The organism is Salisediminibacterium halotolerans, from assembly GCF_003814815.1.
In the GTDB taxonomy this organism is placed as follows: Bacteria; Bacillota; Bacilli; order Bacillales; family Salisediminibacteriaceae; genus Salisediminibacterium; species Salisediminibacterium halotolerans.
In genome coordinates this window covers 576,715-634,385 of sequence record NZ_RKQQ01000001.1, presented here as the reverse complement: position 1 = coordinate 634,385, position 57,671 = coordinate 576,715, and the positions used below count along the sequence as shown (strand labels likewise).

Below are 57,671 nucleotides of genomic sequence, written 5' to 3'. Positions count from 1 at the left end.
CATTCATACCGTTTTGCAAAATATCGATGAGGTGTCCACGTATTCCGAAGGACAAGAACCTTATCGCCGTATCGTTGTCGTCCCGAAATAACCGGCTGGTTTGCATGCTGTAAACTGCAAACGAATAAAAAAGAAGCTGGGACAATCTGAAGCGGACCGTTCATTGTGAACGGTCCGCTTTGTTTAGGTCGGTGTTATTTTATTCTTCAACGTCCAGCCACTCGTCAACCATATCGCGGTTTTCTTCGATCCAGTCAGCGGCTGCATCTTCAATTTCTTCTTCATCTTCTGCAACTGCAAGCATAATTTCATTCATGTCTTCTTGATCCCAGTAGAAGTTATCAAGAATTTGATAAGCTACAGGGTGATCCTCTTCTAATCCCTCGCGTACAATCGTGCGAATTTCTTCCTCTGCGGCATACACTTCTTCCGGGTCTTCTAAAAAGCGGATGTCATACGCATTAAATTTCCAGTGCGGCTGCCAAGCCGTAACGACGACAGGTTCTTCACTGTTGATCGCAGAGTCAAGCGCAGCCGTCATCGCTGAATCTGAGCTTGGTGTGACATCGATATCGAGGTCGTAAACATCCACGACTTCTTCGGTTGACATCATAATGCCGGCACCGGCGTCGATGCCGATGATTTCATCGACAACATCGGAAGAGAGTTCATCAATGCTTTCGATGTCCATGTAATCCGGTACGGCAAGGCCGGTACGGTTCCCTTCAAGGTTCGGACCGAGATCGACAATGTCGTCGCCGTATTCATCGTACTCTGCTTGCATGTCAGAAGGAAGCCATCCGCCGACAAAGCCGTCAGCTTCCTGGTTGGCAACACTTGACCACATTGGCGATTGTTCAACGACGGTCAGTTCCACATCGTATCCTGCTTCTTCCAGCACTTGGCCGATTACATTTGTCGATGCCAGTTCAGATTCCCAAGCAACGTACGTTAACTCAATTTCTTCTCCGTCCGGATCGTATCCCGCAGTATCCTCGTTGTTGTTATTGTTGTTGTCGTTCAAGTTGTTATTGTTATCATTGCCGTTATTTTCTCCGTCTGCGTTTCCGCAGGCTGTCAGTACCAATGCACTGAGTGAAAGGGTGTAAAACAAAGTTTTCTTCATAACATAAGTCCTCCTGTATATAATGAGAGTTTCGCAATATTCCGAATTTTGAACTTGGTATACGCCCGTCGGATTGTGTATTCACAACCAGAAAGCGTATATAGCGCCGAAACAGTCAGCAGCTTTTCAGCGCTGTTCTCCTGTACCGTAGTCTTCTTCTTCATTCATAGGATAAAACGGGATAATATCGAAGATTTCACCGCTTTTTACCATTGCAGCCAACCGCTGCAGCCAGTAGTAATACGGTTTAGACTGTTCAAGAATATCGTATGTTTCCTGGGCTTCTTGAATAACTTCAGCGGAAAGGTTCTCCGAGGCGATAATATCAGCCAGCTGGTTTTGCGCAGTACGGATCGCTTCTAAATTCATATCGACTTCGCGTTCCCATTTATAGCTGAAAAAATTAGCAAAGAACCGGAAGAAATCCCGCTCGGCTACATACGTGTGTTTACGCTGCCCCTTGCGAAACGTTTTTTTAACGACATTAAAATCTTGAAGTTTTTTAACGCCTGTACTCATACTCGGCTTGCTCATGCCGAGCTGATCGCGCATTTCATCCAGTGTCATATCGCCTTCGAAATACATTGTTCCGTAAAGCGTTCCCGCACTGCGGGTTACCCCGTACAAATCCATTGTTTCGGCGAGAGAGTCCACGACAAGATCTTTTGCATTGTCGATCGACTGTTTGGCGTCTTCGTCCAGAAATTCGGCCACGCCTGCTACCTCCTTTCATTTATTCAAAGAGTTCATTGATTTGTTCACGTTACTTATATTACTAATAAATTTGAATTTGTAAACCCGAAAAAATTTTAAAAATCGTCACAAATGCTGTCGTATCAAGTTTGGAAAGTTTTTATAAAAAATTTTTAACAAAATTAATATTTACAAGTTTGTAAGGCGGTGATACATTAATAGTTGTTAAAATCGTAAAATATTTTCTTAACAAAACATTCAACAAATCGGTTATCGTGACGATAAAGGAGGAGTTCGGTGAAACAATTAAAGATGTACATCAACGGTCAATGGGTGGATGCCGGTACAAATGAAACCCGGGAAATTATCAATCCATATAATCAGGAAGTGATTGCGCAGGCTGCTGAAGGAAATGAGCAGGATGCCAAAAAAGCGATTCAAGCTGCAAGGGAAACATTTGATGAAGGATCTTGGGCAGCAACGCCAGCGAATGAGCGCGGAGAAATCGTTTATGAAATCGGGCGGTTAATTCGCCGCGACAAAGCTGAACTGGCTGAACTTGAGACACTGGATACCGGCAAAACGTTGACAGAAAGCGAAGCAGATATGGACGATATCGCAAATGTTTTCTTATACTTTGCCGGCCTTGCCGATAAAGAAGAAGGTGAGATCATCGCATCGCCGATTCCGGATTCACAAAGCAAAGTTGTCCGTGAACCGGTCGGTGTCTGCGGCCAAATTACGCCGTGGAATTATCCGCTTTTGCAAGCTGCCTGGAAACTTGCTCCGGCATTAGCGGCGGGAAACACGCTGATTTTGAAGCCGAGCGAGATTACACCGCTTACTTCGGTGAAAGTTTTCGAATTAATGGAAGAAGCTGGTGTCCCTAAAGGCGTCGCCAACTTGGTGCTCGGTCCCGGCCATAATGTCGGCGCAGAGCTGTCTGAAAGTCATCAAGTCGATTTAATTTCCTTTACAGGCGGGATCGAAACCGGCAGACGAGTGATGCACGGTGCGAGCTTAAATATTAAGAAATTGGCGCTCGAACTTGGCGGGAAAAATCCGAACATCGTATTTGCCGATGCCGATTTTGAAACGGCAGTCGATCAAGCGATGAATGCTGTCTTTTTCCACGGCGGTCAGATTTGCTCGGCGGGAGCCCGGCTTATTGTTGAAGAAAGCATTCATGATGAGTTTGTCGCGGAGCTTGTCAAACGCGCAGAAAGAATGAAGTTGGGCAGCGGTTTTGCTGAAGAGACGATGTGCGGTCCGCTGATTTCGAAAGATCACCGGGAAAAAGTCGAAGGTTACGTCGAAATCGGCAAACAAGAAGGCGCCAAATTGGTAACCGGCGGCGAACGGCCGGCAAACCCTGAACTTCAAGACGGCTTTTTCTATCTTCCGACAATCTTTACCGAGTGCCGCTCGGAGATGAGAATTGTTCAAGAAGAAGTATTCGGCCCGGTATTAACAGTAGAAACGTTCAAGACGGCCGATGAAGCCGCAGCGATTGCGAATGATTCCGTTTATGGATTATCCGGCGGTGTATTTACAACGGACATCGCGAAAGCGGAATACGTGTCGGCGAAACTGCGCATGGGCACGGTGTGGATCAATGATTTCCATCCTTATTTTGCTCAGGCGCCGTGGGGCGGTTATAAGCAATCCGGCATCGGGCGCGAGCTTGGACGGCAAGGATTGGAAGAATACACGGAAACAAAGCATATTTACCGCAACACGAATCCTGAACCGATCGGCTGGTTCAAATAGTTCTGATCTGCTGCATCCGGAAAAAACCGGATGCAGTTTTTTTGTGGATTATTCAGGAGTATTTTGACGTTATCCACATGTGCATAAGTAATTCGTGCAATTTATCCGGCTATACTTTATAATCACTCATGAATATGATATTCTCTCGAGTTGGAGTCACAGAACATGGTTTGTGGATAAATCAGATTTCTATAAAATAACGAGGTGAGGCTGACGTGGATTTTGATACGATTGCAGCAATCTCAACACCGATGGGAGAAGGGGCGATCGGAATTGTCCGTCTCTCAGGAGGAGATTCGCTGCCGATTGCGGATAAACTGTATAAAGGAAAGCATCCATTGGCACAGGCCTCAACCCATACGATTAATTACGGTCATTTGATTGATCCGGATGTTAATGAAACGGTTGAAGAAGTGATGGTTTCGGTATTGCGCGGACCAAAAACATATACGAAGGAAGACATGGTTGAAATTAATTGTCACGGCGGGATTACCTCCGTGAACCGGGTGCTTCAGCTCGTGTTAAATAATGGCGCGAGATTGGCTGAACCGGGCGAATTCACGAAGCGCGCGTTTTTAAACGGCCGGATTGATTTGTCTCAGGCGGAAGGCGTGATGGATTTAATCCAGGCGAAAACAGAACGGGCGATGAATGTCGCGATGAATCAAGTGGAAGGCAAGCTGGCTGAGCGTATTCAGCGGCTTCGTCAAGAACTGTTGGAAACGGTCGCGCATGTTGAAGTGAATATCGATTACCCGGAATTTGACGCGGAAGAGATGACACTGGAAGTGCTGAGAACAAAAGGGGGAGCGGTTCGGGAAGATATTGACCGACTCCTCAGAACAGCGCATCAGGGCAAAATTTTACGCGAAGGTCTGTCAACGGTAATTATCGGGCGTCCGAACGTCGGAAAATCGTCATTGTTAAACAGTCTCGTTCATGAAAATAAAGCAATTGTGACAGATATTCCGGGGACAACCCGAGATGTCGTTGAAGAATACGTCAACGTTCGCGGCGTGCCGCTGCGTCTTTTAGATACGGCGGGTATTCGCGAAACCGAAGACAAGGTTGAACGGATCGGCGTTGAACGATCGCGTAAACTCGTCGGCGAAGGCGAGCTTGTGCTGGTAGTCGTCAATCAAAATGAGCCGCTCACAGAAGAAGATCAAGAACTGTTCCGTTTGACAGAAGGACACGATGCGATCATCATCGTGAACAAGAATGATTTAGAAGACCGGATTGATCTCGCACGTGTGAAAGAAATTGCCGGCGATCGTCCGGTTGTGACAACATCGCTTTTGGAAGACCGCGGTGTCGATGAACTGGAAGAAGCGATCCGGGGACTTTTTTTTGAAGGTGATTTAGAGACAGGCGATATGTCGTATGTATCGAATTCCCGGCATATCGCGCTGTTAACCGATGCGAAAAAAGCTGTCGATGAAGCGATGACAGCTGCCGAAGAGGGTATGCCTGTTGATATGGTGCAAATTGATATTACGAAAGCTTGGGAGCTTCTCGGCGAAGTGATTGGCGACCAAGTGAATGAAAGTTTAATTGATCAATTGTTTGCACAGTTTTGTTTAGGTAAATAGAAAACGGACATGTTGCTGTATAATATAAAGGAGGAAATACTGTGAGTTATCACGGAGGAGAATTTGATGTCATCGTCGTCGGAGCGGGGCACGCTGGTGTAGAAGCGGGACTCGCTTCAGCGCGGATGGGTGCGGATACACTGATGCTGACTTTGAACTTGGACGCGGTTGCTTTTATGCCGTGCAACCCTTCAGTCGGCGGACCGGCTAAAGGCATTGTTGTACGGGAAATCGATGCGCTCGGCGGAGAAATGGCTCGCAATATTGATAAGACGCACATCCAAATGCGGATGCTCAATACCGGCAAAGGTCCTGCAGTCCGGGCGTTGCGGGCACAAGCTGATAAATTTACGTACCAGCAGGAAATGAAAGAAACGATTGAAGATACCGAAAACCTGATCTTACGCCAAGGGATGGTTGAAGATTTAATTGTTGAAAACGGTGCAGTCCGGGGGGTAATCACGCAAACCGGTGCCAAGTATTACGCTGAAACAGTCGTCATTACGACCGGAACGTATTTGCGCGGCAAAGTTATTCTCGGCGAACTGTCTTATGAGAGCGGTCCGAATAATATGCAGCCGTCGGTCAATTTGTCTTACCGGCTGCAGGAGATGGGCTTTGAAATGGAACGCTTCAAAACCGGGACACCTCCGCGCGTAAACGGAAATTCAATCGATTACTCAAAAACGGAAAAACAGCCCGGCGATGATGTTGCGCGCGCTTTTTCCTTTGAAACAACGGAGTATATTACCGATCAGCTGCCGTGCTGGCTGACGTATACAAACGAAGAAACGCACAGTCTCATTAACGATAATTTACAGCGTTCGCCGATGTATTCCGGGATGGTTGAAGGTACCGGCCCGCGTTATTGTCCGTCGATCGAGGATAAAATTGTCCGTTTTCACGACAAACCGCGCCATCAAATCTTTCTTGAACCGGAAGGCAGAAGCACGAAGGAAGTTTATGTGCAGGGGCTGTCCACGAGCCTTCCGGAAGATGTCCAGCACCGGATCTTAAAAAGTGTTCCCGGCCTGGAGAATGTGCGGATGATGCGTCCGGGCTATGCGATTGAATACGACGCGATCGTGCCGACACAGCTGTGGCCGTCACTAGAAACAAAGAAAATATCAGGGCTGTTTACAGCCGGACAAATTAACGGTACAAGCGGTTATGAAGAGGCGGCCGGCCAAGGGATCATGGCCGGAATCAATGCGGCGCTTGCGGCGCAAAACCGCGATCCGCTTATTCTTGACCGCTCGGAAGCTTATATCGGTGTGCTGATTGACGACCTTGTAACAAAAGGCACGAATGAGCCTTACCGGCTGTTGACATCAAGAGCCGAATACCGGCTGCTTCTCCGTCATGACAACGCTGATTTCCGCTTACTGGAAAAGGGCTATCAGGCCGGCTTAATTTCAAACGATCGTTACGAACGGTTTAAGAACAAAGAAAAAGAAATTGATGCTGAAGTGCAACGGCTGCGAAAAGCGGTGATAAAACCGGACGAAACAGTAAATCAAGTGATGGCCGATGCGGGTACCGCACAAATGAAAGAAGCGCTTGCGGCTGATGTGATACTCAAACGCCCGGAAATCAGTTATGAGCATATTGCGCAGCTGACGCCGCCGCCAAAAACTCTTGCTCCTGAAGTTGCCGAGCAAGTTGAAATTACAGTAAAATACGAAGGTTATATCGCCAAACAGATGGAACAAGTTGATAAGCTTAAAAATATGGAAAACAAAAAAATCCCCGAGAATTTAGATTATATGCAAATCAACGGTATCGCTTATGAAGCGCGGCAAAAACTGTCGGAAGTACGGCCGTTGTCGGTGGCACAGGCATCGCGTGTTTCCGGTGTGAACCCGTCGGATATCTCTGTTCTGCTTGTCTATTTAGAGCAGGGAAATTTACAGCGGACTTCCGAGCCGGAAACCGAAACACCGGCATCAAATTAAATGAGGTGACCAGACATGGACGAAGAAACATTTCGCCGCTCACTGTTAGAAAAGGGCATTGAGCTCAATGATCGGCAAATGGCTCAATTCCGCCGTTACTATGAACTTTTGGCGGACTGGAATGAGCGGATGAATTTAACCGCGATCACAGATGCAGAAGGGGTTTATTTAAAACACTTCTATGATTCTGTCACGGCGGCTTTCTTTCTCGATTTTTCCAAGCCGGTTCGCGTGTTGGATGTGGGGGCCGGCGCAGGTTTCCCATCCGTTCCGCTGAAGATATGTTTTCCGGATATTCACGTGTCGATTGTCGATTCCTTGAACAAACGGATCACATTTTTAAATACATTGGCTGAAGAATTGGAACTGACAGGCATTTCTTTTTACCACGACCGGGCTGAAACGTTTGCACAAAAGAAAGAACAGCGCGAGCAGTATGATCTTGTTCTGTCCCGGGCTGTCGCGCGCATGAGTGTGTTGACCGAGCTGTGCTTGCCTTTTGCCGTACCGGGAGGGCGGTTCGCTGCACTTAAAGGAGCCGGCGCCGCTGCTGAAAAAGAAGCAGCATCTAAAGCGATTGCTGCTCTCGGCGGCGAGGTTTCGCTTTTTGAGCAGTTTCATTTACCGGAAAACGGCGGTGAACGGGCCGTCATTGTCGTTGACAAGAAGAAAAAAACTCCGGAAAAATACCCGCGTAAAGCCGGTGTACCGAATAAACAGCCGATCGAATAGCTCTCAGCTGCCGAGCATCCGCCGAATTTCCGGTTCGGATGCTTTCTTTTTTTTGCCGGGATGCGATAGGATAGAGAAAAGATTGCTGATTTCTTCTAGATGAAATGAACATTCTCACGTATACTGGAAGATGTGTATGACGTATAAAATGTTTCACGTGAAACATACGAATAACCGGGCCGATAGTCTTGCGGTATAAGATTAGACGCTATGCTAAGCTGTTTTCTTTTTTCGTACATATGTTAAAGAGGCAGCAGAACGAAGGTGGTATCCATGAAACAATCGTTTTCTAAATTATTTGGTCTTCATGAAAAAGACGGCGAACTGGAAGAGGAAATGGATGTAAGCAGGCAGGAAGTGCAGCAGCTTCCGCTGGAAGAGATTGTACCGAATCCTTTCCAACCGCGGACCGTATTTGATGAGGAAAAGATTGAAGAACTGGCAGAAACTCTCCGCACGCACGGCATGATCCAGCCGATCGTCGTACGCGAGCGGGAAGGAAAGTACGAAATCATTGCCGGTGAAAGACGTTATCGCGCTGTTCAAATGCTCCAGTGGGAAACGGTTCCGTCTGTTGTGAAAGAATTTGATGATGCTAAAACCGCATCGATTGCTTTAATTGAAAATCTGCAGCGTGAAGAACTGACATCGATTGAAGAGGCAAAAGCATACAGGAAGCTGCTTGATATTCACGGTTTAACGCAGGAGAGCCTCGCACAGCGAATCGGTAAAAGCCAATCGGCCGTTGCGAACAAAATGCGCCTTCTTCAGTTGATTCCGAGCGTGCAAAACGCGTTATTAGAACGGCGGATAACAGAGAGGCACGCCCGTTCTATGCTCGGACTGAAAGATCCGGAACTGCAAGAGAAATTGCTGAACAAAATTTTACAGGACGAATTGAATGTTCAGCAGACGGAAGAAACGATAAAAAAATGGACGGCAGATAAACCGGAAAAGAAACAAAAACCCGTTCGAAAAGCCGTCTCAAAAGACACCCGTCTTGCGGTTAACACAATCCGTGAATCTGTTGATATGGTAGCGAAAACGGGGATGGATATCGATACAGAAGAAGAGGATTATGATGATTATTATCAAGTTACGATCCGGATACCGAAAAGCAAATGAATAAGCGGTTGCAATGACCTGTAAAAAAGGAAAGAAGCCGTATCGCTTCGGCGAAGGCGGCTTTTTTGCGGCATGTATTAAATTTTATTTACGCAAATCAAACTGAGTTCTGTTCATGATAAACTGTCAAGAGACAGATGCGCACGCTGATAAATGCTAGCAATGAGGCAGGTGACATAGTTGGGAAAAGTAATGGCGATAGCGAATCAAAAAGGCGGGGTCGGCAAAACGACGACGGCTGTCAATCTAGGGGCCGGTTTAGCTAAAGAAGGCAACACCGTGCTCATGATCGACATCGACCCGCAAGGCAACACGACGAGCGGTGTCGGAATTGACAAAGGCGAAGTAAACGAGTGCATCTATAATGTGCTTGTTGAAGATCAAAAACCGCAAAATGTTATCATCGCTTCAAAAATGGAAAATTTATTTGTTCTTCCGTCGACAATTCAGCTCGCCGGAGCTGAAATCGAACTCGTTCCGACGATTTCGCGCGAGGTGAGGCTGAAGAATGCGGTCGATCAAATTCGCGACCAGTACGATTACATCATTATTGATTGTCCGCCGTCACTCGGTTTATTGACATTGAACTCCTTGACGGCAAGCGACTCCGTATTGATTCCGGTGCAGTGTGAGTACTATGCGATGGAAGGGTTGAGCCAACTTTTGAACACGGTCCGGCTCGTACAAAAACACCTCAACCATAACCTTGAAATCGAAGGGGTGCTGTTAACGATGCTGGATGCACGGACAAACTTAGGCTTGCAAGTGATCGAGGAAGTGAAAAAGTACTTTCAAGAAAAAGTGTTTCATACGATTATCCCGAGGAATGTCCGGCTTGGGGAGGCGCCGAGCTACGGCGAGTCGATAATTTCCTACGACCCTAAATCCAAGGGAGCGGAAGTTTATGTAGAACTAGCGAAGGAAGTGATCAGCCATGGCTAGAGGATTAGGCAAAGGTATTGGAGCTTTTTTTCCGGAATCCGAACAAGAAGAAGACAACGTTCAGGAAGTCCGGATTGCTGATCTGCGGCCGAACCCTTATCAGCCCCGGAAAGACTTTAACGATGGAGCAATTGATGAATTAAAGTCTTCAATCGAACAGCACGGGATTTTACAGCCGCTGATTGTCCGCCAAAGCAGCATTAAAGGTTATGAAATCGTCGTCGGCGAACGCCGCTACCGGGCGGCAAAAGAGGCAGGCCTTAAAACGGTTCCGGCCGTTGTGAAAGATCTGACTGAAGATGAAATGATGGAAATGGCGCTGGTGGAAAACCTGCAGCGCGAAAACCTTACAGCTTTGGAAGAAGCAAAAGCGTATCAAAAACTTATGGAACATTTGCAAATGACTCAAGATGAGCTTGCCAAACGTCTCGGCAAAAGCCGGCCGCACATCGCCAACCATTTGCGTTTGCTGCAAGCGCCGCATCTTGTCCAGGAGTACCTTGCCGAAGGAAAAATCTCGAGCGGTCATGCCCGTGCACTTCTGGGACTGAAAAATGAAAATCAGCTGACGGCGGTGCTGCAAAAAATCATTAAAGAACATATGAACGTCCGCCAGCTGGAAGCATGGATTCAACAGGCGAATGAGAATGTTTCACGTGAAACAAGAAAAAAACCGGCCTTGCCTCCGTATTTGAGAGAACGGGAATCTGATTTAAAATCGTATTTCGGAACCAACGTGGCGATTAAAAAAGGCCAGAAAAAAGGGAAAATCGAAATTGATTTCTTCAGCGAAGAGGACTTGGACCGAATCTTGCAGCTGATGCAAAAAGAAGAGGATGAAGTTTGATCATGAAGGCGCCGGAAATCGATTCTGGCGTTCCTTTTTCTGTATAATTTTGCTTTGCGCAGAGAGAGGCGGAAGGAGGCAGAACCGTGTACTATTTTGATCATGCAGCGTCGAGTTATCCGAAACCGGCGTCTGTGGCTGAAGCGATGAAAGAAGCTGTGAATGATTATGGAGCGAACCCGGGAAGAAGCGGGCACCGTCTGTCTAAAACCGCGTTTGACAAAGTTGAACAGACAAGAAAACTTATTAATGAGATGTTCGGCGGTTTCGGAAAAGACCGTGTACTCTTTTCTTTGAACGCGACAACGGCTTTAAACCAGGCGGTGGAAGGTCTGCAATGGGAAGCCGGCGACCGTATCATTGCGACGGACCTTGAGCATAATGCGGTGCGCAGGCCGCTGGAGCGGCTGAAAAAAGAACGCGGTGTGGAGGTCGATTTTGTTTACCCGGAAAACCCGCAAAATTCCTGGGCTGAAGTTATTTCGGAGAGCTTGTGCGAAAATACGAAGCTCGTGATCGTTACACACGGTTCGAATGTGACCGGTGAATGTCTGCCGATTGAAGACATCGGTGCGGCCGTGAAAAACCATCCGGCTTTGTTCTGTGTCGACGCCTCGCAAACGGCAGGCGTCGTTCCGATTGATGCTGAAAAAAATAATCTTGATATGCTTGCTTTTCCGGGGCATAAAGGGCTTCTTGGACCGCAAGGAACCGGAGTTCTGCTCGTCCGGGAAGGGATTGATCTCCGTCCGTTAATTGCCGGCGGTACCGGCAGCCGTTCCGAAGACGCTGAACAGCCGGATGAATGGCCGATCGGATGGGAAAGCGGAACATTGAACACACCGGGGATTGCTGGACTGGCTGCAGGCATTGCCGAGGTCAACAGACTGGGGCCGGCTGAAATCCGCCGGCATGAGAATGAACTTGCCTGTCAGTTTATTCTCAGTCTGGAGCAGTTAAGCGGTGTGGAAATCATCGGTCCGGGTGCGGTGCCGGAGCGTCTTGGTGTCGTTTCCTTTCGCATCGACGGAGTCGACAGCAATGAACTGGGGCTGATTTTAGACAGTTATTATAACACCGCTGTTCGTGCGGGTCTGCACTGTTCGCCGCTGACACATGCCAGGTACGGTACAGTGGAGACAGGGCTCGTTCGTGTCAGTTTCGGTGTGTATCATTCGTCAAGCGATGTTGATTATTTAACCGAAGCGATCGTTGAAATTCAGCAAGGATTGCAGGGAAATTAAATGGTTTTGTTCGGCACGATTGTGAATGGTTTGGCGATTATCCTCGGCGCTTGGATCGGCATGAGCGTGAAAGGTTTTTCCCGAGGAATGCAAGAGACAGTGATGAAAGCGATCGGTTTATCTGTTTTTGTGTTAGGTTTGACGATGGCATTTGAGGGAGACGAATTTCTGCTGCTTATTTTCAGCTTGGCAATCGGCGCGATCATCGGTGAGCGGATGAACTTAGAGGGAAAATTAAACGAATTCGGCAATATGCTGGAAAGACGATTAAACAAACAAGGGCACAGTACGTTAGCGGAAGGTTTTGTGGCTGCGACGCTGTTGTTTGTTGTCGGCGCGATGGCGATCGTCGGCGCGCTGGACAGCGGTTTTCGCGGGGATCACTCCGTGCTTTTGACAAAATCGCTGTTAGACGGATTTTCTTCGATCGTGTTTGCCGCGACGATGGGCATCGGTGTGATGTTTTCGGCGGTTCCTGTTGTGCTTTATCAAGGCGCGATCGCATTAGCAGCGTCGTGGATTGTAACAGCCGTGCCTGAGCAGCAATTAAATCAGCTGATTGACGAAATTACCGCTGTCGGCGGGATTATGATTATGGCAATTGGTTTGAATTTGCTCGGGCTGGAAAAAATCCGCGTAGCAAATTTGCTGCCGGCGATTTTGCTGGCTGTTCTGTTCAGCTTTGCAAGCAGATCGATCGGGTTATAATCTGTTATTGATAAGAGGGGGGCAAAACGAGATGGGAAAAGCGGCCTATGATCTTTATGATATTGTCGAGATGAAAAAAGGTCACCCTTGCGGAGAGAACCGCTGGAAAATTATCCGTCTCGGCATGGACATTCGCATGAAGTGTACAGGGTGCGGCCACAGTGTCATGTTACCGAGAAAAGAATTTGAAAAAAAGCTCAAGCGGGTGCTGGAGAAAGCAGACGCACACGAATAATGCAGTGAAGCGCTGTTTGCACCGGAGTTGTCAAGGAGTCCGGAAATCTCTATAATTGATATGCATATTTGATAAAAAGCTGACAACACACGCTAATTGAACGAAGAGAGTAAAGGAGTATATAATCATGGCTTTAACAACAGGAATAGTCGGATTGCCGAATGTCGGCAAATCGACACTTTTTAATGCAATCACACAGGCAGGGGCCGAGTCGGCCAATTACCCGTTCTGCACAATTGACCCAAACGTCGGAATCGTTGAAGTGCCGGATGAGCGGCTTGAGAAATTAACAGACCTTGTCGTCCCGGAAAAAACTGTTCCGACAGCGTTCGAGTTTACAGATATTGCAGGAATTGTCGAAGGAGCGAGCAAAGGTGAAGGGCTCGGCAACCAATTTTTGTCGCACATTCGCCAAGTGGACGCGATTTCGCACGTTGTGCGCTGTTTTCAAGACGACAATGTAACGCACGTATCCGGCGGTGTCGATCCGATCCGCGATATTCAAGTCATCAATCTTGAGCTTATTCTCGCCGATTTAGAAACGGTCGAAAAGCGCCTTGCAAAAGTCGAAAAAATGGCGAAGCAAAAAGATAAGGACGCTGTTCAGGAATATAATGTGCTGATAAAATTGCGCGATGCGTTCGAAGAGGAAAAACCGGCACGGAGCCTGGAATTTTCCGATGACGAAAAGAAAATTGTCAAAGGGCTGCATTTATTGACAGAAAAGCCCGTTTTGTATGCCGCGAATGTCAGTGAAGATGAAATTGCCGATCCTTCCGGCAATGAACACGTTGAAAAAGTGCGCAAGCTGGCGAAAGAAGAAAACGCCGAAGTCATTGTCGTCTGCGCGAAAATTGAAGCAGAGATTGCTGAACTTGAAGGCGATGAAAAACAGGAATTTCTCGACGATCTCGGCATTAAAGAATCCGGCCTCGATCAGTTGATTAAGGCATCTTATCAGCTGCTCGGATTGGAAACGTTCTTTACGGCAGGCAAACAGGAAGTGCGCGCTTGGACAATCCGCAGCGGAACGAAAGCTCCTCAAGCGGCGGGCGTTATTCACACGGATTTTGAGCGCGGCTTCATTAAAGCGGAAGTCGTGGCTTATGATGATCTTATGGCGGCGGGATCGATGAATGCAGCAAAAGAAGCCGGCAAAGTCGGTTTGGAAGGCAAGGATTACACGGTTAAAGACGGCGACGTGATTCATTTTCGGTTTAACGTGTAGCACGGTTGTTTCACGTGAAACAATCGGCAGTGAAAAATTCTATCTGATCAGCAGCTGTCAGCAAACTGCGGCGCGGGTTCTGCAAACGAAGAGCACCGGCCGCAGTTTTGCATGTACAAAGGCGCAAAGAGATGATTCGTCAGCATGAAGGAGTTTTGAAATTCATTGTTGTCGGCCGGTTGGATGTCTGATATAATAATGTCTTGCGAGCAAAACGAATATGACGTTGCTCCTTGCTCTTTCTGAAATAGAGAGGGCCCAGTCCAAAAGGAGGTGAAAGGTTATGCGCAACTATGAAATTATGTACATTGTCCGTCCGGATATTGAAGAACAAGCTGTTAAAGATACAGTTGAACGCTTCAATACAATCTTGACGAACAACGGCGCAGAAGTAACAGAAACAGACGAAAAAGGGAAAAAGCGTTTAGCTTATGAAATTAATGATTTCGGCGAAGGCTATTACGTTATTCTCAAAGTTAAAGCGAACAAAGAAGCGCTTGATGAGTTTAATCGTCTGAGTTCTATGAACGATAACATGCTCCGTTCGATCATCGTCCGCGAAGACGACTGAGTCTAAAACGCAATCACAGCAGGATATTATAAAACGGGGAGGAATTCGGATGATAAACCGGGTCGTCCTGGTCGGACGTTTAACGAAAGATCCAGAACTGCGTTACACAGCTAATGGTGTAGCGGTCACATCGTTCACGTTAGCTGTTAACCGCCCGTTTTCGAACCAGCAAGGAAATCGTGAAGCGGACTTCATTAACATTGTTGTCTGGCGAAAGCAGGCTGAAAACGTCGCAAACTTTTTGAAAAAAGGAAGTATGGCGGGTGTTGACGGCCGCATGCAGACGCGCAATTATGAAAACAATGAAGGGCGCCGCATCTACGTGACGGAAGTTGTCGGCGAAAGCGTTCAGTTTCTTGAGCCGAAAGGTTCGTCCGGCGGTCAAAGCCAAAGCGGCGATCAGTCTAATTACGGCGGTTATGCATCCAATCCGAATTCGAACCAAAATCAAAATTTTGGTCAAAGCACCCCTGGAAATCAAGGCGGTCAGCATAATCAAGGAAATTCTCCGCAAGCCGACGATGACCCGTTTGCTGGAGATGGAAAACCGATTGATATTAACGATGATGATTTGCCGTTTTAACGTTCAAAACGTTTGAACGTGATAAATATTTAAAAAAGGAGGAGTTAAAATGGGACGCAGAGGTCGGCCAAAACGCAGAAAAGTGTGTTACTTTACAGTCAATAAGATCACAAAGATTGACTATAAAGACACTGAATTGCTGAAGAAATTTATTTCCGAACGAGGAAAGATTCTTCCGCGCCGAGTAACAGGCACATCTGCAAAGTACCAGCGTCAGCTGACAACAGCTGTTAAACGGGCGCGCACGATGGCATTGTTGCCGTATGTTTCTGAATAACTCAGCAGCCTCTGGTCATTTCGACCAGAGGTTTTTTCTTATGTTGCGGGAAAGAGCCCGCTGTTTTGCATATTATTTGTTTTCAATCGGTTGAATGATAAAATATAATTCGCGGGTTTTGTTGGAAGAGAGGGTTAGATGATGAAACAATCAAGCATGCAGAGCGATGCGGTGAAAATGGCAGCATTGTTTTTCGCGCTCAGTCTGCTGTTAATATGGCTGCCTGCAGTCGGTATCTTCCTTGCGGTGCTGATTCCGTTTCCGATTGCTTTTTTTACATATAAATATGAGCTGAACTTTGGCATCGGCTTCGGCCTCGTCGCTTTCTTCCTGTTATATTTAATTACAGGTGTTTTATCGCTCTTCTTATTTCTTCTTTTAGTCGTTCCGGGAGTAGTTCTGGGAGAATTGTACAGACGCGATTATCCGGCCTTCGGTGTATTTGCCGGAACGGCTCTCAGTACAGTGGGCGCGGTTGTCATCCTTTATTTAGGGGCGATGCTCTTATTCGATGTCGACTTGGTCGGAGAATTTCAGGAGGCGATGACGGAATCGGCGGAGATGTCTGAACAACTCTTAATGATTACCGACGGCGGCGCGACGGATGCGATGGACGGTATTTATGAGCTGATTGAGCATATTCCGGTCATCGCACCGGCATTGATCGTTATTTTCGGTGTTGCGTTTGCCTTTATCACGCAAATCGCAACAGGCGGTATTTTACGGAAGCAGGGTTTTAATGCAGGCCGTTTTCCGCCTCTTAGGGCTTGGTATTTTTCCAAAGCGTTTATTTGGTATTATTTGCTTATGTATATGTTTATCCTGATGGATTTTGATCAAGGGACGGCGGTTCATACCGTTGTTTCCAATCTGCGCCCGATTTTGGAAACAGTCATGGTTATCCAAGGTTTTGCGCTGATTTTTTACTATTTTTACAATAAAGGAAAGACGATGGCACTGCCGCTGGCAATTATGATCGTAACATTGCTTTTCCCGCTTTTCCTGCAGATTGTCCGAATCTTAGGTATAATTGATTTAGGGTTCGATTTGCGTAAAAGGATGTCGGATCAAGGTTAGGAGATGAAAACATGCCGAACAATCTATTGAAGCGCTGGCACGGCTATCACGTTATCGCTCTGCTTATCATGTCGGCTCTTTTTTCATTTATTATCACGCTTTACCAATGGGAATTAGGGGCAGCTGCGTTTGTCCTCTTATTAGGAGTGTTTTATTTTACGATCAAAGCCCGTTCCGAATTTGAACGCGATTTGTCGCAATATATTTCAACGCTGTCCTACAGAGTAAATAAAGCGGGCGAGGAGGCCGTGACAGAACTGCCTCTCGGTATGCTTTTATACAATGAGAACCAAGTGATTCAATGGGTCAATCCGTTTTTGTCAAAACTCGCTGCTGCGGATTTACAAGGACAGTCGCTGGAAAAATTGTCTCCTGAACTGCTTGAGCAGGTAAATGAAAATGAAAAAGTGATTCATCTCGATCTGTACGGTCATACGTACCGGATTCAGCATAACCCGAATGAACGGCTGCTTTATTTCTTCAACGTTACAGAAGAGCAAGAGTACAAACTGCTGTATGAAAATGATCAAACAGCGATCGGTTTTATCTATTTAGACAATTACGATGAAGTCACCCAAGGACTGGAAGATCAAGTCCGCAGCCGGCTTTTGGCGCACGTGACAGATACGCTTAATCAGTGGTCGCGTGAAAACGATATTTTAATCCGCCGGACAGCGTCGGACCGGTTTATTGCGATTTTTAATCAGGGAGCATTAAAAGACTTGGAAGACAGCCGGTTCACGCTTCTGGATGATATTCGGGAAAAAACAGCTGAAGAAAAAGTCTCGTTAACGTTAAGCATCGGGATCGGAAGCGGCGAGCCGTCGTTAAGAGAATTGGGCAATCTTGCCCAGTCGAGTTTGGATCTGGCGCTCGGCAGAGGCGGGGATCAAGTTGCGATTAAAGAAAAGAACGGCAAAGTGCGATTTTACGGCGGCAAATCCAATGCTGTAGAAAAACGGACGAGAGTCCGCGCCCGTGTCATTTCTCACGCGATTCGCGACTTTATTAAAGAAAGTGATAAAGTTTATATTATGGGCCATAAAAATCCGGATATGGATTCAATCGGCTCAGCGATCGGGATGTTGAAAATCGCTGAAACAAACGGAAAAGACGGATATATCATTGTCGATCCTGAAGATATGAACCAAAATGTGCAAAAGCTCCTTGAAGAAGTGGAAGGCTATGAAGATTTATGGTCGAGTTTTATGACGCCGGAAGAAGCGCGTGAATACGCGACGGAAGAAACGCTTCTCGTCGTAGTCGATACGCATAAACCGTCGCTTGTCGTGGAGGAAAAGCTTGTCGATGAGGTGGAACGGACGATTGTCATCGATCACCACCGCCGCGGCGAAGATTTTATCGCCGGCACGGTGCTCGTTTATATGGAACCGTATGCGTCGTCGACAGCTGAACTGGTTACAGAACTTCTCGAGTACCAGCCTGCGAATCCGCGTCTCGGTGTATTTGAATCGACAGCGCTTTTAGCCGGTATCATTGTCGATACAAAAAGTTTTGCGATCCGCACAGGTGCACGAACGTTTGATGCGGCTTCATACTTGCGCAGCCGCGGGGCGGATACGGTTCTCGTACAAAAATTATTAAAAGAAGATTTAGCTGAGTACGTCAAGCGTGCTAAACTTGTAGAGAATGCATACATTTATACCGGCGGTATGGCAATTGCGAAAGGCGATTCGGCTGCATCGTACAACCAAGTGCTGATCGCGCAAGCAGCCGATACGCTTCTCACGATGAACGATGTCGTCGCATCTTTTGTAATATCGAAATTAAAAGACGGCCGTGTCAGTATCAGTGCACGTTCATTAGGAGATGTCAATGTGCAGCTGATCATGGAAAAGCTGGACGGCGGCGGACATTTAACGAATGCCGCTACACAGCTTGAGGCCGAGACGATCGAAGAAGTTGAAGAACAGCTCAAAACGACAATCGATGAGTATTTTATGGGAGGAGATTCGTCATGAAAGTAATTTTTTTGCAAGATGTTAAAGGCAAAGGCAAGAAAGGCGAGTTAAAGGATGTTTCCGAAGGGTATGCCCGTAATTACCTGCTAAAAAACAACCTCGCTGTCGAAGCAAATAAAGGAAACATGAAAGCTTTGGAGAAACAAAAGGAAAGCGAAGAACGTCAAGCACAAAAGGAATTGGATGAAGCCTATCAATTCAAAGAACAGCTGGAAAATACAACGGTTGAACTGCAGGCCAAAGCAGGCGATAAAGGCCGGTTGTTCGGAGCCGTGACAAACAAACAAGTAGCGGAAGAATTGAAAAAAATGAATCTGCACATTGATAAACGCAAAATTGAAATGAAAGAGCCGATTCGAAATCTCGGTTATACAAATGTGGAAGTAAAAGTTCACCCGAAAGTGACAGCGACGCTAAAAATTCACGTAGCAGAAGCGTAAGACCATATGGTTTCCGGATCGATACGATCGGTCCGGTTTTTTTAGAACACGGCAGTGCCGACTAAGCGGGCGCTGCAGAAAATGAGGGATGAAGAAATGATGGACCAATATGCCGACCGTACACCTCCGCAAAATATCGAAGCTGAACAAGCTGTGCTCGGCGCGGTTTTTTTGGATCCGCAAGCCCTGATTACATCTTCTGAACGGCTTGTCCCGGAGGATTTTTACCGTGCGGCTCATCAGCGGATTTTTACAGCGATGATCGATTTGCATGAGAAGAATGAGCCGGTTGATTTAGTGACATTGACGGCGGAGCTGGAGGATAAAGAAACACTGGAAGAAATTGGCGGAGTCGGTTATTTGACGGATCTCGCAAATTTCGTCCCGACAGCTGCAAATGCAGGCTACTACAGCCGCATCGTCGAGGAGAAATCGCTGCTCCGCCGGCTGATCCGTACAGCGACGAATATTGCTGCCGAAGGATACGCGGGCGGAGAAGATGTCGATTTAATTTTAAATGAAGCAGAAAAGAAAATTCTTGAGGTTGCCCAGAAGAAAGACGGCGGCGAATTTGTTGAAATCAAAGATGTGCTGCTCGATGCGTTCGATAAAATTGAAATGCTTCAGTATATGGATGGAGAAGTCACCGGCATTCCGACGGGCTTTACAGAATTGGACCGGATAACAGCAGGTTTTCAGCGCAGCGATTTCATTATCGTTGCCGCCCGGCCGTCTGTCGGGAAAACCGCATTCGCTTTGAACATTTCACAAAACATTGCGACGAAGACCGAAGAAAACGTCGCGATTTTCAGTTTGGAAATGGGTTCCGATCAGCTCGTCATGCGGATGCTTTGTGCGGAAGGAAATATTGATGCCCAAAAACTCCGGACCGGACATTTAGCCGATGAAGATTGGCAAAAACTGACGATGGCGATGGGTTCGCTGTCGAAAGCCGGTATTTACATTGATGACACTCCCGGGATCAAGGTGAAAGATGTCCGTTCAAAATGCCGGAAATTAAAACAAGAACGCGGACTCGGGATGATTATGATCGACTACTTGCAGCTGATAGCAGGAGATTCCAGAAGCGGCGAAGGGCGTCAACAGGAAGTGTCGGAAATTTCCCGGGAACTGAAAGGGCTGGCGAGAGAACTGGATGTCCCGGTTATTGCACTTTCGCAGCTTTCACGCGGGGTCGAATCGCGCCAAGATAAACGGCCGATGATGTCGGATATCCGTGAATCTGGAAGTATTGAACAAGACGCTGACATTGTTGCTTTTCTCTACCGCGATGATTATTACGACCAAGAAACCGAGCAAAAAGACATCATTGAAATCATCATTTCTAAACAGCGAAACGGGCCGGTCGGAACGGTCGAACTGGCATTTGTAAAACAGTACAATAAGTTCGTCGATTTAGAGCGGCGCTTTGATGACAATGACATGCCGCCCGGCGCATAAATTTTTGTCTGCGCTTCATCGGAAACGGCTGTCTTAACACGAACGAAAACGGATATCATCTATTTAATGTTCGGAAAATATTGACCGAATCCCCGCCCGGTGATACACTGACGGTGGTCAGTCAGGCAAAGAATACGAACGATCAAAAAATTATTACTTGCGGAGGTGTCCGTTCATGCCGTCAGTTGTCGTCGTTGGCACGCAATGGGGAGATGAAGGAAAAGGAAAAATCACAGATTATTTATCAGAACAGGCTGAGATAATTGCCCGTTATCAAGGCGGAAATAATGCTGGTCACACGATCGTCTTTAATGATACAACTTATAAACTGCATTTAATTCCATCCGGTATCTTTTATGAAGATAAACTTTGCGTGATCGGAAACGGCATGGTTATTGACCCTAAAGCGCTGGTGGAAGAGCTTGAGTATCTTCATGCACACAATGTTGATACAAGCAATTTGAAAATCAGCAACCGCGCACACGTTATTCTTCCGTACCATTTAAAGCTGGACAGTTTAGAAGAAGAGAACAAAGGCGAAAATAAAATCGGCACGACGAAAAAAGGCATCGGTCCCGCTTATATGGACAAAGCTGCCCGCATCGGCATTCGTATTACTGATTTATTAGATAAAGAGACGTTTGAAGAGAAACTGGAAATTAATTTGCGGGAAAAAAACCGGCTGTTTGAAAAAATGTACGAAACCGAAGGGTTTGCCATTGAAGATATTTTTGAAGAGTATTTTGCATACGGTCAGCAATTTGCTGATTATGTCACCGATACATCGGTCATCTTAAACGATCATCTTGACGACGGAAAACGCGTCTTGTTTGAAGGAGCGCAAGGGGTAATGCTCGACATCGATCAAGGTACCTACCCGTTTGTGACATCTTCTAATCCGATTGCCGGCGGTGTAACGATCGGTTCCGGGGTAGGGCCGTCAAAGATTGATCACGTCTTGGGTGTGTCTAAAGCCTATACGACCCGCGTCGGCGATGGGCCTTTTCCGACTGAACTGACCGATGAGACCGGTTCGCATATTCGCGACGTCGGCAATGAGTACGGGACGACGACCGGACGCCCCCGGCGTGTCGGCTGGTTTGACAGTGTTGTTGTGCGTCATGCCCGCCGGGTCAGCGGGATCACCGATTTGTCATTAAATTCAATCGATGTGTTGACCGGCATTGAAACATTAAAAATCTGCACAGCTTATAAGTACCGCGGAGAAATTATTGAAGAATTCCCGGCGAGCTTGAAAAAGCTTGCGGAATGCGAACCGGTTTACGAAGAAATGCCGGGCTGGACGGAAGACATCACCGGCGTACGTTCATTGCATGAACTGCCGCGAAATGCGATTTATTACGTAGAACGAATCTCGCAGCTGACCGGTATTCCGCTTTCAATGTTTTCAGTCGGACCAGATCGCGATCAAACGAATTTAGTCCGCGGTGTATTTGCTTAACAGCGGTTGTTGCGACATCTGTAAACTGACTGTTTACACGGTTACGAGGAACGATACGGGCTTTCCTTTTGCTTCTTGTTTGCTGCAAAAGGAAAGCTTTTTAGATGCTCCGGGTAAAAAAATATGGTAATATAAAAGAAAATTTCACAGGAATGATTGCATCGATTTATTATACGTGGTATCATCATTTTTGTGCTTGTGATTGAGAAACATTTTGAAATGAGCCATTAGCTCAGCTGGCAGAGCATCTGACTTTTAATCAGAGGGTCGGAGGTTCGAATCCTCCATGGCTCACCATTATTACGGCCCCTTGGTCAAGTGGTTAAGACACCGCCCTTTCACGGCGGCGACACGGGTTCGAATCCCGTAGGGGTCACCATTCTAATGATTTGCGGTTCAAGGTTGACTTTTCGATTTTTATCGGGTAGCATGAACGGTGTTGCCTTGAAAAGAACAGCACAAATTCATTAATATTGCCGCGGGGTGGAGCAACGAACGAAGTGAGTTGTCTCGACGTACCGCAACGCAGTGAGGAACGGAAGAGACAGTCTTGAAAACAAGGCTGGGAGCACAGCACAAATTCATTAATATTGCCGCGGGGTGGAGCAGTCTGGTAGCTCGTTGGGCTCATAACCCAAAGGTCGGTGGTTCAAATCCGCCCCCCGCAACCATTTCATTTACTTGCTTTGATTTGTTGCCAAAGTCAAAGCAAGTAAATTGCTTTTCTGTTTCGTCAGCGTGTACAGGTCGCCGATACATCCTAATTTTAAGGTCCCGTGGTGTAGCGGTTAACATGCCTGCCTGTCACGCAGGAGATCGCGGGTTCGATTCCCGTCGGGACCGCCATTTTACATAGTGGCTCAGTAGCTCAGTCGGTAGAGCAACGGACTGAAAATCCGTGTGTCGGCGGTTCGATTCCGTCCTGAGCCACCACTTTGCTGGCCTAGCTCAATTGGTAGAGCAACTGACTTGTAATCAGTAGGTTGGGGGTTCAAGTCCTCTGGCCAGCACCATAAACGTATTGAATCCTTGTCTCTTCATAAGAGGCAGGGTTTTTTATTTCCCGGGAAATCCTGCAGCTATTTCCTGGGAAATAACTGCGGGGTGCTTTTTCATAAATCTTCAAGACACGCGCCTTGATATATAAGCGAAAAGAAAGCCACTTATGTTAGAATAGAAAAGATGATGCTAGTACGAAGAGGAGTTGGTGTAAACATGGATAAGCAACTCATTTTAGTAGTTGATGACGAGAAACCGATCGCAGATATTTTGCAATTCGGTCTTGAAAAAGAAGGGTTCGAAGTCGTTTGCGCTTACGATGGCAACGAAGCGCTCGAAAAAGTAAATCAGCATGTTCCCGATCTCATTTTGCTTGATATTATGCTGCCTTATCGGGACGGGATGGAAGTATGCCGCGAAGTTCGAAAAACGTACGATATGCCGATCATTATGCTCACAGCAAAAGATTCGGAGATTGATAAGGTGCTTGGCTTGGAACTCGGTGCAGATGATTACGTTACAAAACCGTTTGGGACCCGGGAATTGGTTGCGCGAGTAAAAGCTAACTTAAGAAGAAAACAGGTTCCGGCGCAAGGCACGGAAAAGGAAACGAATAATATCGATATCGGTGTTTTATCGATTCAACCCGATGCTTACTTAGTCACAAAACGCGGAGATCCGATTGAGTTAACGCACCGCGAGTTTGAATTGATCCATTATCTTGCCCGGCATATCGGCCAGGTTATGACACGCGAACATTTGCTGCAAGCTGTCTGGGGATACGATTATTTTGGTGACGTTCGCACGGTCGATGTCACTGTCCGCCGTTTGCGAGAAAAAGTAGAAGACAATCCGAGCAATCCAATGTGGATCGCTACCCGTCGCGGAGTGGGCTATTATTTCCGTCAGCCTGATCAGGAGAAATAGAAATGGACCAAATTCGATTTTATAAATCGATTCATATTAAAATTGTTGCGGTTTATGTGCTGTTGATTTTAATTGCCATGCAGGTGATCGGTGTTTATTTTACGCAGCAGCTGGAAGATCAGCTCGTCGATAATTTTAATGAATCTCTCGATGAACGGGCTCAGCTTTTGGCTTACAATGTTGAACAGGAAATGACGAGAGATGAGGATGAAGATGAAGATGAGGATTCGCTCGAGACTCGTGTTGACGGGATATTAAGCGAACTTTTTCAAATGGAAAATGCGAATGTGCAAGTGGTTGATGAATACAGCAACGTCATTCAAGTATCGAATCCTGAACACGAGATTTATAAGGATCAGCGTACGACCGATTTTCGGATTAAGCGGGCACTTGTCGGCACAGTAGAACGCGCTGTATTAGCGGACCCTAATACAGGCGAGCGCATGCGTGTACAAGCTCAACCCGTTGAAACCGATCAAAATCAGGTGATCGGCGCGATCTATATTGAAGCATCGATGGAAGAAATTTACGATCAGATGCAAGATATTAATCAAATTCTCCTTTCGGGAACAATGATTTCATTAGTATTAACGGCGGGTCTGGGGATCTTTTTATCGCGAACGATCACGCGGCCGATTGTTGACATGCGCCGGCAGGCTGATTTGATGGGCAAGGGAGATTTCTCACGCAATGTTCATGTTTACGGTGATGATGAGATCGGCCAATTAGCTGCGACCTTCAACGAATTAACGAACAAACTGCAAGTTGCAAATGCGACGACAGAAGGAGAACGCCGTAAGCTTTCATCTGTTTTGACGCACATGACAGACGGTGTTGTCGCAACCGACCGCAAAGGCCGGATCATTTTAATGAACCGCCGGGCGGAAGAAATGTTAGATCATGAACAGGAAAAAGCGATGGAAGAGAACATTACAGAAGTGTTGAATCTTCATCACTTTATGTCGCTTGACGATTTGTATCGTATGACAGAACCGATTTTACTTGATTTTGATACGGTAGAAGATGAATTAGTCTTGGAGGCGAATTTTTCGGTTATCGAAAAAGAAGACGGTGAATTGAACGGCTTGATTGCTGTCCTGCATGATGTCACCGAACAAGAGCGTGTAGAACAGGAAAGACGGGAGTTCGTTGCTAACGTTTCGCACGAACTGAGAACACCGTTAACTTCGATGAAGAGTTATTTAGAAGCGTTAAATGACGGAGCATTGGAAGATCCGGATATTGCTCCGCACTTCGTACAAGTGACCTCGAATGAAACAGAGCGGATGATTCGTCTTGTGAACGACCTGCTGCAGCTGTCTAAAATGGACAGCAAAGATGATCAAATGTATTTTAATGAATTAAACGTGACGAATTTGCTGAACCATGTTGTCGATCGATTTGAGATGTCAACGAAAAATCAGGAAATCCAGTTTCAAAGAAAAGTGCCGAATCAGGCTGTGACGGTCAATGGCGACCGTGACAAATTGATGCAGCTTATGGACAATATCGTCTCGAACGCGGTGAAATATTCCCCGGAAGGCGGAACGATCACAGCATCGATGAGATTGGATAAAGAGTGGATTATTATCAGTGTGAAAGATGAAGGTGTCGGTATACCAAAAGAAAACATTCCGCACGTCTTTGACCGCTTTTACCGCGTTGATAAAGCCCGTTCCCGCAACTTAGGCGGAACCGGCCTGGGTCTTGCGATTGCTAAAGAGATCGCTGTTGCGCACGGAGGGAATATTTGGGTTTCCAGTGAATGGGGAAAAGGCACAATGTTTTCATTCAGTTTGCCGTATGCGGATGAGGGCGGTGATCAAAAATGATTGAAATGATCAAAACAGGTGTATTGTGGGTGTTAATCGTATCAAGCATCGTTATGACTTGGATGCTTTGGTCATATCAGCCTGATTATCGCTCGACCAATGAGGAACCGGATGAGTCGTATGTTGAAATAGAAGATATCGGTGAATCGCGCTCCTTGAGCGCTGTGATCCATCCGCGCGAAGTGATTTCTCATCAAGGGGAAAACATTGATTATATTTCCTCGAAAGATAACCTTTATAAAACGGTTCTCGATGAACTGCAAGATGTCGAAATCGATTACTTGGTACAGCGGGGAAATCATAATGCGCCTTCGCTTGACCGGTCGATTGATAATGCGATTGAGCTTATTTTTGACGAAGCGGTTCCGGGCGAGATTATGGAAGAGATTTTAACGATTGAAGATAACGATTTGCCGCTGGAACAGATTGACCGTTTGGTCGCTGCCGAGAATGATTCATCCGTCGGCGCTGAGGTCGTGCTGCAGTTTGTTGATATCGAACATGAACAAATCTATGAAGCTGATACGGATATTTCAGCAGGACAGCTTGATGATATCCGGGAGTCCGGTGAAGGAGCGAGCGCTTCAGCAGAACCGCGGGTATTTGAAGAGGATCCGGAATCTGAGTTTCAACAAGTCCGGTATGTACTGACAGAAGAACTGACGGTGAATCAATATACGTACGAGACGACGGATCTATCGCCGCAAGCGTTTCGGCAAGTGCTGTTCAGCGATCCGGATTTCGTTGAAGAATATCATCAAACAGGCAATGAAAATGCCTATACGGACGGCAATCGTATGATGCATATTCTCGATGACGGCATGATTCTGTCGTTTTCGCAAACGGATGTGCATAATGGCATCAGGGCCGGAGACGATCATATTATCGATGATACGAGGTCGTTTGTAAACGGACATTCCGGTTGGACGGATACGTTTTATTGGGATGATTTTACCGAATATGACACAGAAGAACATGTATCTTACCGGATGCATGTTGATGGGATTCCCGTCATGTCTTCGAATACGAATCAATCGGAGTATTATATGATGGAAATGGAACGAAGAGGCGAAGACATCACCGAGTATACCCGTCCGCTTTATCAATTGGCTGAAGAGCCGATTGATACGGAAACGGACCGGGAACTCGCTCCGTTCAGTGAAGTTGAAACGTTTATTGAAGAGAATGAATCGTTTGCAGTTGATGAGGTGCAAGATATACAGATCGGTCATTATATGAATCGCAACCGGTCGTTTTCGGCTTTTGAACCGAGCTGGTTTGTTTTAGTCCGCGACCGCTGGATCGAGCTGGAGATGCATGAGCGGGATGACAGTGACGATCCGGAGGTGACTGCGGATGGATTGGAGTAAGACAAAATCGATTTTTATCGTAACGTTTCTTTTGTTAAATATCTTTCTTGGCTTTCAGCTTTACAGTAAAATGTCCGGAGATAATTTAGCGGTAATGACGGAGACAACGTTAGAGGACCGCCTTGAAACGAACAACATTGAAATGAGATTCGATGATGAAGATGAAAATATTGAAGCCGGACCGATTACGGTCTCGCCGCGTACGTTTGACGAACGGTTTTTGGCTCAAGAAACGGAAAGACAAGATATCGAAATGTTAAATGAACACACGATTTATTCGCTGTTAGAGCAGCCGTATCAGCTTGTAGACGCGAATTTATCAGCAAGCGTTGATGCGTTTACTCAACAGTATATTTATGAAGGCGAACAGTATGAGATCGCTGAATACAATGAGGAAGAAGATTATATTGGGCTTTATCAGACGCATGAAGGCCGAAAAATTGACGAGTATGAACGTGAAAATTATCATGTGGTGCTCCATTTAAACGAAGATATGCAAGTGCAGGCGTACTTGCAAACGATGGTAAATGTTTCCGAGCAAGACAGGGTGCAGGAGCTTTTGTCACCGATTGAAGTGGTTGAGAGACTGTTTAACCAGCAGCATATTCGAATGAATACGGTTGTTGAAGACGCTGAACTGAGGTATTACAGTTTGGTCGAGCCGGATGCAGATTTTCAAGTATATGCGCCGGTTTGGCGAATCGAAGCAGACGATGAATGGTTTTTCGTCGATGCACAGCAAGGAGAACTGCAAACGATACAATCGATGGAGTGAAAGACGATATGAGCTTTAAGTTCAGTATACTCGCAAGCGGGAGTACAGGAAACGCAATTTATCTTGAAACGGGAAAACAGCGTTTATTAGTCGATGCCGGTTTGAGCGGAAAAAAAATCGAATCGTCGTTGAAGCAAATCGGCGTGTCGCCGAGCGAGATCGACGGAATTCTCGTTTCGCATGAACACAGTGATCATATTAAAGGTGTCGGTATTCTTTCCCGGCGTTATCAGCTGCCGATCTACGCCAACGAAAAGACGTGGAATGCGATGGAAAAAAGTATTGGCTCGATCCCGTCCGATTTGCGTTTTCACGCAGAACGGGGGAAATCATGGTCGTTTGAAGATTTAGCTGTTGAGTCGTTCGGTGTTTCGCATGATGCGGCTGACCCGATGTTTTTTTCCTTTTATCATGCCGGAAAACAATTGATGATTTTAACCGATACAGGGTATGTGAGCGATCATATGGCCGGAATGGCGAAAGAAGCGGATACACTGATTTTTGAATCGAATCATGATATGGATATGCTGAGGATGGGCAAGTATCCTTGGAGTGTGAAGCGGCGCATTTTAGGCGACGAAGGGCATGTATCCAATGCGGATGCCGGTACAGCTCTTGCCGATATCGTCAAAGACAGGCGGATGAATGTGTATTTGGCTCATTTAAGTTTGGACAACAACATGAAAGACTTAGCCCGGATGACCGTTGAACAGACGCTGAATCAGCATGATATTGATACCCAAGCTGCCGTGCGCCTGCAAGACACAGATCCGTATCAGCCTACTCCGCTTAGAATTGTCTGAAAAAATGGTTCAGTGTGAGAGGTTATGTAAAATTTCAAGATTGAAGCCTTACAATTAGACGCTGAAATTGAATTTTCAGTAAAATAAGATTAGAGTTATCTTGTTATCTAGGAGCGTGAGGGCGATGGGTTATTATGATCAGCACACAAACGAAGGAAAAAAGCGCAGCGAAAAATCGAATCGATCAGGCATATACGGTTTAATCGGCGCGGTTATCGGCGCGTTGATTGTCGTGTTCACGATACCGGTTCTTGCCGGTCAGGGGCTTCTTCCCTACACGATAGCGCCGGCCGATAGTGATCCTGCGGAAGCAGAAGAAGCGGAAGACGACGGCGATACGCCGGCTGAATCGGCTGAAATCGAACCGGCATCAGAAGTGAGCGAGGCGGTTGCTAAAGTCGAAGATGCGGTTGTCGGCGTCGTTAATATGCAGATTCATGAAGAAGGCGGCTTTTTTATGCCGGAGCAAGAGAGTCCGGATGAAGAACCGGAAGGTACAGGTTCCGGTGTTATTTATAAAATTGAAGGTGACCGGGCATACGTTGTGACAAATCAGCATGTGATTGAAGGAGCAACGGTCGGATCGAGTGATATTGAAGTGACTCTAAATGACGGATCTCGAGTCGAAGCGGAAATCGTCGGCGAAGATGTGCTGACGGATTTAGCTGTATTGACAATCGATGCAGACGGCATTGATACGACGGCTGATTTCGGTGATTCCGACCAGCTGCAAACGGGCGAACCGGCGATTGCGATCGGCAATCCGCTCGCGTTTGAAGGTTCAGTGACGTTAGGGATCATCAGCGCCGTTGACCGGACGATCCCGATTGATTTAACCGGAACGGGACAAACGGATTGGGACGCGCAAGTTTTGCAAACCGATGCAGCGATTAATCCGGGCAATAGCGGCGGCGCGCTGTTAAATATTCACGGTGAAGTGATCGGAATCAATTCGATGAAAATCGCCCAGCAAGCTGTTGAAGGCATCGGGTTTGCGATCCCGACCTCAGTTGTTCTGCCGACGATAGAAGATTTAGAGGAGCACGGCGAAGTGCTCCGTCCGCAAATGGGCATTGTTCTTCGTTCGATGCAGGAGATCCCGAGCGCATTTTGGGAAGAAGAGTTTAACCTTCCCGACGATGTGACCGGCGGTGTGCTCGTCGAGGATGTTGAAGGCGGCAGTCCGGCTGAAGAAGGCGGATTAGAAACCGGCGATGTAATTGTCGGTCTTGATGATGAGGAAATATCCGATGCGAACGATCTGCGCCGGTATTTATATAACGAATCGGATGTGGATGACACGCTCGATGTCACGTTCTACCGTGACGGTGAAGAACAGACAACCGACATAACACTCGCACGCGAAGTGTTTGAAGAGCAGCCGTAATGGTTGAAAGAGGGAGTGTCTGCTCCTTCTCAGACTGCAGATAAACTATATTTTTATGTCAGCCATGAATCCACTATCCTCCGCTTGCCCCGGGCAAGGACTCAGCTAGTATTTGGCGGCCTGAGGCCGCCGAATCCGGATCTTCGTCTCTTGCTTTCCCGGAGGCGTCGGAGGAGTGGATGCATGGCTTCTTTTTTATTAATACACTCGCTTCAAAAAAGAGGGTGACCCAGCATCCCGGCTTTCTCCTGCGGGATAGCGGGATAGACGAGACCCTACAGGGCATCAGCCCGAATCGGCTCGGTGCTCGCCCGCGGACTAGTAAGACACGGCGAAGTCTTTTTGAGCCGATGTCGCAGTGATACCTTCAGGTGAAAGAAGCCGGACGATGCGTCGTCATCCGTTCCTTTTAACATGACATTTAATGATGTCATGACTTTGTCAACACTTTGAGAGGGAGTGTCTGCTCCTTCTTTTTTTGTTAGACTGAACGTAACTGACTTAGTTCGGATCGAAGGAGGCAAAATCATGTTATACAGCTGTGCAGAGCATATTGGCGAAGCGCTTGAAGAGTGTGTTGAAGACGGCGGATTGCCGCCGGAGATGGAAAAAACCGATCGTGACGAAGCGTGTTTTTTTTGCGGAGAAAAAGCAGCCTATGTTGTGGAAAAACGCGAACAGTAAAAGTTATTCAGTGCTTGTGCACAGAGTTGTAAACAAGTTTATCCACATAAATGAAATTCACTCGGGGGCACTTTTGTGAATATCCACAGATTTCTTCTGTGCCAGGCCGTCCGTGCTCGGAAATTCAACGGGAAACAATGTGCATATGTGGATAACTTCTGTGGATAACCTGTGAAGAAAGGATGCGAACATGAAAATCAAACTCATTGCCGTCGGAAAACTGAAAGAAAAATACTTAAAACAGGGAATTGACGAATATACGAAACGCCTGTCCGCTTTTGCGACGGTCGAGCACATTGAAGTTGCCGATGAAAAAGCGCCGGAACAAATGAGTGAAACGGAAATCAAACAGGTCCAGGAAAAAGAAGGCGAACGGATTTTGCAAAAAATCCACAAGGATGATTACGTGACCGCCTTGGCGATTGATGGAAAGCAATGGAGTTCTGAGCGGCTTGCAAAAGAAATCGATCAGCTGACGACACACGGGAAGAGCAAACTGACGTTTGTGATCGGCGGTTCGGTCGGTTTGTCTGAAAGTGTCATGAAACGGGCCGATCAGTCATTGTCGTTTTCTGCGATGACTTTCCCGCATCAGCTCATGCGGCTGATTTTGCTCGAGCAAATTTACCGCGCGTTTAAAATCAACCGCGGAGAGCCGTATCACAAATAGCTTGACTGTAAGAAAAGAGAGGATCAGCGCTAATGCTGATCCTCTTGCTTTCCCAGAGGCGTCGGAGGAGAGCTGCGCGGCTTACTTATTTCACGAATCAGTGACCGCCGTGCTCGCCATAGATTTCCAGCTTTTCATCAATAATGCCTTGCGTTTGAAACGGCACGGTCTCTTGGCTGGCTAACAAATACGCATGGTTATAAGGGCCGTCCATCGGATCATCTTCAAAAACCGGGCGAATCTCCGCCATATATTCATAGAGCGACGCACTGATTTCACCGTCTTCGAGCCAAATCAGCGGTGCATGTTTGCCTAAATGTCCGAGCGCCGATCCGCTGATGGCAAACTGAGGATTTTCGGTTGATACAAAATTCAGCCCATGACCGGGTTCTTCCTGGCCCCAGCCGACTAATTCATCGTCGGAACGGTATTTGGCAAATTCGATGCTCATCTCTTCAGGGGTTTCGCCTGCGATTCGGTCAACATCGCCGTACTCATTCAGTTCATTCAGCGTGTCTTCAGAAATAAGTTCTTCGGTTCCGAATACGTACATGGAAGCGTCGCCGTCTCTTGCTTCTAATGCTTCGGCTGTCGCATCGGGAACGCCGTCATCATCAACATACAGAAGCGGCTCGTCCATATGGGCAATCCAGCTGCCGGTAATTAAAGAAAACAGCTGTGCTTCCTCTTCCGAAGAGGCAATGAAGACCGTTTCTGGGGCCTCTCCGCTGAGTTCGGCAAAATACTCATCGATTTCCGCGGTAAATTCAGGAACGGATTCTGTATCAAAATGTTCGGTTGCATAATTGTCGAGCTCTGAGAGGGTTTCCTCTTCAGCTGAACCCATAATCATTACCTCGGTCCCGTTCTCATTTCCCTTTGGGTTTAACCGCTCAATTTCATTGATCGTTTCTGCTGAAATCATTCCGTCCTCCATCAACAGGACCGGGCCGTCATTCGGGTGATGAATCAGTGTCGTTGCGGCTAATGACTTTTGCCATTCGTCTTCCGGAGCTAAAATGACCGTCCCCGGTTGATTGTCTTCATGTGTGGCGGGCCAAACGAGCTGTGAAATATATAAGGCCATATCGCTTGGGCTGTCTGTATCCATCCGCGTGACATTTTTCGTCTGCTGATGACGAAGATCGGCGTTTGCCTCCTCGTTAATCGAATCCGGCTCGGATGCAAATTCTTCATGCTGCTCTTCATCGTGTCCGTGTCCGCTCCCGTTATTTCCTTCGTTATTATGATTGTTCATGTTTTCCTCAGCTGTCTCTTCATTGCTGCTCATGTCATATTGCTGATTGTCAGAATCGGCATTGTCATCAGCTTGATTTTCGGCAGGCTCATTATCAGCACAGGCTGCGAAAAACAAAGGCAAAGACAAAGCTGCGGATCGTGAAACGAACTTTTTCATGTTAATTCCTCCTCTTTCTACGACGTTTTTAATACAGTTGAATTGTAAAACGAATGTTTGCAGAAACAATGCAGACCACGGTGACGCATTCGTTTCAACCGGCAGTTTTCTCCTATACGAAACAGACCAGAATGGAACAACAGTTTTGACACTTTTTGCAGGCTTATATAAGCGGAATGTATGCAATCATTTGTGATATCCTTATTATTTCTCGTTATAACGCCACTTTTCGTACCTCTTTGTTATTTGTTGACACGCGATTGTTATGGTATTGTCATCTGTGTGCAATGCTCGAATATTTCCTGTAAATCAGGTATATACAGCAAATTGACGGATTTCCGGACGATGTCTGACAGACATAAAGGAAATCCGTTTGTATGTCTTTAAAGAGAGAAAATGATCTTCACGCGTTTGTTTCACGAATCTATGTACTTGATGAATACCGGGAAAGATGTTTTAGGAGGCTAACGATGCGAGAACGACGCAGAGGGCTGCAAACTTTCAGCCAAGCAATGAAAACACCTGTTTTTATTATTTCATTAGTTATTGCTGTATCATTTGTTATAATGGGTGTATTTTTACCAAATTTTGAACCATACATCGAAGGGATATTTGCCTGGGTGACGGAATATTTAGGCTGGTCCTTAATTTTAGGCGCCGGAGTTTTTGTTCTAGTCACGATTTACTTAATTTTCAGTCCGCTTGGTGAAATTAAACTCGGCGAGGACGGCGAAAGTCCGGCTTATTCCACGACGTCGTGGTTTGCGATGCTGTTCAGCGCCGGGATGGGAATCGGCTTACTGTTTTGGGGTGTTTCTGAACCGATTAATCACTACGATTGGCCGAAGTTTGCGGAACCGCAATCGTCGGCAGCGATTCATGAAGCGTTGCAGTTTTCCTTGTTCCACTGGGGATTTCATCCATGGGCGATTTATGCCATTGTTGCTGCTTCACTGGCGTATTTTACTTACCGTAAAGGATTGCCGATGCTGTTAAGCTCCACGTTAGAGCCGATTCTCGGCCGGGACGGGATTGACGGCAAAATTGGCAGTACGGTAAATATTATCGGGGTTATTTCGACCCTGTTCGGGATATCAACGTCGCTCGGGTTCGGAGTTATGCAGATCGGCGGCGGATTCGAAGCCTTGTTTGGCATTCCAAACAGTACGGGGTTATGGCTGACGATTATTTTTGTCGTTACGTTGATGGCAATCATTTCAACAACAACGGGGATTGACCGAGGCATCAAATGGCTCAGCCAAGCGAACTTAGGTGTGGCTGGTTCCTTAATGATTTTTGTGTTAATTCTCGGTCCGACGCTGTTTATTCTTGATGCGCTGACGCACTCGACCGGCCAATACTTGCAAAACTTCTTTTCCATGTCTTTTGGCATTGATGCTGCCGGGGAAGGTCAAGAAGGCTGGTACGATGCGTGGACGATCTTCTACTGGGCATGGTGGATTTCTTGGGCGCCGTTTGTCGGCTCATTTATCGCCCGTGTTTCCCGCGGCCGGACAATCCGCAGCTTTGCGATTGGCGTCATGTTGGCACCGACAGCCGCAAGTATTGTATGGTTCAGTATTTTCGGCGGTGCTGCCCTGTTTAACGAGCATTATACAGACACGAGTATTATTGATGCTGTAATGCAAGATGAAGCAGCCGGGTTCTTTGCTTTGTTAGAAAGTTTCCCGCTTACGAATCTGCTGGTCGTTATTGCGATGCTGTCATTGACGGTCTTTTTCGTGACCTCGTCTGACTCCGGTACGTATGTGCTCGGCATGCTTACCTCGAAAGGGAACATGTTCCCGCCGATGAAGCTTCGGATCACATGGGGTGTTTTAGAAGGTGCGTTTGCAGCGGTGCTGTTAATGGCCGGCGGATTATCCGCCTTGCAGACATCAGCCGTGCTCGGCGGCTTTCCGTTTATGATTATCATGTTTTTTATGATTTACAGTTTGATTTACGCACTGAATAAAGAATTGCGCGAAGGGTCCCTTCCTTACGAGCGGTCGCGCATCTACGCGGCACTGGCTGATTTGCAGAAGGAAGACCGCTTCAGTGAAGAAATCATTGAAGAAGAGGATTTAGAAGATGCGTATAACATTTATGAAAATGAAGCAACCGAAGTCATTGATGAAGTGCACTTGGATGACGAAGAAGAGGCGGATGCAGAAGAAGACACTGAAAACGAGAAGGACAAATAATTACCTGACCGGCAGCAGACATTTCCGTCTGCTGCCGGTTTTTTTAAGCAGAAAGACAGGCGTTATCCAGGACAGATTGTGAAGAATTTGCAGATACAGCGCATTAATCGCTGTTAAACCAAGCATATGAACTGAGATCTCTTGTGAAGAAGGTTCAAGCAATTTTACCTTTTTCGAGAGGTTCTATAAAATGAGTGAATGTTAAATAAATTTTTAACATTTTAATGAACTTTAATTTCGGCGCGTCGAAATGAAGCATTCAGTCAACAAGACAATAGGAGGAACAATTTATGAGTATGAAGAAAACCGGCTTAACATCTGTCAGCGCATTGGCGATGGTTGCAGTATTGTCCGCTTGCGGCGGGAATGCTGACGAAAATAATGCTGCCAACAACATCAATGAGAATAATGACACAGCCGACAATAATGTTGAGGAAAACGTTGAAGACAACAACGAGGACGATGAAAATAACGAGAACAATGGTGAGAATAACGAACTGAACGACGAAGCGGCAGGCGATGAGGATGATGTTAAAGTTATTGCTCACCGCGGTGCAAGCGGATACGCGCCAGAGCAAACGGAGCCTGCACTCGACAAAGCGATTGAGATGGATGCTGACTGGCTCGAATTGGACATTCAAAAAACGGCTGATGATGAACTCGTCGCATTTCACGATGATGAAATAGACCGCACAACAGACGGTGAAGGCGAAATTGGCGATCATACATTAGAAGAATTAAAAGAGCTGGATGCCGGTTCATGGTTTAATGAAGAATACCCGGATAAAGCGAACGACGATTTTGAAGGGGCGGAAATTCTCGCCTTGGATGAAATTTTTGAAATGTACGGATCAGAGCAAAATTATTATATCGAAACGAAATCAACTTATTTGAACGAAGATATGGAAGAGCCGATGGTTGATCTTGTTGAAGAACACGGCTTCGATGACGAAGGAAATGTCATCATTCAATCGTTCCATCAAGACAGCTTGCAGGAAATTCATGAGATCAATCCTGATATTCCTTTAGTACAGCTCTTATGGTGGGAAGTTGATGAAGAAACAGGTGAAATGGAAGAATGGCTTGAAATTACCGAAGCGCCCGATGAGATGACAGACGAGCATTTTGAAGAAATTGCTGAATACGCTGACGGCATCGGCCCGCATTTGGAATATTACGACGGAACCGAAGTGATCGATGAAGACTTTGTCCAAACAGCACTTGATCATGATTTTATGTTCCACGTCTACACAATCAACGAAGAAGAAGATATGGAACGTTTAATTGATTGGGGCGTAACCGGTTTGTTTACAGACTTCCCGGATCGTCTTCACGAGGTACTTGATAATCGTTAATGAAAAATAGGAAGAAACAGCCGGCAAAGATACTCTTTGCCGGCTGTTTTTATCAGGGTATGACATTTGTCATCCCCTTCTTTTGACGTTTATGACTTACGCTTCCAAGCTATGCAGTGTACGATGAAGATAACAAATTAAACACGTTAAATAGGTAGGTTTGAAAAAGGAGGTTCAACGATGAGCCAAAAAAATATTGCCGAATTAAAAAAAGACGTCAAACCGTTTGAACAAACGAATTCACTGCAAAGCATGAAACAAATGGTTAATACGTTGTTGCCGTTTCTGCTGTTATGGGGGCTTGCGTTCTATAGTTTACAATGGAGTTATTTGATTTCTATCCCGTTGATAATCCTTGCTTCCGGTTTTCTCGTCCGCACGTTCATCATTTTTCATGACTGCTGTCATCAGTCTTTTTTCAAAAGCCGCAAGGCGAATCGAATCGTTGGGACAATCACCGGAGTGTTGACGCACGTACCGTATGAACAGTGGAAGAACAGTCACAATATTCACCATGCGACGAGCAGCAATTTAGATAAACGCGGCACCGGCGATATGTGGCTTATGACCGTTGACGAATACGAAGATGCTCCCAGAAAAACAAAGATCGCTTACCGATTATACCGCAATCCGGTTGTCATGCTCGGATTAGGACCGATTGTCGTTTTTCTCGTGCAATACCGTTTTAATGTAAAAAATGCACGCCGTAAAGAGCGTCTGAACACGTATATTACGAATGTATCGATTGTTGCTGTATACACGGCTTTAGTTGCGGCGTTCGGCTGGCAGGCCGTCTTGTTGATCCAAGCACCGATTGCTTTTCTGTCCGGAATGGCTGGGATTTGGCTGTTTTATGTCCAGCATCAGTTCGAAGAATCGTATTTTGAACATGATGATGAATGGAGTTATGTTCATGCAGCAGTAGACGGAAGCTCTTACTACGAACTGCCGAAAGTGCTCCAATGGCTTTCAGGAAATATCGGTTTTCACCATGTCCATCATTTGAGCCCCCGTGTGCCGAACTATTATCTTGAAGATGCCCATATTGCCGCGCCTCCGCTGCAGCGGGCAACGAAGATCACACTTTGGACGAGTTTGAAATCACTTCGTTTCCGGCTGTGGGATGAAGAAACAAAATCCTTTGTCGGTTTTCGAGCCGCCCGCCGTTTATCGGCTGAACGCAATCTATGCTATAATAATGGCAACAGACTAACGATGAAATGAGGGACGGAGGGTGAAAAGACGCCATAGAACCTTTATGAAAAACCACGGGCTTTCACCGTATGTATGGATCTTTTTATCCATCCTCCCGTTTTACTTCATTTTTCAGGACTCGACCACATTGGAGATTGCCGTAGGCACAGCCATGGTGGCCGGGTTCTTTTTGAGTTATGGGCTGTCGTTTTCGACGAGAGGCGGAGCAGTCTATGCCGGTGCTGGCGTTCAAATGGTGATCGCCGCAGCGATGACACTTTTATTTGGATATATGTACTTTTTTTTGTTCCTCGCGTATTTTATCGGTCACTTGACTAAGCGCGCTGCATTTTGGACATTCTATCCAATTTTGTTAACGAGTACATTTGCAACGAGCTATTACGGTTTTATCACTCACACTGAATTTATTACGCAGCTTCCGTTCGTCTTTCTCAGCTTAATCGCTGTCATTTTATTACCTGTCAGTACGTATAATAAAGTGAAAGAAGACAGATTGCAGGGACAGCTCGAAGATGCGAATCAGAAAATATCTGAACTGGTGAAAATGGAGGAGCGTCAGCGGATTGCTCGCGATTTGCACGATACGCTCGGCCAGCAGCTGTCGATGATCGGTTTAAAGAGCGACCTTGCGGAAAAACTGCTGGAAAAAGATCCGGGGAAAGCTGCGAAAGAAATAAAAGAAGTGCAAAAAACCGCCCGTATAAGCTTAAAAGAATTAAGGGAACTGGTAACACAAATGCGCGGAACGAAGCTTGAAGATGAGATGGACCGCGTTAAACAACTTTTGGCGGCAGCGAATATCAGCTGTACAGTTGAGGGGTCGTTAACCCTTCCGCACTCACTCGCGATTGCAGAGAGCGTCGTCAGCATGTGTTTAAAAGAAGCGGTGACCAATGTCGTCAAACACAGCGGTGCGGCAAATTGTCATATCAAGGTCGAATCGACGAAAAACGCGTTGACTGTTACAGTAACTGATGACGGAAGAGGCATCCCGAGTTCTGGCAAGCTGAATCACTCTGAGAGCGGGATATCCGGAATGAAAGAGCGGTTGGAATTTGTCAACGGAACTCTGGATGTATCCTCAAATAACGGCACGACCGTTGTGATTCATGTGCCGGGAGATGCCAGAACGTAAAGGGGGAGAACAAGCGATGATAAAAATCGTTATTGCGGAAGACCAAAAGATGATGCTCGGGGCGCTGTCATCGCTGTTGGATTTGGAAGACGATATTTCGGTTTTGGCGACAGCATCCAACGGGCAGGACGCTGAAAAAGCAGTGCGTGAATATAATCCGGATGTTTGTTTACTCGATATTGAGATGCCAAAAATGAGCGGTTTAGAAGCTGCAGAAAAATTGGCCGATCATCCTTGCCGCATATTAATATTAACGACTTTTTCCAGATCAGGTTATTTTCAGCGGGCTGTTAAAGCCGGTGTGCTGGGATATATGTTAAAAGATAGTCCGAGTGAAGATTTGGCTGATGCGATCCGAAAAATTATGCAAGGAAAAAAAGTTTATGCCCCGGAGCTGATCGATCATGTCTACAGCTCAGTAAATCCCTTAACTGATCGGGAAATTGATGTTCTTGAATTAATGGCTAAAGGCAAAAGCACAAAAGCGATTGCGACTGAGCTCTTTTTAACAAACGGGACGGTGAGAAATTATATTTCATCGATTCTTGAAAAGCTTGAAGTCGACAATCGGATTGAGGCCATAACTGTTTATAAAGAAAAAGGCTGGTCAAAATAATCCCCGGCAAGCAGACATGCTTGCCGGGGGTTATTTATTTCGTCGTTGAATAGTTAGGAACGATTCCTTGATCTCTAGCCATCTTGCCTGCAACTTGCGGAGCAAGCCAAAGCATCGGCAGTAAAATCAGCGAGACCGGTACGGCTGTAAAGACAATAAACGATTGCAATGCATCGACACTGCTTTCACCGATAAAGAGGAGAACCGAGGCGACAGCGCCCATCGTGACAGCCCAGAATACCCGGAGCATCGAAGACGGATTGCCTCCACCGGTAACAGCCATCGAAATCGTAAACGACATCGAATCGCTCGTTGTGGCGACAAAGACGATTGTGACTAAGAGGAAGGCGGCGGCAAGTGCAGTGCCGTATGGAATCTGTTCGACAATCGCAATCATTGCCGCAGGCATCCCCCCTGAGTCGAGCGGTTCAGAAACCGATCCGGCCGTTTGCAGTTCGTAAAAAATACCGGAGCCGCCGACGACGGAAAACCAAAAATTCGTCACAATCGGCGCGATAATGGCAACCGCAGTAACCAATTCGCGAATCGTCCGGCCGCGGGATATGCGGCTGATGAAAATCGCCATCATCGGCCCGTAGCCGATAAACCAGCCCCAAAAAAAGATCGTCCAAAAGGAGAGCCACTCGCCGTCTCCGCGATAGAGGCTCGTCTCAAAGAAATCGCTGATGTAAACACCGAAACCGCCGATAAAGGAATCGATAATAAACGCACCAGGGCCGAGCAAAAGCACGAGAATGATTAAGATGAACGTAAATATAACGTTAAAGCGGCTTAAAATCTGGATACCGCGATGCACGCCGGTAACGGCAGAAATGGATGCGATTAAAATCAAGGCAAAAATAATCGTCAGTTGAGTCATAAACGTATCAGGGATGCCAAACAGCGAATTGATTCCGTAAGAAGCCTGCAAGCCGAGAAAGCCGATTGGCCCGATTGTCCCGGCAGCAACCGCGATAATCGAAAAGGCATCCACAAGTGTCCCGAGCACACTTTTATGCATGATTTTTTCCCCGAACAGCGGGTAGAGCAATGTCCGCGGTTTCATCGGCATGCCTTTCGAAAAGTGTCCGTACATCAGAACGATCGCGCTCAAAGTCCCGAGGATTGCCCAGGCAAGAAACCCCCAATCCAAAAACGACTGTGACATTGCTGGTAAAATCGCTTCAGCCGTTCCCGATTCAACTTCGTCGTACATCGGCGGCGATGACAGAAAATGCTGCATTGGTTCTGCAGCAGCCCAAAAAACGCCGCCGCCGGCAAGCAATGTACACATAATGATCGCGATCCATTTAAATGTGCTCATCTCCGGTGTTTGCATATTTCCGAGCTGAACGCGGCCGTATTTCGAAAATGCGATCGCAAGAGCGATTAAAAAGGTCAAGAGCATTAAAATTTGCCAAAATCCTCCGAAGTAAGTCGTTGAAAATTGAAAGGATGTGTTGACCCATTCACCGACAAGGGCCGCATTGAAAAGCGACATAAGAACAAAAACGAGCAATAGCCCGCCGCTGATACTCATAACCGCCCAATCTATTTTGTTTGAATTATGCAAGATTTAGCCTCCTTGATTGTTCAGTCAAGCGTTTTTTTCACACAAGCAATGATTATAACAGATTAAAAAATAAATGCAAACGAAAAATGAAAAACGCTCCGGATCACCGGAGCGTTTTAGACTGTCGACAAAGTCATGACATCGATAGATGTCATATTAAAAGGAACGGATGACTACGCATCGTCCGGCTTCTTTCCGCGGGCGAGCGCCGAGCCGCTTCGGGCTTGGCCCTGCAGGGTCTCGCCTATCTCGCTTTCCCGCAGGATTAAGCCGGGATGCTGGGTCATCCTCCTTGTTTAAAAAAGCGCAGTGGCAATGTTGTTCTGCAAAGTAAGAAAACCACGCAGCCGCTTCCTCCGACGCCTCCGGGAAAGCAAGAGACGAAGATCCGTATTCGGCGGCCTCAGGCCGCCGAATACTAGCTGAGTCCTTGCCCGGGGCAAGCGGAGGTTAGTGGCTGCGCGGCTTACGTCAAAATAATAATTTGTCTACAATCTGAAACGCTCCGGATCATCGGAGCGTTTTTCGGATAATGATCTTTTACGGCAAGATCATCAGAAGCACGGTGATCGTGACAATACTAAGCAACGTAGAGACGAGTGTGACACCGGAGACGTACTTCGGCTGATTATCGAACTGGACAGCATACATAACGATTGTCGCAGCGGAAGGGGTGGCTGCTGAGACGATTAAGACGTTCGCTAACAGCGGATCGAGCGGCATGAACTGCACAATACCGAAGGCGATGATCGGCGAGATAATTAAACGAACGAAAACACTGTACGAAACATCTTTCCACTCGAGCTGACCAAACGTCATTGTCGCCAGCTGCATGCCGAGGATCACCATGACGAGCGGAATCGCCGCTTCTGCAAGAATATCGACCGTGCCCATGATGTTTTCCGGCATTGAAAAGGCAGTGAGCTGAAAAATAAGCGCGAGCATCAAAGCGTATGTAACCGGCATCGAAAATACAGCCTTTACCGCGTATCTCGCCCCGGCATTGCCTTTCGCCGCGTAGTAGACACCGAAAATATTCATGATGATCGCTTGTAAGACCATAAAAGAAACGGCAAAGGCAAAGCCTTCTTCCCCGTAAGCAAAAAGAATGATCGGCGCCCCGTAGTTCCCGGAATTCATGAAGGCGGTCGCCAAGATCCAGCCGCTTTCTTTTTCTTCGGACGCGCCGGCGATTTTGGCCGCGCCTTTATTGACGATAATTAAGGCGAACAGCAGTAAAAAGGCAAACAAAACCATATAACCGTATTGTCTGTCAATGTCTGCATTGTAAAACGTTTGGAAGACAAGGGCGGGCGTAGCAATATACAAAGCGACAACTGAGACAGATTTAATGCTGACACTTTTCCATTTTTGCACCGCAAAGCCGATGGCAAAGACGAGTAAAACAGGGAGCACAACCTCAATAAAAATAGTCACGTCAATTCTTCTCCTTTCTGGCATCTATATTATACGTGAGTCCGCCGGATGCTAAAACCCTCTAGTGTATATGCGGAAATGCTGGAGATCGTGTATGATAGAAATAATCTATTACAACGGTACGAAAAATAAAGGAGGAAAAATCATGAAAATTGAACACGTAGCGATTTGGACGAAAGATATCGAAAATATGCGCGCGTTTTACGAAAACTATTTTGCAGCGAAATCAGGAAACAAATATCGAAACAGCAAGAAAAATTTCGAATCGTATTTTTTGACCTTTCATGACGGTGCGCGCCTTGAATTAATGGCCAATCCGGACGTAAAAAAACGGCCTGTTGCTGACGGAGGCAATCATATCGGTCTGATTCATATGGCGATGTCTTTGGGATCTAAGAAGAAAGTCGATGAACTGACTGTCAAATTGCATAATGACGGATACCCGCTTTTGGATGGTCCGCGAACTACTGGTGACGGCTATTATGAAAGCGTTATACTGGATCCGGAAGGAAATCGACTCGAATTGACAATCTGACAAAAAAGCTTCGTTATGAAATAAAAGATGGTAAAATGATAGGAGATATTGTCTTGAGGGAGGGGTGCGATGGAACGGGCAGATGATGTGCTGCAAACGCTGGAAGCGATGTATGAAGAAGACCCGGAAAGTGTAACGGCAATGTCTGTCGCGAAACGTTTGCAGTTGGAACGCTCAACAGCAAGCCGATACCTTAATGAATTAGTTAAGGCGGGAAAAATCGAAAAAAAGCGCGGGCGTCCTGTCAAATACCGCCCTTTGTCAGAAGATACCGTTCATGTAGAACCTGTCAACGCTTTAACGGAGAACATTCCGATGATCGGAGCGACAGAAAGCCTGGAAGAAGTGATCGAAAAAGGTTTAGCTGCGCTATTGTATCCATCTTCGCCTCTTCATTTGCTTTTAAGCGGTGAAACGGGAGCAGGCAAAAGCTTTCTCGCCGAAACGATCTACGATATCGCCGTTCAACATCATAACCTGGATCCTAAAACGCCGTTTGTGACGTTTAACTGTGCGGATTATGCGCAGAATCCGGAGCTGTTGGTCGGTCAAATTTTCGGTATTAAAAAGGGAGCCTTTACCGGGGCAACGCAAGATGAATTCGGTCTTGTCGCCAAAGCGGACGGCGGCGTGCTCTTTTTAGATGAAATCCACCGTCTGCCGTCTTCCGGTCAAGAAATGCTCTTTTCTTTGATCGATAAAGGGGTCTATCGACGTCTCGGCGAAGCGACGCTCGACCGCCATGCAACGGTGACGATTATCGGTGCGACAACAGAAGCGATCGAACGTTCGCTGTTAGATACGCTTTTGCGCAGGTTTTCCTTTAAACTGAGGATCCCGAGTTTACGGGAGCGCACTGTTGATGAGCGAAGTGAATTTATCCATTATTTTTTAGCGCAAGAATCGCATAAAATGGGCCGTCAAATTGCCCTCGACAGAGAAGCGTATAATCGTTTTCTCCGTTACCGTTGCAGCGGTAATATCGGTCAGCTGAAAAGCGACATCCAAATCGCCTGCGCCCAAGCATTTTTGCGTTTTATGAACGGCGGGACGCAAGTTATTGTAAAGCCGGCGGATTTACCGGATTATGTTCGTCCAGAAGCGGAAGATGTCCCGAAAGTTCACGAAAATACGTATTTAGAGATTGCTTCGGATGTTCCGAACGGAAAAGCGGGCAACGCGCGTAAAATGCCGACGATTTATGAGCGGCTCTTAACGAAACGCGACCAGCTCGGCGAAGCGGATGCAAATGAACTTGATCACGAATTGCGCCAGGAAGTCAACCGATATATCAGCCAGCTCGTGCAGCGTTCTGAAGAACATTTGCACTTGAATAATTGGGGCCAGTATATCGATGAAGATATTACAGCGACCCTTCGCGGCGAAGCGGATGAGATTCGAAAACAAGAAGGATTCGACGTTAATTTGAATCAAATCTTTGTTCTCTCGCTTCATATCCAGGCATACCGGGACCGGATTTTATCGGAAGAGCCGATCCGTTTCTTTCCGGAGATCGGCCGCACAGAAGCGAAATACCACCGTGCCGCGAAAATGCTGGCGACCGCGCTTAGGGACAAAAATAATTTGCTTTTGCCCGAAGAGGAGATTACGCTGCTGGCGCATTTATTTGTCCCTCATTCGGAAGCGTTTGACCGTTCAGCCTCGATTACCGTGCTGATTACGTCGCTCGGGGAATGCACGGCCTCGTCGATGTCTGATGTCGCGAATCATTTGCTCGGTTCCCCTGTAACAGTTTCGCTGGACAGACCGCTCGCGGCGCCGGTTGAACAAACTAAAGCTTATTTGGAAAAAGTTATTCGCAAACAGCCTCACAGTGAAGGGATGCTGATCTTAACGGATATTGATTTGCCGGCAGAATTAAAAAATGTCCTGACAAGCGCCGCTCAGCCTTATAAACTGATTCCGAACGTCCACTTAAACATGGTGACAGAAGCCGGCAGAAAAGTGATGACGCCTCATTACACGCTGGAGGGGATCAGTGAAGAGCTGCAAGCGTTAAACCCGGGCGAACATGTTGCCGGCAATCCATCAGCTTTGCAAAATAAGCCGCGCTTCATCGCAACAGTCTGTTTCACAGGTGAACGTACAGCCTCTTTTTTGAAACATTGGATCGAACAGTCGCTGTCATTTGACGATCAGGATGTTGTTATTGAAGCGGTGCAGATTGATCCGGTTGCGCGCAACACGGACCGGATTTATGAAATTATGGAAGTATACTCGATTATTGCGATTGTCGGCACCGTCCCTGTTCATGTCGGAAATGTCCCATTTATACCTGCTTGGGAAGTACTGCGTGATGAAAAATCTTCAAGGCTCTACGATATCGTACTGTCCACAAGACCTGAAGCGGTGACACCGGCCGAAGCGAATTCATACGAGCCGGTGCAATTCGCAGAAGTGTTGGACTTGATCATGAAAGGTTTATCAGAAATTGTTGAAAAACTTGATGTTTCTTTGTATATATCTGTATTGAAACAGCATATTCACTCGCTCAGGCAGCATTTCCGCTGGGATCCAGAGCGGGAAATCGGCATTATGATGCATTTGGGTATGCTTACAGACCGTGTGTTAATGGAACAACAAACCGGACTTGTTTACACCTCGGAATCGAGGCGGATTGATATTCATTCGCTGGCGCTTCCTGCCGGTGATTTGCATTTGTGGAATCTTGTGCTTGCTGCGCTTGAGGAAGCAAACAGTATTCACTATCCCAATGATGCGGCCGCTGAAATGACCGCATTAAGTCAACCGGCAACAGTTCTCGAAAGTACCTGACAAGCTGTTGTTGCACAGAAATTTCACTGTGCAACAACAGTTCTTTTTTTGTTGGTGCAGACCTGCAGTGTGCAAAGTGTGCAAGAAAACGATTACACACATATGAGAGCGCTTTCTTTAAGCCCTTTCGCGAAAGGGATTAAATTTTTGGCATAGTTCTTGCAATAAAATAAGGGTGAAGCCGATACAATTGATTTCAATTCACGGAAAGGAGGGATGATATGACGATGAGCAAACGCTACGCGATCGCGTATGCGTCCGTATTTTCAGCCATTTGGATCGGGTACGGCTTGTACAGTGTGATTACGGATCAGCCGGGAGCGATGACGATTTTACTTTTCGGTATTGGCTTCGCTATCTTTGTCAGTCTTTTGACGTGGTTTGCAACGTGGATTGTGAAGCATTATCAAAAAATTGATGTTGCGAGTAAAGAAATCCTCGACAGACATCGGGCCGTAAAAGCAGCGAAGAGACGGCAGCAAACATGAAAAAATAAACGGAGGGATTACAATGAGTGAACAAATCAATGTTGTTATTTTGTGCAGTTGGGGAGCGACGTCAAGCTCATTAGCACAGAAAGTTCAAGAGGCGGCAAAAGAGCGCGGACTGGATGTTGTTGCACATGCTGGCGGTACCGGAGAATTTAAAGAAAAAGCATCAACGTATGATGTCGCGCTGTTAGAACCGCAAGTACGTCATTTGAAAAAAGAAATGCAAAAAGTGGCCGATAACGCAGAGATTCCGCTCGCAATGGTTGACCAGCGCGCGTTTGCTTTAATGGATGGGAATAAAGTACTTGATCAAGTTTTAGAACTCGTAAAATAATTATTTCTGCAGGAGGTTTTTAACTATGTTGAATTGGCTTGAAGATAAGCTGATCGGCCCGCTCGGGAAAATAGCGCAAAACATCTATTTGCAGTCGATCCGTGATGCCTTTGTTATTTTTGCCTTGCCGGTTATTATCACAGGGGCGTTGTTTCTGATTATTGCCAATCCGCCGGCCGATTTGGAATGGGGAATCGTTCAGGCATGGGCGAATGCGATTGAACCGATCCAAGGGCAAATAATGTTTCCGTTCCATTTAACCTTTGGACTGGTAGCCTTGCTGGTTGCGTTTGGTGTCGGGTACAGTTTGGCGCAAAGACGCGACATGGACGCGGTTATGGCCGGTATTCTCTCGATGCTTGCCTTTATGATGACTGCCTTTCCGGTCCAGGATATTACTGAAGTGCCATTTGGTGAAGCGCTCGCTTATTTAGGCGGGGAAGGTTTGTTTGTATCGATTATCATCGGTATTGTTGTTACTGAACTTATGCGATTTTTTGTAAATAAAGGTTTGACGATTAAAATGCCGCCGGGTGTTCCGCCTTATGTATTGCGGACGTTTACCGCTCTCGTGCCGTTCTTGGTTATTTTGCCGGCGACGTGGATAATTCAATGGATTGTATGGGCAAACTTTGAAGTGACCTTGCCGCAGGCAGTCATGAGTCTATTTGAACCGCTTGTTGCTGCATCGAACACGTATCCGGCAGCGCTTGGGATGATTTTGATTATGATGGTTCTCTGGTCAATGGGTATTCACGGCATGAACGTTGTTTCATCTGTGGCGTATCCATTCTGGCTTTCGCAGATGGACCGCAACGTGGAAGCGCAGGCTGCCGGTGAAACAGGCGGCGGTATTGTAACCGAGCCGTTCTTTCACATGTTCACGCACATCGGCGGTTCGGGTGTGACGTTAGGTCTTGCGGTCTTTATGCTCTTTGCGATTTCAACACAAATTAAACAGGTCGGTAAAACAGCGATCGTTCCCGCTCTCTTCAATATTAACGAGCCGATTATCTTCGGTTTGCCGATCGTGTTGAACCCGCTCATGATGATTCCGTTTATTTTAGCACCGGTTGTTATTGTGACGTCAAACTTCATCTTGTTTACAACCGGCGTATTGAATCCGGTAGTTATTCAGCCGCCGTTTACGATGCCGATTTTCTTCGGCGGGTTTATTGCCACAGGCGGTCAATTCTTAGCCGGTCTCGTGCAAATCCTAAACGTGATTGTTGCTGCGTTAATTTACTGGCCTTTCTTTAAAGCCTATGACAAGCAGCTGGCGAACGAAGAGAAAGCAGCAGAGCAAGGAGAGTCTGCTGAAAGCTAATTATTAGAATGAGGAGGAATGCATTTTGAATCAGGAAGAACAAGCGTTTAAATTGATCCTCCACGGCGGAAACGCCCGCGGGGAAGCGTATGAAGCGATTGACCTCGCTGAAGAGTTCAAATTTGATGAAGCAGAAGAGAAAATGAAAGCTGCCGAGGCAGAAATGAAAGAAGGTCATCAATACCAGACCGAAGCAGTTCGCGCTTCTGATGAAGGCGTCAATGCAACATTTTTGATGATTCACGCACAGGATCATTTAATGACTGCCCTGGCTGAAATGAATATGGCCCGGCGTTTTATTGAAACGAATCGCAAAATGTATGAGCTCGAACAGCGGCTCGGAAAACTTGAAAGCTAAAGACTCTGATCCTCTCCCGTTAACGGGGGAGGGTCGTTTTTTGATTTGAAACCCTTGCGCGGATTTTTACGTAGAACGGAAGGGATGATTCACTTAAACAGGCAGGAGGAACACGATGACGTTGAAACATACGGCACTTGTCGTCAAACAAGATTTACATAATATTAAGCGGGTTCCGCTTGCCGGGTTGTTAATTTTTGCACTCGCTGTTTTACCGTCGCTGTATGCGTGGTTTAACATCGGAGCGGCTTGGGATCCGTATGCGAATACCGAGGGTGTGGAAGTTGCGGTTGTTAATGAAGACGAAGGGACAACGCTTGAAGGTGAAGCAGTCAATTTAGGCGAAGAGGTGACCGCATCGCTGGCTGACAACGACTCGCTCGGCTGGGCGTTCGTTGACCGGGATGAAGCGGAACAAGGCGTGCGCGAAGGGGAGTATTATGCGAGTATTCAGATCGGTGCCGATTTTTCACAAGACATCGGCGCGTTTTTAGACGGCGAACCCCGCCAGGCAGAAGTGCATTACGAAGTGAATGAAAAAGTCAACGCAATCGCCCCGAAAATGACGGATTCCGGTGCGACAACGGTCACGGGGAAAATGAATGAACAGTTTACAAAAGAAACGTCTCAAGCGATGCTCACAACCTTTGATCAGATCGGTTTGACACTTGAAGAAGAACTCCCGGCGATGAAACGGCTGATGAATGCGGTGTATGATGTCGAGGACAGTTTGCCGGCGGTGAAATCCTATACCGATGCGGCGATTTATCTCGATGAAAATAGAGAAGAGATCGCTTCTGAGCGGGAGAAAGTGTCTGAATTAACCGAATTACACCCGGAGGCAGAAGAAGGAGCGCAGCTGATTTTGGCTGCAGATGAGAAAATGCCGGAGATAAGAGAGTCGGCAAACGAGGCGTTGGAACTTAAAGAATCGCTGCCTGATATGGAGAACCTTGCTGAAGACCTTAGCCGGGTTGAAGACCGTCTGCCTGAATTTGAACAACTTTTAAGCGATGGATTGGATCAAGCGGAACAAATTCAAACGATGCTTGGCGATGCCCGTTCTGAACTGGAAGCGATCGAGGAGGAACTCGCTTCGGCGGCTGCCGCGGAAGCTGATTTCGCCGAAGTGACGTCGTCACTTGAAACGGGCACGTTGACAGAAGATCTCGCCGCTGTTTCCAAGATGATCAGTGAGTCGGCTGAACAGGCGGAAAACGTGCATAATGAGCTTGAACAGTATGAAGAGGTCCTCGATGAAGAGGAATTAGCCGATCTTGCGAACCTGACCGAGGCATTGAATGAAGCTGATGAACGCGTTGAAAAAATCGAAGGTTACGTTTTAGAACTGCTGGAAGAAGAGAATATCGACACTCTCGAAGAACAGCTGGAAACGAGTATTGAAGACGGCCAAGCTCAGCTGAAAAACGCGCAAGAGTATATCAAAGATGTCGATGAAGCTTTTGCCAAAGCAGAGCGCTCGGCTTCTCAAGCTGAAGAAGGCTTAACGCAAGCGGAGGAACATTTCCCGCAAATCGAAACCGTGATTGCAGACCTCCAAAAGATAAGCGGAGATTCGTGGGCGGAGATGCAAAGCTCTTTGGAAGCGGCGGAAGATTTCATTCGTTCCGATCTTCCTGTCATGGAAGAAAAAACAGCCGATGCAGCCGTGTTTATTCGGACAGATTTGCAGGAAGCAGAAGAGTCAGCAACAGAGATTGTCAATGAGGTGGAGAGCGCCGCTCCGGTGGTCGATGAGGCTGTGACTGCGGCTGCGGATTTTGGACGCTACCGGCTGCCGGATATTGATGACGGGGTATCACAAGCGGCGGATGAATTGCGGGAGCTGGAAGAAGAGCGAACCGTATCGGAATTGATAGATGTTTTGCAAAATGACTTGGCCGATGAGAGTGCCTGGCTTCGTGAACCGGTCACTTTAACAGAAAACCAGCTGTTTCCGGTGCCGAATTACGGCTCAGCGAATGTGCCGTTTTATTCTGCGCTCGCTTTATGGGTCGGCGCTCTGTTGCTGGCGAATTTAGTCAGCACCGGGCTTATCGGTCCGGACCGGCAGGAAAAGTTCACTTCAGGCGATGTTTATTTCGGGCGCGGGTTCTTGTTTATCATTGTCGGCGCATTGCAAGGGTTGATCGTCAGCATCGGTAATTTGATGCTGCTCGGGACGTATGCCGAGCACCCGGTGATGCTCGTTACCGCGAGCATCTTTATCGGCGTTGTGTTTATGCTGATTGTATATACGCTCGTATCCGTTTTTGGCAACATCGGCAAGGCGATCGCGATCGTATTTCTCGTTTTGCAATTATCGGCCGGCGGCGGGATGTTCCCGATCGAGACGGCGCCGCCGTTTTTCCAAGCTGTTCATCCGTATTTGCCGTTTACGTATGCGATTGATCTTTTGCGCGAAGCGGTCGGCGGCGCTGTCGGTTCAGTGGTGCGGTACAATGTGATGATTTTGCTTTCAAGTGCGGCACTGTCCGTGCTTGTCGGAATTTTTCTAAAGCCGCTGTTAGCAGAGAAAATTGAGAAAACGTCGGAAAAATCGAAGTCAAGCCGGCTGATTGATTAAGGCGTGATAGCGTAACGGATTTGAAAAAATTCGTATAAAAACAGCTGGAACAGGGAATAGCAACGGTATCAAGCATAAAAAGGAGTGATTGTATTGAACACAGATTATCAGCTCGTTGATTCCCAAGGGAATGCGATCTCATTTGCTGAACAGATCCAAGGGCGTCCGCTCACAGCCGCTGTTTTTGTCCGTCATCTCGGTTGACCGATCTGCCGCGGGCATCTCATGCAGTTGCATGAGCAAATGGACAAATTTCATGAACGTGATGTGCGGGTGTTTGCCGTCGCACCGGCAAAACCGGAAATGATCTCATCGTTTTTGCAAGCATTTACAGGCCTGCCGTTTCCGCTTTACGGCGATCCGGATAAAGAGGCCTTTTACGGGCTCGGCCATGTGACGATGCCGAAAGGAAAACTGTTAGCAAAAGCAGCATGGGCCGGTGTCACCGGGCAAGTGAAAAATATTATGCCGAAAGATCAAAAGCAGCGCGATGTTGTGATGACGTCGATGAAACAGTCGGACGTATATATTCAAGGCGGGACATGGCTGTTTAACGAAGACGGCGAGCTGCTGTTTGAGCACCGCGATGCATCGCCTGAGGATCACGTGTCGGCCGAACGGCTTTTGCAATTAACGGATTATTATTTAGCGGAAAAACCGCAAAGTTAAAGGAGCGTTTGACGTGAGTTTGCTTTATGTAACGGCCAATCCGAAAGAAGTACATCAATCTTACGGTCTGCAAGTCGGCGAACGGTTTATCAACTCATACCGGCATGAACATCCTGATGAAACCATTGAAACAATCGATTTATTTGCTGAAACTTTTCCCCGGCTTGATCAAACCGTTCTCTCGCTTTGGGAACGGCACGGAAGCTTGAGTGAAACGGAAACGGCTTCGATTGAGAACCGTTACGTCAAGCAGTTCAAACGGGCTGAAAAAGTCGTCTTCGTGACCCCGCTTTGGAATATGAGTATTCCGCCGGAAATGAAAGCTTATGTCGATCAGCTTATTGTTCCCGGTCATACGTTTAATTTTACTGATAAAGGGATTGAGGGAACGGCAGGCGGAAAAAAGATCCTTCACATCCAAGCGCGCGGCGGTGTGTATTCGGAAGAACCGATGGCGGGATTTGAACACGGCGACCGTTATTTGCGGACGATTTTTCGTTTGATCGGGATTAAAGATTATTACCATTTGCCGATTGAAGGCACGAGCACATTTCCTGATGAGGCGAACATCCGCTTGCAGCAAGCACTTGAGGAAGCGGAAACACTGGCAAAATCGTTTTAATGATAATCACCCTGCCGACGTTGCGGCAGGGTTTTTTAGTATTTGCAAAAAAGTCGCAATCTTCGTTCATATTTCATTGAACAATGGCGGGCGATCTAGTATACTTGTTGATACATTTTAGCCGAAACCCTATCGGGACAGGCAATGAGGATACTGGAGAGAAGGAGTTTTTTTGATGAAAGTGGTGAAGTTTGGCGGAAGTTCACTGGCAGACGGGGGCCAGTTTAAAAAAGTAACGGATATTATTCTGATGGACCCTGAACGAAAAATCATTGTCGTTTCTGCTCCCGGCAAACGTTATGACGGTGATACAAAGACGACAGATTTGCTGATTCAATTGGCGGATCGCGTTACAGAGCAAGGCGATGAACAAGACGCCTTTCGAGCAGTGATGGCCCGCTTTGAAACGATCGTCACTGAGCTTAAGCTGCCGGCAGAAGTATTGACGGATATCGAAGAGCACTTAGCGCGGTTAATAGAGACGTATCGAGACGACGCTGAACGCTTATATGACGGCCTGAAGGCCAGCGGCGAGAATCAAAATGCCAAGTTGATGGCTGCCTACTTGCAGCAGCGCGGTGAAAAAGCTTCGTATGTCAGTCCGGATGAGGCAGGGATGTATGTGACAGACGATCCCGGAAATGCGCAAATTCTTCCGGAGTCTTATGAGGCGATGAAAACGCTTCGTGACCGCGAAGGGATCTTAGTTATTCCCGGTTTTTTCGGGTACTCGAAAACAGGCCATATTGTCACGTTTCCGCGCGGAGGCTCCGATATTTCCGGTTCGATCGTTGCTGCAGGAGTTGAAGCGTCTGAATATGAGAATTTCACTGATGTGGACTCGGTTTACAGCGTAAATCCCGCTCTCGTTGAGACGCCTTATGAGATGAAAGAAGTGACTTATCGGGAGATGCGTGAACTGGCTTACTCCGGTTTCTCGGTTTTTCATGATGAAGCGCTCCTTCCGGTCGTCAAAAAGAGAGTGCCGATCGTTGTCAAAAACACCAATCACCCGCAAGCTGAAGGCACACGGATTATGGCGGAACGGACGCCGGATGATATGCCGGTGCTGGGGATTGCAAGTGATAAAGGGTTTGTCAGCATTAACTTAACGAAATATTTAATGAACCGCGAAGTCGGCTTCGGCCGCCATTTGCTGGAAATTTTTGAAGCGGAAGAAGTATCATTTGAGCATACGCCTTCCGGGATTGATAATATGTCTGTCATTATCCGTGAACATCAGCTGGAAAACGGAAAAGAAGAACGGATTATTCAGCGGATTCAAACGGAATTGAAAGTTGAAGATGTTCAAATTGAGCGCAATTTGGCGCTCGTGATGGTTGTCGGCGAGGGCATGGCCCGAACAGTCGGAGTGGCGTCAAAAGCGGCAACCGCGCTCGCAGAGGCGGAGGTTAATATTAAGATGATCAACCAAGGTTCATCGGAGACGAGCATGATGTTCGGTGTCGATGCCGCCAAGGCCGATCTCGCAGTGCAAAGCTTATATTACGCCTTTTTCGAAAAACAAAAAACCGTTCAATAATCAAAGCACCGGCTGAAAAAACAGCCGGTGCTTAGTTATGATTATTGATCGTCATCAAACGGCAGGGTGACCGGCCGGTCGCTGTGATCGAGCCCCCAAACGGAGACAGTTCCTCCGCGGACAGGAAATTCCGCTTCTCCGTTGTCATCAATCGTTATTTTCCCTTCATGATTGCCGGTGACATCGACCCACGTTTTTCCGCTGTGCTCAACGCCGACAGCCATATGTTTAAACCCGTCTTGATCGTTTGACAAGACGACAGCGCAGCCGGAGCCGCTGTGTTCATCTGTTCCGCGGCGCACCCAGCCGATCGTTGACGGGTGATCGAAATATTCGATCTGCTCCCCGTAGGCTAAATGCGCGCGTGCATCCAGCAGCGGGTCAAGTTGTTCTTTTTTAGACGGGATGGGATCATCGCCGCGAATGCCGATGTAATCCCCGTAGAAGACGCAGGGAAACCCGTCTTCGCGCAAGAGAATCAGCGCGTAAGCGAGCGGTTTAAACCAGTCGCCGACCCATGACTCAAGCGATTCGCCCGGCTGAGAATCGTGATTGTCGACAAACGTAACCGCATGAAGCGGATGGGCTTCAACAAGCGTTCCGTCAAATATCGTCCGCAAATCAAACTCTTTTCCTTTGAGCGCGGCGTCAAAAAAACGGTAATGAAGACCGACGTCAAACAAGTGTATTTGGTAATCGACTTGATTAAGAAAGGCTTGTTTCGCGTCGAAATCGGCATTCCAAAATTCTCCGACGAAATAAAAATCATCACCAAACTGTTCGCGCATCTGCCAAACAAAATCACGGATAAAATCATGGTTGATATGCTTAATCGCATCGAGGCGGTATCCGTTGCAGCGGGTCGTTTCGGCGAACCATTTGCCCCAATGCATCATTTCGTCATAAACCGCTTTAATATGATAATTAATATTGGCGAACATTAAATAATCATAATTGCCGAACTCTTTATCAACATTTTCACTCCATTCGCGGTTTTCGCCGCATATTCGGTAAATGCCGTGACGTCCGCGCCGGGCATCGTAATCGGTTCCGTTAAAATGGCGATAGTTCCAGCGGAAATTAGAATGCTTGCCGTTTCGGACCGGGAAATCGAATTTCGTCCAGCCGTCGATTTCAAACGGCTCGGAAATCACTTCTTGACGGTTGTTCGGGTCAACTTCAACGACATCAAATGCTTCGGTTTTTTCGGCGCCGGCTTTATGATTCATTACGACATCCGCGAGCACTTGAATGCCTTCATAATGGCATATTTCAATCGCTTGAAGGAGTTCCACTTTCGTACCGTATTTCGTGCGGATGCCGCCTTTTTGATTAAACTCGCCGAGGTCATAGCCGTCATAAACTCCGTAGCCGTTATCGTCCTGGGTGATGCCTTTACAGGCGGGCGGAATCCAGACTGTATCGATGCCGTGAGAATGAAATTCCGGGGCTAAAATCGCAAGGTCCTCCCAATGTTTGCCGTGCTCAGGAATATGCCATTCAAAAAACTGCATCATCGTATGATTTTTTTTCACGTCTTTCTCCAGTCCGAAGCCGACCGTTTACGTCCGGCTCCTTATTTATTGCCACTCATAAGGAGTAGCTTGATACACATAGTAATTGAGCCAATTCGAAAAAAGCAAATGAGCGTGCGAGCGCCAATAATTAAGCGGCTGCTCGTCAGGGTCATTGTTGGGAAAGTAATGAGCCGGTATGCGTACCGACAGTCCTTTGTTCAGATCGCGTTCGTATTCTTCTTTAAGCGTGACAGTATCGTATTCTAAGTGTCCGGTAGCCATGATATGCTTGCCGTCTTTGCTCATCATCAGAAACGGTCCGGCTTCAGGTGAGACCGCAAGCATTTGTATATCAGGGTGGGCATCAACCTCAGCTTGCGAGATATTTGTAAAGCGCGAGTGCGGAGCGATGAAGGCATCGTCGAACCCGCGCAAGAGTTCAATATTATGCTCGCCGTTAAAAATCCGGTGACTGAATATACCTGAACACTTTTCCTCGAGCGGAAATTTATCGACACCATAGTGATGATAGAGCGCAGCTTGCGCACCCCAGCAAATGTGCATGATCGAGGTGACGTGCTCTTCGGCCCAATCCATAATTTCCGTCAATTCGTCCCAGTATTGAACATCTTCGAACTGCAGATGTTCAATCGGTGCTCCGGTAATGATCATGCCGTCAAATTTTCGTTCCTCTATTTCGGCGAAAGTTTTGTAAAAATCCTCCATGTGTGAAGGATTGACGTTTTTCGGCTGGTACGTGACGGTCTTTAAAAATGTAATGTTCAGCTGCAAAGGTGTGTTTCCTAACAGGCGCAGCAAATGCCCTTCCGTTTTTTCTTTATCGGGCATTAAATTAAGAATGACGATATTCAGCGGACGGATATCTTGCGTATGCGCGCGCTCGTCATCCATCACAAAAATATTTTCTTTTTCCAAAACCTGCCGAGCCGGCAGTTCTTTTGGTATATTGATCGGCATAGCTGAACCTCCGTAATAAACAATCGTTAGAATTTTCGATAAATATCATTATAACAGCTGCGGGGAAAAGTACAAACGAATATGCCGTGATTTGCATGGAAGAATCGAATGTGAGAAAATGAACAGAGGTATAGACGACTGTTGAACAGATGAACGAAAAGGGAGATAGAAGAAATGGAACGAAAAGCGATTTTTTTTGATATCGACGGAACACTGTTAAATCATGAGAAAGAACTGCCGGAGAAAACAGAAAAAGCCGTTCGGACATTGCAGGAAGAAGGACATTTCGTCGGAATTGCGACAGGACGGGGCCCGTTTATGTTCAAAGATCTGCGCAAAACGCTCGGTATTGATACGTTCGTCAGTTTTAACGGCCAGTACGTTGAGTCACAAGGAGAAGTTGTTTTAAAAAACCGTCTTGATCCTGACGTACTGGAAGATATGACGGCGTTTGCCGAAAAGACCGGCCACCCGCTTGTCTATATGGATCAGCACGGCATGCGCGCTAACCGCGAGGAAGATTTGTTCATCCAGGAAGCGATGGCGTCGCTCGAGTTCGCTCATCCTCCCTACGATCCGGCGTACCGGCATGGACGGGATATTTTTCAGACGCTGCTTTTTTGCCGCGAACAGGAAGAAGATCCGTATAAATCAACCTTCAATGATTTCGATTTCATACGCTGGCATCCTGTCTCCACGGACGTGCTGCCAATGGGAGGGTCGAAGGCGAAAGGGATCGAAGCGGTCGCCCGTCACTTAAATATCGATCATGAAGATATCTATGTGTTTGGCGACGGACCGAATGATGTCGAGATGCTGTCGTTTACCGATAAGAGCGTTGCGATGGGCAATAGTGTTGAACAGACGAAACAGGCCGCCTCGTTTGTAACGAAAGATGTCGATGACGGCGGAATTGTCCACGGTTTAAAACACTTTGGTCTGTTGTAAACTGAAAAGATCGTAAAAAGAGGATGTCACATGAACTGTGGCATCCTCTTTTAAACGCTCTGTTAAGTTTGCGGCGCTTCCAGCGGTACGGTTCGCACGCCTTGCCGGTCCGGTTTTACTTCTTCGACAGTGTGATCTGGAAAGGTATGATTGAGAGCTGTGAGAACTTCTTTTTCCTCGCCGGCGGGCATGACAAAAAGCATGATCGGCCCCGCTCCGCTCAGGGTCACACCGTGAACAGGCACCCCGGCAGCAGCGTCTTCCGCTTTTTTCCACTCCGGAATATGCGCGATCCGGTACGGCCGGTGAAAATGATCTTCTGCCATCATTTTTCCGGCAAGGGCCCAGTCGTTACGAAGAATCGCTGCCACGAGCACATTGCTTACACTGCTCGCTTGAACGGCCTCTGCGTGGGACATCGTCTCAGGCAAGGTGCCTCGCGAAGAAGATGTGCTCACCTCGTACGAAGGAATGACCGCGATAAAGGATGCTTCCGGTATGCCGGCTTTGATGATAT

54 protein-coding genes and 6 tRNA genes (2 of these 60 only partly in view) are annotated in these 57,671 nt (G+C 46.9%); 51 read left to right on the top strand and 9 right to left on the bottom strand.

Annotated elements, in window-relative coordinates; translation table 11 throughout:
- Positions 1-91, top strand: partial view of an RNA-binding cell elongation regulator Jag/EloR gene (gene jag, locus EDD67_RS02860; protein ID WP_093075042.1) — the 3' portion only. The gene continues 527 nt to the left of window position 1, outside the view; the window shows 91 of its 618 coding nt (coding positions 528-618); its start codon lies beyond the left edge, outside the window; its stop codon occupies positions 89-91.
- Positions 92-199: 108 nt separating this feature from the next.
- Here jag and EDD67_RS02855 read toward each other — a convergent pair whose 3' ends face one another.
- Both EDD67_RS02855 and cudC read right to left on the bottom strand, forming a co-directional pair.
- A complete protein-coding gene (locus EDD67_RS02855; RefSeq protein WP_121440480.1) occupies positions 200-1,126 on the bottom strand; it encodes a glycine betaine ABC transporter substrate-binding protein in 927 nt (308 codons plus the stop codon).
- 126 nt (positions 1,127-1,252) lie between these two features.
- On the bottom strand, positions 1,253-1,828 hold the full coding sequence (cudC, locus tag EDD67_RS02850) for a choline uptake/conversion transcriptional regulator CudC (protein ID WP_121440492.1): 576 nt from the start codon (positions 1,826-1,828) through the stop codon (positions 1,253-1,255).
- A gap of 303 nt (positions 1,829-2,131) precedes the next feature.
- Between cudC and betB the strand changes: the two genes are divergently transcribed.
- The 31 genes from betB to EDD67_RS02695 all read left to right on the top strand — a co-directional run bounded on the left by betB (position 2,132) and on the right by EDD67_RS02695 (position 30,143).
- Positions 2,132-3,589: a betaine-aldehyde dehydrogenase gene (gene betB / locus EDD67_RS02845; protein ID WP_121440491.1), complete on the top strand. Its 1,458-nt coding sequence runs from the start codon at positions 2,132-2,134 to the stop codon at positions 3,587-3,589.
- Between the two features lie 215 nt (positions 3,590-3,804).
- Complete coding sequence (gene mnmE / locus EDD67_RS02840; RefSeq protein ID WP_121440479.1) at positions 3,805-5,181, top strand: tRNA uridine-5-carboxymethylaminomethyl(34) synthesis GTPase MnmE; 1,377 nt, start codon at positions 3,805-3,807, stop codon at positions 5,179-5,181.
- A gap of 41 nt (positions 5,182-5,222) precedes the next feature.
- Positions 5,223-7,136 (top strand): tRNA uridine-5-carboxymethylaminomethyl(34) synthesis enzyme MnmG, encoded by a 1,914-nt coding sequence (gene mnmG / locus EDD67_RS02835; protein WP_121440478.1) that lies wholly within the window; start codon positions 5,223-5,225, stop codon positions 7,134-7,136.
- A gap of 15 nt (positions 7,137-7,151) precedes the next feature.
- The gene (rsmG, locus tag EDD67_RS02830) at positions 7,152-7,868 is read left to right on the top strand and encodes a 16S rRNA (guanine(527)-N(7))-methyltransferase RsmG (RefSeq protein WP_121440477.1); all 717 of its coding nucleotides are present in this window, start codon (positions 7,152-7,154) and stop codon (positions 7,866-7,868) included.
- A gap of 273 nt (positions 7,869-8,141) precedes the next feature.
- A complete protein-coding gene (gene noc / locus EDD67_RS02825; RefSeq protein ID WP_093074862.1) occupies positions 8,142-8,993 on the top strand; it encodes a nucleoid occlusion protein in 852 nt (283 codons plus the stop codon).
- 180 nt (positions 8,994-9,173) lie between these two features.
- Positions 9,174-9,935, top strand: a complete 762-nt coding sequence (locus EDD67_RS02820; protein ID WP_121440476.1) for a ParA family protein — start codon at positions 9,174-9,176, stop codon at positions 9,933-9,935.
- Positions 9,928-10,782, top strand: a complete 855-nt coding sequence (locus EDD67_RS02815) for a ParB/RepB/Spo0J family partition protein (RefSeq protein ID WP_121440475.1) — start codon at positions 9,928-9,930, stop codon at positions 10,780-10,782. The genes EDD67_RS02820 and EDD67_RS02815 overlap by 8 nt, the downstream gene beginning before the upstream one ends.
- 86 nt (positions 10,783-10,868) lie before the next feature.
- A complete protein-coding gene (locus tag EDD67_RS02810) occupies positions 10,869-12,026 on the top strand; it encodes an aminotransferase class V-fold PLP-dependent enzyme (protein WP_121440474.1) in 1,158 nt (385 codons plus the stop codon).
- The gene (locus tag EDD67_RS02805) at positions 12,027-12,734 is read left to right on the top strand and encodes a DUF554 domain-containing protein (RefSeq protein WP_093074874.1); all 708 of its coding nucleotides are present in this window, start codon (positions 12,027-12,029) and stop codon (positions 12,732-12,734) included.
- A gap of 31 nt (positions 12,735-12,765) precedes the next feature.
- Positions 12,766-12,969 carry a DUF951 domain-containing protein gene (locus tag EDD67_RS02800; RefSeq protein WP_093074877.1) on the top strand — a complete coding sequence of 68 codons (204 nt, stop codon included), beginning with the start codon at positions 12,766-12,768 and terminating at the stop codon, positions 12,967-12,969.
- 127 nt (positions 12,970-13,096) lie between these two features.
- The gene (gene ychF, locus EDD67_RS02795) at positions 13,097-14,197 is read left to right on the top strand and encodes a redox-regulated ATPase YchF (protein ID WP_121440473.1); all 1,101 of its coding nucleotides are present in this window, start codon (positions 13,097-13,099) and stop codon (positions 14,195-14,197) included.
- Positions 14,198-14,480: 283 nt separating this feature from the next.
- The gene (gene rpsF / locus EDD67_RS02790) at positions 14,481-14,768 is read left to right on the top strand and encodes a 30S ribosomal protein S6 (RefSeq protein ID WP_093074883.1); all 288 of its coding nucleotides are present in this window, start codon (positions 14,481-14,483) and stop codon (positions 14,766-14,768) included.
- 49 nt (positions 14,769-14,817) lie between these two features.
- The gene (ssb, locus tag EDD67_RS02785) at positions 14,818-15,351 is read left to right on the top strand and encodes a single-stranded DNA-binding protein (RefSeq protein WP_093074886.1); all 534 of its coding nucleotides are present in this window, start codon (positions 14,818-14,820) and stop codon (positions 15,349-15,351) included.
- Positions 15,352-15,400: 49 nt separating this feature from the next.
- Positions 15,401-15,628 (top strand): 30S ribosomal protein S18, encoded by a 228-nt coding sequence (gene rpsR, locus EDD67_RS02780; RefSeq protein ID WP_093074889.1) that lies wholly within the window; start codon positions 15,401-15,403, stop codon positions 15,626-15,628.
- A gap of 138 nt (positions 15,629-15,766) precedes the next feature.
- On the top strand, positions 15,767-16,705 hold the full coding sequence (locus EDD67_RS02775; RefSeq protein WP_121440472.1) for a YybS family protein: 939 nt from the start codon (positions 15,767-15,769) through the stop codon (positions 16,703-16,705).
- An 11-nt stretch (positions 16,706-16,716) separates the two neighbouring features.
- Complete coding sequence (locus EDD67_RS02770) at positions 16,717-18,687, top strand: DHH family phosphoesterase (RefSeq protein WP_121440471.1); 1,971 nt, start codon at positions 16,717-16,719, stop codon at positions 18,685-18,687.
- The gene (gene rplI, locus EDD67_RS02765; protein WP_093074898.1) at positions 18,684-19,127 is read left to right on the top strand and encodes a 50S ribosomal protein L9; all 444 of its coding nucleotides are present in this window, start codon (positions 18,684-18,686) and stop codon (positions 19,125-19,127) included. Before EDD67_RS02770 ends, rplI begins: the two co-directional genes overlap by 4 nt.
- Before the next feature lie 96 nt (positions 19,128-19,223).
- Entirely contained in the window at positions 19,224-20,588 is a 1,365-nt protein-coding gene (dnaB, locus tag EDD67_RS02760; protein ID WP_121440470.1) for a replicative DNA helicase, read from the top strand.
- Positions 20,589-20,763: 175 nt separating this feature from the next.
- Positions 20,764-22,050 (top strand): adenylosuccinate synthase, encoded by a 1,287-nt coding sequence (locus EDD67_RS02755; RefSeq protein WP_093074901.1) that lies wholly within the window; start codon positions 20,764-20,766, stop codon positions 22,048-22,050.
- 221 nt (positions 22,051-22,271) lie between these two features.
- A tRNA-Lys gene (locus EDD67_RS02750) sits at positions 22,272-22,347 on the top strand.
- Positions 22,348-22,354: 7 nt separating this feature from the next.
- Positions 22,355-22,429, top strand: a tRNA-Glu gene (locus EDD67_RS02745).
- A gap of 215 nt (positions 22,430-22,644) precedes the next feature.
- Positions 22,645-22,721 (top strand) — tRNA-Met (locus EDD67_RS02740).
- A gap of 99 nt (positions 22,722-22,820) precedes the next feature.
- Positions 22,821-22,896 (top strand) — tRNA-Asp (locus EDD67_RS02735).
- An 11-nt stretch (positions 22,897-22,907) separates the two neighbouring features.
- Positions 22,908-22,983 (top strand) — tRNA-Phe (locus EDD67_RS02730).
- A gap of 4 nt (positions 22,984-22,987) precedes the next feature.
- Positions 22,988-23,063 (top strand) — tRNA-Thr (locus tag EDD67_RS02725).
- 202 nt (positions 23,064-23,265) lie between these two features.
- Positions 23,266-23,976 (top strand): response regulator YycF, encoded by a 711-nt coding sequence (yycF, locus tag EDD67_RS02720; protein WP_093074984.1) that lies wholly within the window; start codon positions 23,266-23,268, stop codon positions 23,974-23,976.
- A 2-nt stretch (positions 23,977-23,978) separates the two neighbouring features.
- Positions 23,979-25,808, top strand: a complete 1,830-nt coding sequence (walK, locus tag EDD67_RS02715) for a cell wall metabolism sensor histidine kinase WalK (RefSeq protein WP_121440469.1) — start codon at positions 23,979-23,981, stop codon at positions 25,806-25,808.
- Entirely contained in the window at positions 25,805-27,178 is a 1,374-nt protein-coding gene (locus EDD67_RS02710; RefSeq protein WP_121440468.1) for a YycH family regulatory protein, read from the top strand. The genes walK and EDD67_RS02710 overlap by 4 nt, the downstream gene beginning before the upstream one ends.
- Positions 27,165-27,953: a two-component system regulatory protein YycI gene (locus EDD67_RS02705; RefSeq protein WP_121440467.1), complete on the top strand. Its 789-nt coding sequence runs from the start codon at positions 27,165-27,167 to the stop codon at positions 27,951-27,953. Before EDD67_RS02710 ends, EDD67_RS02705 begins: the two co-directional genes overlap by 14 nt.
- Positions 27,954-27,961: 8 nt before the next feature.
- The gene (locus EDD67_RS02700; protein ID WP_121440490.1) at positions 27,962-28,756 is read left to right on the top strand and encodes an MBL fold metallo-hydrolase; all 795 of its coding nucleotides are present in this window, start codon (positions 27,962-27,964) and stop codon (positions 28,754-28,756) included.
- A 124-nt stretch (positions 28,757-28,880) separates the two neighbouring features.
- Positions 28,881-30,143, top strand: coding sequence for a S1C family serine protease (locus tag EDD67_RS02695; protein ID WP_121440466.1), 1,263 nt, complete (start codon positions 28,881-28,883; stop codon positions 30,141-30,143).
- 275 nt (positions 30,144-30,418) lie between these two features.
- On the opposite strand, the gene EDD67_RS13785 is transcribed toward EDD67_RS02695, so the two are convergent.
- The gene (locus EDD67_RS13785) at positions 30,419-30,577 is read right to left on the bottom strand and encodes a hypothetical protein (RefSeq protein ID WP_154718771.1); all 159 of its coding nucleotides are present in this window, start codon (positions 30,575-30,577) and stop codon (positions 30,419-30,421) included.
- 94 nt (positions 30,578-30,671) lie between these two features.
- Between EDD67_RS13785 and EDD67_RS02690 the strand changes: the two genes are divergently transcribed.
- Together EDD67_RS02690 and rlmH are read left to right on the top strand one after the other, a co-directional pair.
- Positions 30,672-30,827: a CxxH/CxxC protein gene (locus EDD67_RS02690; RefSeq protein WP_121440464.1), complete on the top strand. Its 156-nt coding sequence runs from the start codon at positions 30,672-30,674 to the stop codon at positions 30,825-30,827.
- A 190-nt stretch (positions 30,828-31,017) separates the two neighbouring features.
- Positions 31,018-31,497, top strand: a complete 480-nt coding sequence (gene rlmH, locus EDD67_RS02685; RefSeq protein WP_121440463.1) for a 23S rRNA (pseudouridine(1915)-N(3))-methyltransferase RlmH — start codon at positions 31,018-31,020, stop codon at positions 31,495-31,497.
- A 97-nt stretch (positions 31,498-31,594) separates the two neighbouring features.
- On the opposite strand, the gene EDD67_RS02680 is transcribed toward rlmH, so the two are convergent.
- Positions 31,595-32,914 (bottom strand): cell wall-binding repeat-containing protein, encoded by a 1,320-nt coding sequence (locus EDD67_RS02680; protein ID WP_186805994.1) that lies wholly within the window; start codon positions 32,912-32,914, stop codon positions 31,595-31,597.
- Positions 32,915-33,384: 470 nt separating this feature from the next.
- On the opposite strand from EDD67_RS02680, the gene EDD67_RS02675 reads away from it, so the two are divergent.
- From EDD67_RS02675 to EDD67_RS02655, 5 genes are all read left to right on the top strand, one after another.
- On the top strand, positions 33,385-35,118 hold the full coding sequence (locus tag EDD67_RS02675; protein WP_121440462.1) for a BCCT family transporter: 1,734 nt from the start codon (positions 33,385-33,387) through the stop codon (positions 35,116-35,118).
- Between the two features lie 290 nt (positions 35,119-35,408).
- Positions 35,409-36,473 (top strand): glycerophosphodiester phosphodiesterase, encoded by a 1,065-nt coding sequence (locus EDD67_RS02670; RefSeq protein WP_242006050.1) that lies wholly within the window; start codon positions 35,409-35,411, stop codon positions 36,471-36,473.
- A 180-nt stretch (positions 36,474-36,653) separates the two neighbouring features.
- Positions 36,654-37,697: a Delta(5) desaturase DesA gene (gene desA / locus EDD67_RS02665; RefSeq protein ID WP_121440461.1), complete on the top strand. Its 1,044-nt coding sequence runs from the start codon at positions 36,654-36,656 to the stop codon at positions 37,695-37,697.
- A 10-nt stretch (positions 37,698-37,707) separates the two neighbouring features.
- Positions 37,708-38,823, top strand: coding sequence for a sensor histidine kinase (locus tag EDD67_RS02660; RefSeq protein WP_121440460.1), 1,116 nt, complete (start codon positions 37,708-37,710; stop codon positions 38,821-38,823).
- A 16-nt stretch (positions 38,824-38,839) separates the two neighbouring features.
- Positions 38,840-39,439, top strand: a complete 600-nt coding sequence (locus tag EDD67_RS02655) for a response regulator transcription factor (RefSeq protein WP_121440459.1) — start codon at positions 38,840-38,842, stop codon at positions 39,437-39,439.
- A gap of 34 nt (positions 39,440-39,473) precedes the next feature.
- On the opposite strand, the gene EDD67_RS02650 is transcribed toward EDD67_RS02655, so the two are convergent.
- The gene (locus EDD67_RS02650; protein WP_121440458.1) at positions 39,474-41,015 is read right to left on the bottom strand and encodes a BCCT family transporter; all 1,542 of its coding nucleotides are present in this window, start codon (positions 41,013-41,015) and stop codon (positions 39,474-39,476) included.
- 132 nt (positions 41,016-41,147) lie between these two features.
- Here EDD67_RS02650 and EDD67_RS13780 point away from each other — a divergent pair, with 132 nt between their 5' ends.
- The gene (locus EDD67_RS13780; protein WP_158638256.1) at positions 41,148-41,312 is read left to right on the top strand and encodes a hypothetical protein; all 165 of its coding nucleotides are present in this window, start codon (positions 41,148-41,150) and stop codon (positions 41,310-41,312) included.
- A 240-nt stretch (positions 41,313-41,552) separates the two neighbouring features.
- Here EDD67_RS13780 and EDD67_RS02645 read toward each other — a convergent pair whose 3' ends face one another.
- Positions 41,553-42,449 (bottom strand): AEC family transporter, encoded by an 897-nt coding sequence (locus EDD67_RS02645; RefSeq protein ID WP_121440457.1) that lies wholly within the window; start codon positions 42,447-42,449, stop codon positions 41,553-41,555.
- Between the two features lie 145 nt (positions 42,450-42,594).
- Here EDD67_RS02645 and EDD67_RS02640 point away from each other — a divergent pair, with 145 nt between their 5' ends.
- The 10 genes from EDD67_RS02640 to EDD67_RS02595 all read left to right on the top strand — a co-directional run bounded on the left by EDD67_RS02640 (position 42,595) and on the right by EDD67_RS02595 (position 53,711).
- Positions 42,595-42,984 carry a VOC family protein gene (locus EDD67_RS02640; RefSeq protein WP_093074445.1) on the top strand — a complete coding sequence of 130 codons (390 nt, stop codon included), beginning with the start codon at positions 42,595-42,597 and terminating at the stop codon, positions 42,982-42,984.
- A 69-nt stretch (positions 42,985-43,053) separates the two neighbouring features.
- Positions 43,054-45,780 (top strand): sigma 54-interacting transcriptional regulator, encoded by a 2,727-nt coding sequence (locus tag EDD67_RS02635; protein WP_121440456.1) that lies wholly within the window; start codon positions 43,054-43,056, stop codon positions 45,778-45,780.
- Positions 45,781-46,001: 221 nt separating this feature from the next.
- Complete coding sequence (locus EDD67_RS02630) at positions 46,002-46,268, top strand: hypothetical protein (protein ID WP_121440455.1); 267 nt, start codon at positions 46,002-46,004, stop codon at positions 46,266-46,268.
- A 22-nt stretch (positions 46,269-46,290) separates the two neighbouring features.
- Positions 46,291-46,605: a PTS sugar transporter subunit IIB gene (locus EDD67_RS02625; RefSeq protein WP_093074451.1), complete on the top strand. Its 315-nt coding sequence runs from the start codon at positions 46,291-46,293 to the stop codon at positions 46,603-46,605.
- Positions 46,606-46,630: 25 nt separating this feature from the next.
- The gene (locus tag EDD67_RS02620; RefSeq protein ID WP_121440454.1) at positions 46,631-47,932 is read left to right on the top strand and encodes a PTS sugar transporter subunit IIC; all 1,302 of its coding nucleotides are present in this window, start codon (positions 46,631-46,633) and stop codon (positions 47,930-47,932) included.
- A gap of 25 nt (positions 47,933-47,957) precedes the next feature.
- Positions 47,958-48,290 carry a PTS lactose/cellobiose transporter subunit IIA gene (locus tag EDD67_RS02615; protein WP_093074455.1) on the top strand — a complete coding sequence of 111 codons (333 nt, stop codon included), beginning with the start codon at positions 47,958-47,960 and terminating at the stop codon, positions 48,288-48,290.
- A 115-nt stretch (positions 48,291-48,405) separates the two neighbouring features.
- Positions 48,406-50,877 (top strand): YhgE/Pip domain-containing protein, encoded by a 2,472-nt coding sequence (locus EDD67_RS02610; protein WP_121440453.1) that lies wholly within the window; start codon positions 48,406-48,408, stop codon positions 50,875-50,877.
- A gap of 207 nt (positions 50,878-51,084) precedes the next feature.
- Positions 51,085-51,546, top strand: a complete 462-nt coding sequence (locus EDD67_RS02605) for a peroxiredoxin-like family protein (protein ID WP_277872131.1) — start codon at positions 51,085-51,087, stop codon at positions 51,544-51,546.
- A 13-nt stretch (positions 51,547-51,559) separates the two neighbouring features.
- Positions 51,560-52,168 carry an FMN-dependent NADH-azoreductase gene (locus EDD67_RS02600; protein ID WP_121440451.1) on the top strand — a complete coding sequence of 203 codons (609 nt, stop codon included), beginning with the start codon at positions 51,560-51,562 and terminating at the stop codon, positions 52,166-52,168.
- A 175-nt stretch (positions 52,169-52,343) separates the two neighbouring features.
- Positions 52,344-53,711, top strand: coding sequence for an aspartate kinase (locus EDD67_RS02595; protein WP_121440450.1), 1,368 nt, complete (start codon positions 52,344-52,346; stop codon positions 53,709-53,711).
- A gap of 41 nt (positions 53,712-53,752) precedes the next feature.
- On the opposite strand, the gene EDD67_RS02590 is transcribed toward EDD67_RS02595, so the two are convergent.
- Both EDD67_RS02590 and metA read right to left on the bottom strand, forming a co-directional pair.
- Positions 53,753-55,246, bottom strand: coding sequence for an alpha-amylase (locus EDD67_RS02590; protein ID WP_121440449.1), 1,494 nt, complete (start codon positions 55,244-55,246; stop codon positions 53,753-53,755).
- Positions 55,247-55,291: 45 nt separating this feature from the next.
- Complete coding sequence (gene metA / locus EDD67_RS02585) at positions 55,292-56,206, bottom strand: homoserine O-acetyltransferase MetA (RefSeq protein WP_121440448.1); 915 nt, start codon at positions 56,204-56,206, stop codon at positions 55,292-55,294.
- A gap of 174 nt (positions 56,207-56,380) precedes the next feature.
- Between metA and EDD67_RS02580 the strand changes: the two genes are divergently transcribed.
- Entirely contained in the window at positions 56,381-57,154 is a 774-nt protein-coding gene (locus EDD67_RS02580) for a Cof-type HAD-IIB family hydrolase (protein ID WP_121440447.1), read from the top strand.
- Positions 57,155-57,216: 62 nt separating this feature from the next.
- On the opposite strand, the gene thrB is transcribed toward EDD67_RS02580, so the two are convergent.
- Positions 57,217-57,671: the final stretch of a homoserine kinase gene (gene thrB / locus EDD67_RS02575; protein ID WP_121440446.1), read on the bottom strand. Its footprint extends 466 nt past the window's final position; only the last 455 of its 921 coding nucleotides appear in the window; its start codon lies beyond the right edge, outside the window — the gene reads right to left on this strand; its stop codon occupies positions 57,217-57,219.

What these genes read in the sequence shown, in the direction of transcription:
- EDD67_RS02855 (WP_121440480.1), bottom strand. Translation starts at nt 1,126, where the DNA reads ATGAAGAAAACTTTGTTTTACACCCTTTCACTCAGTGCATTGGTACTG.
- betB (WP_121440491.1), top strand. Translation starts at nt 2,132, where the DNA reads ATGTACATCAACGGTCAATGGGTGGATGCCGGTACAAATGAAACCCGG.
- rsmG (WP_121440477.1), top strand. Translation starts at nt 7,152, where the DNA reads ATGGACGAAGAAACATTTCGCCGCTCACTGTTAGAAAAGGGCATTGAG.
- noc (WP_093074862.1), top strand. Translation starts at nt 8,142, where the DNA reads ATGAAACAATCGTTTTCTAAATTATTTGGTCTTCATGAAAAAGACGGC.
- EDD67_RS02815 (WP_121440475.1), top strand. Translation starts at nt 9,928, where the DNA reads ATGGCTAGAGGATTAGGCAAAGGTATTGGAGCTTTTTTTCCGGAATCC.
- EDD67_RS02805 (WP_093074874.1), top strand. Translation starts at nt 12,027, where the DNA reads ATGGTTTTGTTCGGCACGATTGTGAATGGTTTGGCGATTATCCTCGGC.
- EDD67_RS02800 (WP_093074877.1), top strand. Translation starts at nt 12,766, where the DNA reads ATGGGAAAAGCGGCCTATGATCTTTATGATATTGTCGAGATGAAAAAA.
- ychF (WP_121440473.1), top strand. Translation starts at nt 13,097, where the DNA reads ATGGCTTTAACAACAGGAATAGTCGGATTGCCGAATGTCGGCAAATCG.
- rpsF (WP_093074883.1), top strand. Translation starts at nt 14,481, where the DNA reads ATGCGCAACTATGAAATTATGTACATTGTCCGTCCGGATATTGAAGAA.
- ssb (WP_093074886.1), top strand. Translation starts at nt 14,818, where the DNA reads ATGATAAACCGGGTCGTCCTGGTCGGACGTTTAACGAAAGATCCAGAA.
- rpsR (WP_093074889.1), top strand. Translation starts at nt 15,401, where the DNA reads ATGGGACGCAGAGGTCGGCCAAAACGCAGAAAAGTGTGTTACTTTACA.
- EDD67_RS02775 (WP_121440472.1), top strand. Translation starts at nt 15,767, where the DNA reads ATGATGAAACAATCAAGCATGCAGAGCGATGCGGTGAAAATGGCAGCA.
- EDD67_RS02770 (WP_121440471.1), top strand. Translation starts at nt 16,717, where the DNA reads ATGCCGAACAATCTATTGAAGCGCTGGCACGGCTATCACGTTATCGCT.
- rplI (WP_093074898.1), top strand. Translation starts at nt 18,684, where the DNA reads ATGAAAGTAATTTTTTTGCAAGATGTTAAAGGCAAAGGCAAGAAAGGC.
- dnaB (WP_121440470.1), top strand. Translation starts at nt 19,224, where the DNA reads ATGATGGACCAATATGCCGACCGTACACCTCCGCAAAATATCGAAGCT.
- EDD67_RS02755 (WP_093074901.1), top strand. Translation starts at nt 20,764, where the DNA reads ATGCCGTCAGTTGTCGTCGTTGGCACGCAATGGGGAGATGAAGGAAAA.
- yycF (WP_093074984.1), top strand. Translation starts at nt 23,266, where the DNA reads ATGGATAAGCAACTCATTTTAGTAGTTGATGACGAGAAACCGATCGCA.
- walK (WP_121440469.1), top strand. Translation starts at nt 23,979, where the DNA reads ATGGACCAAATTCGATTTTATAAATCGATTCATATTAAAATTGTTGCG.
- EDD67_RS02710 (WP_121440468.1), top strand. Translation starts at nt 25,805, where the DNA reads ATGATTGAAATGATCAAAACAGGTGTATTGTGGGTGTTAATCGTATCA.
- EDD67_RS02705 (WP_121440467.1), top strand. Translation starts at nt 27,165, where the DNA reads ATGGATTGGAGTAAGACAAAATCGATTTTTATCGTAACGTTTCTTTTG.
- EDD67_RS02700 (WP_121440490.1), top strand. Translation starts at nt 27,962, where the DNA reads ATGAGCTTTAAGTTCAGTATACTCGCAAGCGGGAGTACAGGAAACGCA.
- EDD67_RS02695 (WP_121440466.1), top strand. Translation starts at nt 28,881, where the DNA reads ATGGGTTATTATGATCAGCACACAAACGAAGGAAAAAAGCGCAGCGAA.
- EDD67_RS13785 (WP_154718771.1), bottom strand. Translation starts at nt 30,577, where the DNA reads ATGACATCATTAAATGTCATGTTAAAAGGAACGGATGACGACGCATCG.
- EDD67_RS02690 (WP_121440464.1), top strand. Translation starts at nt 30,672, where the DNA reads ATGTTATACAGCTGTGCAGAGCATATTGGCGAAGCGCTTGAAGAGTGT.
- rlmH (WP_121440463.1), top strand. Translation starts at nt 31,018, where the DNA reads ATGAAAATCAAACTCATTGCCGTCGGAAAACTGAAAGAAAAATACTTA.
- EDD67_RS02680 (WP_186805994.1), bottom strand. Translation starts at nt 32,914, where the DNA reads ATGAAAAAGTTCGTTTCACGATCCGCAGCTTTGTCTTTGCCTTTGTTT.
- EDD67_RS02675 (WP_121440462.1), top strand. Translation starts at nt 33,385, where the DNA reads ATGCGAGAACGACGCAGAGGGCTGCAAACTTTCAGCCAAGCAATGAAA.
- EDD67_RS02670 (WP_242006050.1), top strand. Translation starts at nt 35,409, where the DNA reads ATGAGTATGAAGAAAACCGGCTTAACATCTGTCAGCGCATTGGCGATG.
- desA (WP_121440461.1), top strand. Translation starts at nt 36,654, where the DNA reads ATGAGCCAAAAAAATATTGCCGAATTAAAAAAAGACGTCAAACCGTTT.
- EDD67_RS02655 (WP_121440459.1), top strand. Translation starts at nt 38,840, where the DNA reads ATGATAAAAATCGTTATTGCGGAAGACCAAAAGATGATGCTCGGGGCG.
- EDD67_RS13780 (WP_158638256.1), top strand. Translation starts at nt 41,148, where the DNA reads ATGACATCGATAGATGTCATATTAAAAGGAACGGATGACTACGCATCG.
- EDD67_RS02640 (WP_093074445.1), top strand. Translation starts at nt 42,595, where the DNA reads ATGAAAATTGAACACGTAGCGATTTGGACGAAAGATATCGAAAATATG.
- EDD67_RS02635 (WP_121440456.1), top strand. Translation starts at nt 43,054, where the DNA reads ATGGAACGGGCAGATGATGTGCTGCAAACGCTGGAAGCGATGTATGAA.
- EDD67_RS02630 (WP_121440455.1), top strand. Translation starts at nt 46,002, where the DNA reads ATGACGATGAGCAAACGCTACGCGATCGCGTATGCGTCCGTATTTTCA.
- EDD67_RS02625 (WP_093074451.1), top strand. Translation starts at nt 46,291, where the DNA reads ATGAGTGAACAAATCAATGTTGTTATTTTGTGCAGTTGGGGAGCGACG.
- EDD67_RS02620 (WP_121440454.1), top strand. Translation starts at nt 46,631, where the DNA reads ATGTTGAATTGGCTTGAAGATAAGCTGATCGGCCCGCTCGGGAAAATA.
- EDD67_RS02610 (WP_121440453.1), top strand. Translation starts at nt 48,406, where the DNA reads ATGACGTTGAAACATACGGCACTTGTCGTCAAACAAGATTTACATAAT.
- EDD67_RS02595 (WP_121440450.1), top strand. Translation starts at nt 52,344, where the DNA reads ATGAAAGTGGTGAAGTTTGGCGGAAGTTCACTGGCAGACGGGGGCCAG.
- metA (WP_121440448.1), bottom strand. Translation starts at nt 56,206, where the DNA reads ATGCCGATCAATATACCAAAAGAACTGCCGGCTCGGCAGGTTTTGGAA.
- EDD67_RS02580 (WP_121440447.1), top strand. Translation starts at nt 56,381, where the DNA reads ATGGAACGAAAAGCGATTTTTTTTGATATCGACGGAACACTGTTAAAT.